A 55860-nucleotide genomic window follows, 5' to 3' on the forward strand; every position below is an offset into this window, starting at 1 on the left:
CCGCGGGCAGGACGAACGGCAGGCGGGGCACGGGCACCGGGCGCGGTGCCGGCCAAGAGGCCGGCGAGAAGGCCGACAGGACGGCCGACGGGACGGCCGACGAGGGGAACGGGGACGTGCCGGACGGCACGCGGAGGTCCGCCGGCAAGGGCGGGGGCGGCAAGGGGGACGCCGGATGAACGGGCGCGGCAGACGGGTACGGCACGGGGGCCCGCGCGGGATCGACGCGGCCGGCCTGGACGTGTGCCGGACGGAGACAGGCCGCACGGACACGGGCCGCACGGACACGGGCCGGACGGACACGGGCCGCACGGCCGCCGACCGCACGGTTGTGCGACCGGTGGCAGGAGGCCGTGCGGGGGCGGCCCCGGAGCAGGCCGGTCCGGTGAGGGCGGGCCGGCCGAAGCCGGGCCGCGTCAGGGGACTGCTCGCCGTCATGGCGCTCGGTGTCCTGGTCACGGGCTGCGGCATCCGGGCCACCGAGGTGCCGACCGACTTCGGTCCCGCACCCTCCCGGGTGCGCTGCTCGCTGACCGAGCCGGAGGTGACGGCCCGGGACGGCGCGGGCCTCCCGGTACGGCTGTTCCTGCTGTGCGGCTCGTCCCTGGCGGCCGTCGACCGGACGGTACGGGTCCCCGACGGCGCGGCGGACGACGGCCGGCGCGCGCTGGTGGCCCAGGGCGTGCTGGACGCGCTCGCCGCCCCGCCCACGGCCGCGGAGAAGCGCGCCGGGTACAGCACCCACGTCCCGGCGCGGACCACGGTGAGCGGGCCGCGTCCCGGTGACCCGGAGGACACCCTGCGGCTGAGCACCCCGCCCGGGGACCTCACGTCTTTCGCCCTCGCGCAGATCGTGTGCACCTTCTCCGACGCGGCCACGGCGGAGGGCGACGGCTCGGTGGTGCTCGGCGGCCCCGGCGACGAACGCCCGCGCCGCTACGCCTGCACCGAGGAGGTCCGGGCCCGCCCGGGGAGCAACGAACCGCCGTCGGCGGAGGCCGCCGGGGACCGCTGACGGCGACGGCTCCGGCACGTCCGGACGGACGGGACGGACAGCCGGGGGCGGACGATTCCGGGCGGGCCCCGGAGGCGGACGGTTACGGGACGGACAACCGGGGCCAGACGGACCTGGGGGCGGATGGCGCTGGGGCGGACCGCCCAAGGCCCGGCCCCTCCGTGGGTGGCCCGGCTCGTCAACGGGCCTCCTGGCGCCTCGGCCGACGGCGCGGACCCGCCTCGCCGACGCGACTCCGCGAGCCGTCTCCCCCGACCGCCGGTCGGCGGCTCCGCCCCCGTCGAACGGCCCCGTCCCGCGATCGGCGGGCGGAAGCGGCGGTGCCCCCGTCGGCCGACGGGGGCGGGCGGGTGTGGCGCACGCCTCAGTCGGGTAACGGACCACTCCACGGAACCGACGGCCCCAGGGGTCGCGTCTAGGGGTTCGTGCAGCGTCAAGGCTCCATCGGCGGCACCGCCGCGACCCGCGTCCGTGTGACGGGAGGACTCCTCCTGGCCACGTATCTGGCGTTCGTCGCCTGGTACACGCTGCGCCCGCTCGACGTGCCCTGGGTCATGCCGGCCAACCTGCGCCCGCTCGACGGACTGCGGGCCGACTTCGCCGTGGGCTGGACCGAGGGGGCCCGCCGGGTCGCCGAGGGGCTGGCGCTGCTCGCGCCTCTGGGGGTGCTGCTGCCCATGGCCGGAGGCCGGCTGGGGGTGTCCCCGCTCGGCTCGCTGGTGCGCACCATGGCCGCGACGGCCCTGCTGTCGCTGGGCATCGAGATGCTGCAGACGGCGGTGCCCGGGCAGGTCGTGGACGTCGACTCGCTGCTGCTCAACACGGCGGGCGCGGCCCTCGCGCACGTCCTGGTGGTGCCCGCCGGGCGGTCCTGGCTGCGCCGCCGGACCGGTCACCGTGCCGTCCCGCTGCCGCTCCAGGAGCCGGCTCAGGGTCGGACCCCGACGATTCCCAGGGTCGGGATCGCCCCGTGGAGCGACGCTTTGCCCCCTTCGTCTCCGTAGCGTGGACGGTACGGAGGCACCCGGACGGGAGCCTCGGACCGCTCACGAAGGAGCCACGATGTCCCGCCTCGCCCGACCCACCCACGGCCGCATGCTCGGCGGAGTGTGCGCCGCGCTGGCCCGGCGCTTCGGCACCTCGACGACCACGATGCGAGTGATCTTCCTCGTCTCCTGCCTGCTGCCGGGCCCGCAGTTCCTGCTGTACATCGCGCTGTGGATCCTGCTGCCGTCGGAGGACAGGCAACGGGCCGCCTGGTGACGCGGGCGGGCGCCGGGCGCGGACGGCCCCGTGGGGGACGATCCACCCCGGCACCGCTCCCGCCCGAAGCACCCGAAGTGCATGGTGACCCAAAGTGCACGGTGCACCCGAAGTGCACGGTGTACCCGAGGCACACAGAGCTGCCCGAAGCACCCGAGGTGCAGCCAGTACGCCGCGGGGTGCCGGACACGCCGCGTCCGGACAGGCACGTCCGAGCAGCACCCCCGGACACGCACCCCCGGACACGCCGACGGGGCGCCCCGCACACCGGGGCGCCCCGTCGGCGCGGTTCCGCCTGGGTGGGTCAGCCGAGCGGGAGGCCGTTGACGGGGAGGCCCTGGAGGGGCAGGCCCTGGAGCGGCAGGCCGCCGAGCAGGCCGGCCACGGGCTGGGTGGGGCCCTCGGAGAGGAGTTGCTGGGCGACCGGCTGGGCCGCCGTCATGCCCGTGCCCGCCACGTGCTGACCCGTCTCCAGGGCGCGCTCGGCGCCGGGCAGCACGCCGGAGAGGTTCTCCGCCGGGAGCGCCTGGGTGACGGTGTCCAGCGCCGAACCGGCGTCGGGGAGCGCCGGGGCCGCGTTGGCGGCGCCCGCACCGGCGGCGGCGAAGGCGGCACCGAGGGCGGCGACGCCGAGGGTCTTGGCAGCAGACTGCTTCATGAAGATGTGTCCTCGAATGCGATACGGGGATGTGAGCGGTGCTGTGACCGTAAACACGCCGTACCGCCCACCGCAAACATCGAAATGCGGACGGATGGTGAACACCGTCCACATTTCCCGTGTGCGCATACCGTGGAGGTCAGCCCTTTTCGTCGGCAGAACCGCTGGTGGAGGCGGTCTGCCGGAACAGCCATTCGGATTTCAGCTCGGCATATCCGGGCTTGATCACGTCATTGATCATGGCCAGCCTTTCATCGAAAGGAATGAAAGCTGATTTCATCGCATTGACGGAGAACCACTGGAGGTCGTCGAGCGTGTAACCGAACGCCTCGACAAGGTGCTCGAATTCCCGGCTCATACTCGTGTCCGACATGAGACGGTTGTCCGTGTTGACCGTCGCGCGGAAATGCAGGCTCCGCAGCAGTCCGATGGGATGCTCAGCGTAGGAGTCCGCCGCCCCGGTCTGGAGGTTCGAACTGGGGCACAGTTCGAGCGGGATCCGCTTGTCGCGGACGTAGGAGGCGAGCCGGCCGAGTTCCACCGTGCCGTCCTCGCGGACCTGGATGTCGTCGATGATGCGCACGCCGTGACCGAGCCGGTCGGCGCCGCACCACTGGAGGGCCTGCCAGATGGACGGCAGCCCGAACGCCTCGCCGGCGTGGATCGTGAAGTGGTTGTTCTCCCGCTTCAGGTACTCGAAGGCGTCCAGGTGCCGGGTGGGCGGGTACCCGGCCTCGGCGCCCGCGATGTCGAAGCCGACGACACCCCGGTCGCGGTAGCGGTTGGCGAGTTCGGCGATCTCCAGGGCCCGGGCGGCGTGCCGCATGGCGGTCAGCAGGGCGCCGACCCGGATGCGGCGGCCGCTCTCGCGCGCCCGCCGCTCACCCTCCCTGAAGCCCTCGTCGACCGCCTCGACGACCTCCTCCAGGGTCAGCCCGCCCTCCAGGTGCTGCTCCGGGGCGTACCGGACCTCGGCGTAGACCACCCCGTCCTCGGCGAGGTCCTCGGCGCACTCGGCGGCGACGCGGACCAGCGCCTCGCGGGTCTGCATGACGCCGACGGTGTGCGAGAACGTCTCCAGGTAGCGCTCCAGGGAACCGGAGTCGGCCGCCTCCCGGAACCACAGGCCGAGCTTGCCGGGGTCGGTCTCCGGCAGCCGGTCGTAGCCGTTCTCCCGGGCCAGGTCGACGACGGTGCCGGGACGCAGCCCGCCGTCCAGGTGGTCGTGCAGCAGAACCTTGGGCGCCCGGCGGATCTGATCCGCCGTCGGCGTGTTCGCGATGCTCTGGCTGGTCATCTCGGCACTGTAACCCCTACGCGCGTAGATCACCGGTGTACGAATCCGTCGATACGTAACGGTGACCGCACGGGCGGGGCGGGTTCGGCCCGAGTTCTGAGAACGTTCTGTCATGGCACAGCAAGCGACGCCGGTGCGCACGGCCCGGCTGGGCAAGGCCCTCGGTCCCGAACCGACGGCGGTGAGCGGTGTGGTGCTCCTGCTGCCGACCGGTGACGAGGTCTCCACCCGCAGGCCGTCCCCGATGCTGGCGGCCGCCTCCGTCCGCTCCCTGGGGCGCCGGCTCGGCCGCACGGGCCGCACCGACGGCCTCGTCGTCCACGTCGTGCACTACCGCTACCGGGGCTGGAACGGCGGCCGGGCCCATCTCGCCGAGGACGCGTCCTGGGCCGCCGACGAGGCCGTACGGCGCTACGGGGACGTCCCCGTGTGCCTCACCGGACTCGGGATGGGCGGCCGGGCCGCGCTGCGCGCCGGCGGGCACGACGCCGTCAACTCCGTCGTCGCACTGGCCCCTTGGCTGCCCCCGGAGGGCGGCGCGGAGGCACCCGAACCGGTGAAGCAGCTCGCGGGCCGGCGCGTGCTCATCGTGCACGGCACTCACGACGCGCGGACCGACCCGGAGCTGTCCTTCCGGCTGGCCGCGCGGGCGAAGAAGGCCAACCGGGACGTGTGCCGGTTCGAAGTGCACGCCGACGGCCACGGGTTGAGCCAGTACCGGGACGAAGTGCTCGCCCTCGCGGAGAACTTCGTGGGCGGCGTGCTGTTCGGGCGTCCCTTCTCCCGTCCGGTCCAGGACGCCCTCGCGGCGCCGCCGCCGCTGGGCCTGCGCATGCCCCTGGCCGCCGGGTTCGGCACGTCCCTGCGCCGCTGAGGCATCGCCCGGCCTCCCGCCCCGGTCCCGGCGCCCTCAGTGCGGCAGCAGCGCGCCCCGGCGGGAGAGCAGGAACTTCTTGAAGGCCGCGACCGGAGGCGTGTCCGGGCGGCCCGCCAGCCACGCCACGCCGATTTCACGGGCCGCCCTCGGGGACGTGACGGTCAGTTCCACCACCCCCGGGCGGGGCACCGCCGGCGGGGGCAGCAGCGCCACGCCGAGGCCGGCCGCCACCAGGCCGCGCAGCGTCTCCGCCTCCTCGCCCTCGAACGCCACCCGGGGCCGGAACCCGGCCCGGCCGCACAGGTCGTCGGTGATGCGGCGCAGGCCGTAGCCGGGCTCCAGGGTCACGAAGGTCTCGTCGGCGGCCTCCGCGAGCCGGATGCGGCGGCGGCCGGCCAGCCGGTGGTCGGCGGGCACGACCAGCCGCAGCTTCTGCTCGTCCAGGCGGCGGGCGACGAGGTCGGGGGCGTCCGGCACGGGGGAGGTCAGGCACAGGTCGAGGTCGCCCGCGCGCAGCCGTTCGAGCATGGCCTCGCCGTAGTTCTGGACGAGCGCGAAGCGGATGCGCGGGTGGTCGGCGCGGAAGTCGTGCAGCAGGCCGGGCACGGTCTCCGCGCCCATGGTGTGCAGGAAGCCGAAGGCGACCTTGCCGGTGGCCGGATCGGCGTCGGCACGGACCTCCTCCGCCGCCCGTCCCACCTCGGCGAGGGCCCGTTCGACGGAGGCGAGGAACGTACGGCCGGCCGGGGTGAGGGAGAGGGTGCGGCCGTGGCGCGCGAACAGGTCGACGCCGAGGTCCTGTTCGAGCCGCGCCATGGCCCGGGACAGGGTGGACTGCGGCACCTGCATCTCCTGCGCGGCCCGCGTGACGTGCTCGGTCCGGGCCACGCCCGCGAAGTACGCGAGGCGGGGAGCGAGCGACATCACCATGTCTTCTGTGTCACCGGACTGTGACAGGCGACCCTCTGACCTCTGCTGATGCACCATGGGAACGATTATGGCGATTCCATGCATTGGACGGATCAGCGGGGGCCTCCGTACGTTCGAGGCATGTCTCCCGCCAGTACCGGGGCGTCCACCCTGGTGGACGCCGGTCCGAACGTTCCCTCCTCCCCGCCTCCCGCCGAGTCCCGGATGTCCCCGGGCGGCCCCGGCTACCGCCGGATGAGCCTCGCCCTCTTCCTCGCGGGAGTGGCCACCTTCGCGCTGCTGTACTCGACGCAGGCCCTGCTGCCGCTGCTCTCCGGCGACCTCGGGGTGAGCGCGGGCGACGCGAGCTGGACGGTGGCGGCGGCGACCGGCGGGCTGGCGCTGTTCGTCCTGCCGATGAGCGCCCTCTCCGAGCGCTACGGCCGGCGGACGGTCATGACGGCGTCCCTGGCCGTGGCGGTCACCCTCGGCGTGCTGGTCCCGTTCGCGCCCTCCCTCGGTGTCCTGGTGGCGCTGCGGGCGCTCCAGGGGGCCGCGCTGGCCGGCCTGCCCGCCTCCGCGACCGCGTACCTCGCGGAGGAGGTCACCCCCCGGGCCCTGGTCACCGCGATCGGGCTGTTCGTCGCGGGCAACAGCGTCGGCGGCATGAGCGGCCGGGTCCTCACCGGCTGGGTGGCGCAGGAGTGGGGCTGGCGGGTCGCCGTCGCCGTCGTCGGGGTGCTCGCGGTGGGCTGCGCGGTGGCCTTCCGGCTGCTGCTGCCCGCGCCACGGCACTTCCGTCCCGGCTCCCTGCGCCCCGGCGTGCTGGTGCGCACGGTCCGCGGCCACCTCGCGAACCCGCTGCTGCGGCGGCTGTACGCGATCGGCGCCCTGTTCATGACGGTGTTCGGCGGTGTCTACACCGTGATCGGCTACCGCCTCACCGAGGCACCGTTCTCCCTCCCGCAGGGCATCGTCGGCTCGATCTTCCTGGTCTACCTGGTCGGCACGGTGTCGGCGTCGGCGGCGGGCCGCCTGGTGAGCCGGCTCGGCCGCCGGGGCGCCCTGTACGCCGGTGGCGCGACGACCGCGGCGGGACTGCTGCTGTCCCTGGCGGACTCGCTGGCCCTGGTCCTGCTCGGCCTGGTGCTGATCACCGCGGGCTTCTTCGCCGGGCACGCGGTGGCGTCCTCCGCGGTCGGCAGGACCGCGACCCGCGGCCGGGCCCAGGCGTCGGCGCTCTACCAGTCCGCCTACTACGTCGGCTCCAGCGTCGGCAGCACGGTGGGGGCGCTGGCCTTCCACGGCACCGGCTGGGCGGGGACGGTGGGCGTCGGACTCGTCGCGGTGGCCGGCGTCGGGGCGATCACCCTGCTCGGCACGCGCGCGGCCCGGGTGGAGCGCCGGGTGGCCGCGGCGGCCTGACCGGGCGCCGGCCGCTCCCGGTCTCCTCCCCCACCCCCTCGTCCTCCTCCGTCCCGATCCCGCCGCCCGCTCGGCGCGATCCCGCTCCGACCTGCGTGTTCCCCCGCTCGCCGGGCCGTTGTCAGTGGGCTGCGGTAGCTTCCGAAGTGCTGGATGCGACGACGCACCACGGACAGGCCACAGGGGCGGGTGGACGATGACGAACGGCACGGCGACGACGGCGGACCTGGACGCCAGGCTGGAGGCCCACCGGGTCGAACTGACCGGGTACTGCTACCGGATGCTCGGCTCGTCCTTCGAGGCGGAGGACGCCGTGCAGGACACGATGGTCCGGGCCTGGCGCAGCTTCGACAGGTTCGAGGGGCGTTCCAGCCTGCGCTCCTGGCTGTACCGCATCGCGACCAACGTCTGCCTGGACATGCTCACGGCGGGCAACAAGCGGGCCCGCCCGATGGACCTCAGCGAGTCGACGCCGCTCGCGCAGGCCGCCCTGTCACCGCGACCGGACCACACCTGGCTGGAGCCGGTCCCCGACGCCCGGGTACTGCCCACCGTCCAGGACCCGGCGGAGGCGGCCGTCGCCAAGGAGTCGGTGCGGCTGGCCTTCATGGCCGCGCTCCAGCAACTGCCGCCGAAGCAGCGCGCGGTGCTGATCCTGCGGGAGGTGCTGGCATGGCGGGCGAGCGAGGTCGCCGAGCTGCTGGACACCTCCGTCGCCTCGGTGAACAGCGCGCTGCAGCGGGCCCGCGCGACGCTCGCCGAGCGGCGGCAGCCGGGGGAGGACGCGGCCGTCTCCGACCCCCTGGACGAGGAGCAGCAGAAGCTCCTGGACCGGTACATGGCCGCGTTCGAGGGGTACGACATGACGGCCCTGACCGCGCTGCTGCACGAGGACGCCATCATGACGATGCCGCCGTTCGACCTGTGGCTGACCGGAGCGGACGACATCACCGGCTTCATGACCACGATGGGCGCCGCCTGCGCCCACTCCCGCCTGCTTCCGGTCCAGGTCAACGGCCTGCCCGGGTTCGCGCAGTACAAGCCCGACCCGGAGTCCGGCGGTCACACGCCCTGGGCGGTGCAGGCCCTGGAGATCTCAGACGGGCGGATCACCGGATTCCACTGCTTCCTCGACACCCAGCGGTTCTTCCCGCTGTTCGGGCTGCCCCTCCACCTCGAAGGAGAGACCGACCAGGTCGAGCAGCACGCATAGCGCGGGATCGGGGTCGCGCAACCGGATCCGCCCGCCGGTCCTGCGGGCGAGCAGTTGCAGACGCGCGAGCAGGTTCACCGCCGCGAGACCGGGCGGCCCCAGCCCGGCCACGTCGCACACGACCACCCGGCAGCCGCCCCCTCCGCCGTCCAGCAGCGCCCGCAGCACGTCGCAGGGCTCCCGCACCCCGTCCCGGGTGACGGGGCCCCGCAGCACGAGTACGGGCGGTGTCATGGCATCCACGACCGGTAGACCCGGCGGGCGGGCGGAACTCATCGCCCCCGGGCGCGGGTCCGGCGCGGGCCCGTCCCCGAGGAAGGCGGCGGAGGCCGCGCGGGGGGCGCGGGCCGCGGCAGCGCGCCACGAGGATCACATTGACCCCGGCACGCCCGCCCCCGGAGGGTTGGCTGTATGTGCCACAGACCCCCTCCGCCCGTCGCGCCCGGTGCCGTGCTCCACCGTCAGGGGCCGCCGTGCAGGGGGTGCTGAGCGGCTTCGCGGTGATCGCCGTCGTCATCGGCGCCGGCTACCTCATCGGCCGCCGGGGCCACCTCGGACCGCACGGCAGCGAGGTGCTGACCCGGCTCGCCTTCCGGGTGGCGTCCCCCGCGCTGCTGTTCACGATCCTCGCCGGCGCCGACCTGTCGGTGGTCTTCTCCAGCCGACTGCTGGTCACGGCGCTGAGCGCGGTCGGCGTGGCCGGTGTCTTCGTGGCCGTGGGGGTGGCCCGCCGCTGGGGCGTGGCCCGCACCACCATCGGCGCCCTGTGCTCCGGTTACGTCAACGCGGGCAACCTCGGCATCCCCATCGCCGTGTACGTCCTCGGCGACGCCTCGCTGGTGGCGCCGGTCCTGCTGTTCCAGCTCGTCGGCGTCACCCCCGTCGCGCTGACCGTCCTCGACCTGGCCACCGCCGACGGCACCCGCCAGTCCCTGGCACGGCGGCTGCTGACCCCGCTGCGCAATCCGATCGCGGTGGGCTCACTGGCGGGCGTGGCGGTGTCGGCGGGCGGGCTGGAGATCCCCGGCCCGGTGATGGACCCCCTCACCCTCATCGGCAACATGGCCGTCCCGGCGGTCCTCCTCGCCTTCGGCATCTCCCTGCGCGGCAGCACCCTGCCCCTGCGCAACGGCGAGCGCGGCGCGGTACTGCTCGCCGTCGCCCTGAAGTCCTTCGTCCAGCCCGCGGTCGCCTGGGCCCTCGCGGCGGGCGTCTTCGGCCTCCGCGGCGCCCTCCTCCTCGACGTGGTCGTCACCTCCGCCCTCCCCGCCGCCCAGAACCTCTTCACCTACGCCACCAGCTACCGCGCCGGCGAGACCCTGGCCCGGGAGGCCATCCTGGTGTCGACGATCCTGTCGGTCCCGGTGCTGGTGATCGTGGCGGCGGTGCTGGGGTGAGCCCGGTCGGCACAAGGGCACCTCGCCCGCGCCCTCAGGGGGCCGGGAACTCCGCGGTGTCGCGGCTCAGCGGGGCCGGAGTGCGGGCGGCAGCGGGGCGCCGTGCACGATGTGCAGGCGGGAGACCGCCCGGGTCAGCGCCACGTAGAGGCGGTTCATGCCGCGGGCATCGGCCCCCACGACGGCCGACGGCTCGACCAGCACCACGTGGTCGTACTCCAGCCCCTTGACGGTCGAGGCCGGGACCACGGTGAGCCGCGTTCCCCCGCTGTCCGGCGCGGACACGGCGAATCCGGCCGCCGCGAGGGCCCGGTGGAGGGCGGGGGTCGTGGCGTCGTCGGCGATCACGCCGACGGATCCGTCGTGCTCCAGCGCGGTGCTCACCGCCGCGACGGTGGCGGCGACCGGGTCGGCGGACGCCTCGATCCTCACGTCCCCGTCACGGCGCAGGGAACGGACGGGCGGAAGCTCCCTGTTCAGCTGGGGCAGGAGGCGGTTGGCGAGTTCGGCCACGGCAGCCGGGACACGGAAGCCGGTGGTGAGCGGGGTGACGACGGCATCCGGTTTCCCCAGGTGGGCGAGGAACCGGGGCCAGTCGTGCGCGGCCCACGGGGTGGTGCCCTGGGCCAGGTCCCCGAGAACGGTGACGGAGCCGAAGGACGACCGGCGGGCCACGGCACGGCACTGCATGGGCGACAGGTCCTGTGCCTCGTCGACCACGATGTGCGCGTAGCCGGCGGGGCGTTCGATCAGGCCGGCGAGTTCGTCGAGGAGGACGAGGTCCGCCGCCGACCAGCGGGCCGACCCGGCCGAGCGCGGCGGCTTCCTCCAGGTGAGCACCTCCTGCTCGTCCGGCGTCAGGATTCCCTCGGCAGCGGCGGCCAGCACGCCGGGCCGGCCGAACAGGCCGGTCAGGACCTCTTCCGGCCTGACAGCGGGCCAGACGGCGTCCAGCAGGGTGGTGACCGGCCGGGCCCGGGCCACCCGGGCGACCCAGGTCCGGGAGCGTGGACCGCCACGGCGCTCGGCCTGGTGCCGGACGGCCCGGACGAGCCGGTCGCGGACCCGCTCCCGGCCCACCGCGTACAGGGGCTCCTCGGCGTGCACGTCACGGACGGTCCTCTCCAGTTCGTCGGCCGGTACCCGCCAGCGGTAGGAGCCGTCCGGCAGGACCAGCGGCTGGGCCGCTCCGGCGTTCACCCGCGCGTAGAGGGCACGGCGCAGGACCCGCGCCATGCGGGGGTCGTGCTTGAGGAGCGCTGCGGCGTCGCTGTCGCGTGCCGTGACCGGGTGGCGGGCGATCTCCTCCTCGAGGGTGGACTGCCGGACGCCGGTCTCGCCGAGTGCGGGCAGCACGGCGGAGATGTAGGAGAGGAAGGCCCGGTTGGGCCCGAGGACCAGCATGCCCCGGCGCTGGATGCGCTCCGGGTGGGTGTACAGGAGGTAGGCGGCCCGGTGCAGTCCGACCGCGGTCTTGCCGGTGCCCGGAGCCCCCTGGACACACAGGGAGGTGGAGAGGGCCGCCCGCACCAGGTCGTCCTGGTCCGGCTGGATGGTCGCGGCGATGTCCCGCATGGGGCCGACGCGCGGGCGCTCGATCTCACCGGCGACGATGTCGCTCCTGGTCTCCTCGCCCTCGGCGAGGTGCTCGTCCTCCAGCCCGGTCAGGTCCTTCGCGTCGCCGCGGCTCCCGGGCGACCAGCCGAAGCGACGCCGGACGGCGACACCGCGGGGGTCGCGGGCGCCGGCCTGGTAGAAGGCGCGCGCGACCGGGGCACGCCAGTCCACCACCAGGGGCGGTGCGGACGGATCGTGCGCCACCCGGAGCCGCCCGATGTGGTACGTCTGCCCGGCGTGGTCCCCGGCCGCCCCCGCGTCCTCGGTGAAGTCCAGCCGACCGAAGAACAGCGGTCCCTCGGGAAGATCGCGGAGTTCCTTCGCCCGGCTGCGCAGCCGGTGACCGAGCACTTCGGCGTCGGCACCGGACGCCGAGGTGTCCTCGCCGGTCACGACGTAGCGCTGCGCGCCCTCGGACATGGCCTCCAGGGCGGTTCGGCAGGTGTCGTGGTAGGCGCGTTCCCGGGCCAGGGCGTCGTCGAGGACGGAGTCGGAGCGTGTCATACTCCGAGAGTAATGTAACCGAGTCACATTTTTTACTCAGTTACATGATGGGGGCGGGCCAGGTGCGGCAGACCCGCTTCGAGCTGGGCGTGCGCGAGCTCGGCCACCGCCACGGCCTCGGGGTACAGCGCGTCCGCGTCACGCCCCGCGGTGACGCCCCGCCAGTTCTCCTGCGCGAGGACGCGCCGGACGGCGACGATCTGACCGGCGGCGAGACGCGCCCGGACGCCACCCCCGTACTCCCCGTCCAGGACCTCGGCGAGGGCCGCCTCGTCCCGCTCGACGTGGGTGTGCAGGCGGGCCACCAGGGACGGCGTCCCGTACAGGAGCCGGTGGAAGGCGAGGACGTCCGGATCGTCGTTCAGGCCGGTGACCGGGTCACGCCGGTCGAGCCCGTCCAGGAAGTGGCGCCGCAGGGCCTCCAGCGGAGACTGCCCGGCCGGGCGCCCGGCGACCACCCGGCCGGCCTCCCCCACGTGGTCGGCCAGGCGGTGCAGGACGAGATCCTCCTTGGCCGGGAAGTACCGGAAGAGCGTCGGCTTGGAGACGTCGACCGCGGCCGCGACATCGGCGACGGTCACCTGCTCGTACCCGCGTTCCAGGAAGAGTCCGATGGCCGTGTCCGACAGCCGACAGTACATCTGCCGTTTCTTGCGCTCGCGCAGCCCGCCCTCGTCGCCCATGCCACGCAGCCTACGCAGCGTCCGTCGGCACTCCGCCCCGCCTCCCGGCCCGCGTCACGGCCCCGTGCCGCCCGCGCCCTCAGGGGGCCGGGAACTCCGCGGTGTCGATCACGAGGTCGAAGGGGGCGGGGAGCTTCAGCGGCTCACCGAACTTTGCCGTGAGCAGGGGCCGGTAGACGTCGCCCTCGGGGTCGCCGTAGAGGGTCGCGGCCGGTCCCTCGGGGGCCCAGCGGTCGACCAGGAGGAACAGCGGGATGCCGGCGGCGGCGTAGGCGGCGGGCTTGCTGACGCGGTCGTGGCGGGCGTTGGACTTGGAGGTGACCTCGACGACCAGTTCCGCCAGAGCGGCGGGGATATGAGTGTCCGACTCCGTGTGCTCACGCCGCGGAGCCACCACGAGGTCCGGAATCAGCATGCCGAGCCGGGACGGCACGGCGATGGCCAGCGTCTGAAAGATCCCCATGTCTTCGGAGATCACGGAATAGAGGCGACGCTGAATACTCTCCGCGATGAGATTGTGGCGGAAAGCGGGAGCAGGTGACACGGTGACGATCCCCTCGATGATCTCCACCCTGCTGCCCTCGGGCCATTCCGTCTCCTCCCAGAACCGGACGAGGTCGTCCCAGCTCTGTTCGGGGTCCTGGCTCACGGTGAGTGCGCTCATGGCGGTCTCCTTCGGTGCGTCACCGAGTACAGCATGCCGAAACGGGACCGGTGGGGTCCACCGGTCCCGTTCACCCGATCGGGGAAAGCGCAGGTCAGGCGATACGTTCCAGCACCACGGGGGTGGGCGTGAAGCCGGTGCCGGGGGCGGCGATGTCGTAGGAACCGTCGAGGGCCGTGAGGGCGTAGTCGAAGCGGTCCGGGGTGTCGGTGTGGAGGGTGAGGAGGGGCTGGCCCTCGGTCACCTCGTCGCCGGGGCGGGCATGGAGCTCGACGCCGGCGCCGGCCTGCACCGGGTCCTCCTTGCGGGCGCGGCCCGCGCCGAGGCGCCAGGCGGCGACGCCGATATCGTAGGCGTCGAGGCGGGTCAGGACGCCGGAGGAGGGTGCCTTGACGACGTGCTGCTCGCGGGCGACGGGGAGGTCGGCGTCCGGGTCGCCGCCCTGGGCGGCGATCATGCGGCGCCAGACGTCCATCGCGGAGCCGTCGGCCAGGGCCTTCGCCGGGTCGGCGTCCTTGAGGCCCGCCGCGTCGAGCATCTCGCGGGCCAGGGCGAGGGTCAGCTCGACGACGTCGGCGGGGCCGCCGCCGGCGAGGACCTCGACCGACTCGCGGACCTCCAGGGCGTTGCCGGCGGTCAGGCCGAGGGGGGTGGACATGTCGGTGAGGAGGGCGACCGTCCTCACCCCGGAGTCGGTGCCGAGGCCGACCATGGTGCGGGCGAGTTCGCGGGCGTCGTCGAGGGTCTTCATGAAGGCGCCGGTGCCGACCTTCACGTCCAGGACCAGGGAGCCGGTGCCCTCGGCGATCTTCTTGGACATGATGGAGGAGGCGATCAGCGGGATGGCCTCGACGGTGCCGGTGACGTCGCGGAGCGCGTAGAGCTTCTTGTCGGCGGGGGCGAGGCCGTCGCCGGCCGCGCAGATGACGGCGCCGGTGGTGTCCAGGACGTCCAGCATCTCCTCGTTGGAGAGCAGGGCGCGCCAGCCGGGGATGGACTCCAGCTTGTCGAGGGTGCCGCCGGTGTGGCCGAGGCCGCGGCCGGAGAGCTGGGGGACGGCCGCGCCGCAGGCGGCGACGAGGGGGGCCAGCGGGAGGGTGATCTTGTCGCCGACGCCGCCGGTGGAGTGCTTGTCGGCGGTGGGGCGGGACAGCGAGGAGAAGTCCATGCGCTCGCCGGAGGCGATCATCGCCGCCGTCCAGCGGGAGATCTCGCGCCGGTTCATGCCGTTGAGGAGGATCGCCATGGCGAGCGCCGACATCTGCTCGTCGGCCACCTCCCCGCGGGTGTAGGCGTCGATGACCCAGTCGATCTGCTCGTCGGTGAGTTCGGCGCGGTCCCGCTTGGTGCGGATGACGGAGATGGCGTCCATGGCCATGCTGGCGTTCCTTCCGGGGTGCGAAGGGTGCGGCCCCCTCGGGCGACGGTACCGGCCGTCGCTCTCGGGGGCCGCTGGGCGTTACTTGGTGAGGTGCTGCGGGCCGAAGGGCTGGGGCAGCATCTCCGACAGCGGCCGGATGCCCGCCGGGGTCTCCAGCAGCAGGTCCGGGCCGCCGAACTCGTACAGCAGCTGCCGGCAGCGGCCGCACGGGACGAGGATCTCGCCCCGGCCGTCCACGCAGGTGAAGTGCGTGAGCCGGCCGCCTCCGGTGCGTTGCAGCTCGGAGACCAGCCCGCACTCGGCGCACAGGCCGAGTCCGTAGCTGGCGTTCTCCACGTTGCAGCCGGAGACGGTGCGCCCGTCGTCGACGAGGGCGGCGACGCCGACCGGGTAGCCCGAGTAGGGCACGTAGGCGTGGGTCATCGCCTCGCGGGCGAGGGACCGCAGCGCCTCCCAGTCGGCGTCCGCCGGGGCCGGGGTCACTTGCCCTGTCCCTTCCGGTACGGCATGCCGTTCGCCCTGGGCATCCGCAGCCGTTGCGCGGACAGGGCGAGGACGACCAGGGTGATGACGTACGGCGTGGCCGCGACGACCTGGTTGGGGACCTCGTTGGTGCCGGCGTACCAGGCGTAGACGAGGGCGCCGATGACCAGGGTGATCGCCGCGTGGACGTACTTCTTGCGGATCGCCAGCCAGATCGCGCCGATGACCAGCAGCAGGGCGCCGAGCAGCAGCAGGGCGTGCACGTTGGCGGAGCCGCCGCGCAGGTTGAGGCTGTCGGTGTAGCCGAAGAGGCCGGCGCCGATGGCGAGGCCGCCCGGCATCCAGTTGCCGAAGATCATCGCGGCGAGGCCGATGTAGCCGCGTCCGCTGGTCTGGCCCTCCAGGTAGAAGGGGTTGGCGACGATGGACAGGAAGACACCGCCGAGGCCGGCCAGGGCTCCGGAGATGATCACGGCCAGGTACTTGTACTTGTAGACGTTGACGCCGAGGGACTCGGCCGCGATCGGGTTCTCACCGCAGGAGCGCAGGCGCAGGCCGAACGGGGTGCGCCACAGGATGTACCAGGTGGCCGGGACGAGCGCGACGGCGATCAGGGTCAGCCAGGACACGTTGGTGACCAGGCCGCCCAGCAGTCCCGCGATGTCCGAGACGAAGAACCAGCCCTTGTCGTTGAGGTCCCGCAGGGCGTCGGAGAGCCCTGGCACCGTGAAGCTGCCGAGCGACTCGACGGCCGGGGACTGCTTGGCGGAGCCGCCCTGGTGGCCCTCGAAGGCCAGCGGGGCGAGGTAGCGGGTGGCGCCGAGGGCGAGGATGTTGATCGCCACACCGGAGACGATGTGGTTGACGTTGAAGGTGACGGTGACGAGGGCGTGCAGCAGGCCGCCGAGCGCGCCGCCGATGAGGCCGACGAGGACGCCGGTCCACGGGCCCCACTGGAACCCGGCCCAGGCACCGAACCAGGTGCCGAGGATCATCATGCCTTCGAGGCCGATGTTGACGACGCCCGCGCGTTCCGCCCACAGACCGCCGAGGCCGGCGAGGCCGATCGGGACGGCGAGCTGGAGGGCGGTGGACATCTGGCTGACGTTGGTGATGCCGTTGGCGCCGGTGATCAGGCGGACGATCGAGGTCAGCGCCAGGGCTCCGGCGATGACCAGGAGCAGCACCGGCAGCGACATGCGGCGGCCGGTCGGCGCCGTGGGCTGCAGCGAGGGCTGGTTGACGTCGGTCGCTGTGGTCGGAGCAGTCATCGGCCGGCCACCTCCTTCGTGTTGTTGTCGGCGCCCAGGACGTGGCCCGCGGCGAGCTCCGCGCCGACCCGGCGCTGCTGGCGGCGCAGGCCCCACTCGCGGACGGCCTCGTAGGAGACGACGACCGAGAGGACGATCAGGCCCTGCATGATGACCGCGATCTCCTTGTCGTAGCCGTGGAAGTCCAGCTCGGGGGACGCCTTGTCGAGCCAGGCCCACAGCACGGCGGCGAAGGCGATGCCGACCGGGCTGTTGCGGCCGAGCAGGGCGATGCCGATGCCGAGGAAGCCGATGCCGGTGGGGAAGTTGAGGCTGTAGGTGTGGGTGTCGCCGAGCAGGATCGGCAGGCCGGCGAGTCCGGCGATGGCGCCGGAGAGCAGCATGGCGGTGAGGACCATGCGCTTGGGGCTGACCCCGCTGGCCGCGGCGGCGGACTCGGAGGCGCCGGAGGCGCGCAGGTCGAAGCCGAACCGGGTGCGGTTGAGGACCACCCAGTAGCCGATGCCGAGGATCACGGCGAGGAGGACCAGGCCGTAGATCTCGCCCGCGTCGCCCATGTCGATGCCGGGAACCCAGCCGGACTCGGCCATCTCGCCGGTGGTGTTGTTGTTGCCGACCTTGACGCCGAAGACGCTGGGCAGCCACAGGTAGCCGATGACCGCGGTGGCGATGGCGTTGAGCATGATCGTCGCGACGACCTCGCTGACGCCGCGGGTGACCTTCAGGACGCCGGCGATGCCGGACCAGAAGGCGCCGGTGCACACGGCGGTCAGCAGCAGCAGCGGGATCTGCACGACGGCCGGCAGGTCGGCGTGGGCGCCGACGATGGCGGCCATCATGGCGGCGAGCTGGTACTGGCCGTCGACGCCGATGTTGAACAGGTTCATCCGGAAGCCGATGGCCACCGCCAGGGCGGCGATGTAGTACATCGACGCCTGGTTGATGATCAGGACCTGGATGTCCGAGTACGTCGCCTGCTGGAACATCAGGGCGAACGGCTCGGTGGGGTTCTTGCCGGAGGCGAGCAGCACGATCGCGCTCAGCACGAAGGCCACGGCCAGCGCGATGACCGGTCCGGCCACCGCGAGGAGTACGCGCTCCTTGTCGAACTTCTTCATCAGCGGGCCTCGTCTTCCGGAGACTCGGGGGCGTCGGCCGAGGTCTCGGGGGTCTCTTCGTGTTCGAGGTGGCCGGTGGCGGCACCGGTCATGGCGGTGCCGAGTTCCTCCGGGGTGACGGTCGCGGGGTCGGCGTCCGCGACCAGCTTGCCGTCGTAGATCACCCGCAGCGTGTCGGACAGGCCGATCAGCTCGTCGAGGTCGGCCGAGATCAGCAGGACGGCCAGTCCCTCCCGGCGGGCCTCGCGGATGTGGTCCCAGATGGCGGCCTGCGCGCCGACGTCCACACCGCGGGTGGGGTGGGCGGCGATCAGGAAGCGCGGCTTGTGGCTCATCTCGCGGCCGACGATCAGCTTCTGCTGGTTGCCGCCGGACAGGGAGGCCGCGGTGACGTCGATGCCCGGGGTGCGGACGTCGTACGTCGTGACGATGCGGCGGGTGTCCTCCTGCGCGGCCTTGGGGTCCAGCCAGATGCCCTTGGCGTTGGGCTTCTCGGTGACGTGGCCGAGGATGCGGTTCTCCCAGAGGGGCGCCTCCAGGAGCAGGCCGTGGCGGTGGCGGTCCTCGGGGATGTAGCCGATGCCCTCCTCGCGCCGCTTCCGGGTGCTCCAGGCGGTGATCTCCTCGTCGGCGAGCCGGATGACGCCGGAGTCGGCGGCCCGCAGGCCGATCAGCGCGTCGACGAGTTCGGTCTGGCCGTTGCCCTCCACGCCGGCGATGCCCAGGATCTCGCCCTCGTGGATGGTGAAGGTGATGTCGTCGAGCAGGGCCTTGCCGCCCGGGGCGGCCAGCCGGAGCTTGTCGACGGTGATGACGGGACGGTCGGTGACCGTCGACTCGCCCTTCTCCGGGCTGGGCAGCTCGCTGCCGACCATCATCTCCGCGAGCTGCTTGGAGGTGGTCTCGGCGGGCACCGCGGTGCCGACAGTGGTGCCGCGGCGGATGACGGTGATCTCGTCGGCGACGGAGAGGACCTCGCCCAGCTTGTGGGAGATGAAGATGACGGACAGGCCCTCGGACTTCAGCTCGCGGAGGTTGTCGAAGAGGGCGTCCACCTCCTGCGGGACCAGGACGGCGGTGGGCTCGTCGAGGATCAGGGTGGTCGCGCCGCGGTAGAGGACCTTGAGGATCTCCACGCGCTGGCGGGCGGCGACGCCGAGTTCCTCGACCAGGACGTCGGGGCGCACGTCCAGGCCGTAGCGCTCGGAGAGATCCTTGATCTTGCGGCGGGCCCGGGCGCCGATGCCGTACAGCTTCTCGCTGCCGAGCACGACGTTCTCGAGGACGGTGAGGTTGTCGGCGAGCATGAAGTGCTGGTGCACCATGCCGATGCCGCGCGCGATGGCGTCGGCGGGTGAGCCGAAGGTGACCTGCTCGCCGTCGACGGCGATGGTGCCCTCGTCCGGCTTCTGCATGCCGTAGAGGATCTTCATCAGGGTCGACTTGCCGGCGCCGTTCTCGCCCACCAGGGCATGGACGGTGCCCTTGCGGACAGTCAGGTGGATGTCGTGGTTGGCCACGACGCCGGGGAAACGCTTGGTGATCCCGGCGAGCTCGACGGCGGTCTGACCGTTGACCGCCGCTCCGGCCGGAGGGCTGCTGGACGCTTTGATGGCGCACTCTCCTGGGGACGGGGGCCGTCTACGCGCGTAGCGCCCCTACGGCATACAAAGGGGTGGCGCACCGAACCCACGGGGTGCGGAGAGCCTGGCTCCCCGCACCCCGTGGCGCGGACGCAACCCCGGAGTCACACGCTGCTCAGGGTCGTTCGGAGGGGGTGTCAGCTGGACTTGACCTTGATCTCGCCGCTGATGATCTTCTCCTTGGCCTTCTCGATGGCTGCCTGGAGCTCGGCGTCGTCCGCGAACTTCGGGTTGGAGTTCGACAGGCTCACCTCACCCGACTTCAGATCGCCCTTGACGATACCGGTCGCGGGCTTGCCGTCCTCGACCGACTGCGCCAGGTTGTACACCGCCTTGGCGACGTCCTTCATCGCCGAGGTGAGGATCGAGTCCTTGTACTTGGCGAGGGCTTCCTGCTTGTACTGGTCGGAGTCGACACCGATCGCCCACACCTTGTTGGCGGCGGCGGCCTCGATGACGCCCTGACCGGACAGACCGGCCGCCGCGTAGACGACGTCGGCCTTCTTCTCGATCTGGCCCTCGGCGGCGCTCTTGCCCTTGTCGGGGCTGGAGAAGCCGCCCTCCTCCGCGGTCTGGGTCAGGAACTGCGAGATGACCTTGACCTTGGGGTCGGTGTCCTTGACGCCCTGCTCGAAGCCCGCGCGGAACTTGTGGATGAGCGGGATGTCCACGCCGCCGATGAAGCCGACGACGTCCGTCTCGGTGGTCTCCGCGGCGGCGACGCCGGCCAGGTAGGACGCCTCCTCCTCGGAGAAGACCAGGTCGGCGACGTTGTCGGCCTCGACGGTGGCGTCGTCGACGATGCCGAAGGTGGTGTCCGGGAACTTCTCCGCGGCGCCCTTGACGGCGGAGGCGTACGCGTAGCCCACGCCGATGACGGGGTCGTAGCCCTGCTTGGCCAGGGAGACCAGGCGCTGCTCCTTGTCCGCGTCCGTCTCGCCGTCGGTGGGCTCGACGTCGGCGGTCTTGTAGCCGAACTCGTCCTTGGCCTTCTTCAGGCCCGCGTAGGCGGCGTCGTTGAAGGACTGGTCGCCACGACCGCCGACGTCGTACGCGATGGCCAGGCCCTTGTCCTCCTTCGACCCGGAGGAGTCCGAGGAGGAGGACGTCGAGGTGCCGCCGCAGGCGGAGAGGGCGAGGGCCAGGGAGGCGGTCGCTGCGCCTGCGACCGTGATCCGGGAAATCCGGCGCATGATGTGGTGCTCCTGTCGTACAAAGCGCCGGACGGTATCAGCAACGGCGCTGGCTTCGCCGCAGATTAACGCGCGTAGACCTGCCTGAAAACCCCTTCTGTCCACCTTGTTATGCGCCCGTGGCCAAGCAGCCGTGCGCGCTGGTCACGGCGTTGCCGACTGCGAAGAGGAGGTGGCCCTGGGTGATGTGAGGGCGGCCACTGCGGACACGTGGCAGCGGGCGGGGCATGTGTGCGGCGCGGACAGGGGAAGGGGTGGGGGCACGTGGGCGGCCCACATGCGGGAGCGGGCGGGGGACTCTGTGCCGCCCCCACGGGAGCAGGCGGCGGAACGTCTGCCGCGCCCACGCGGGAGCGGGCCGGGCACGTGTGCCGCCCGGACAGAGGGAGCGGGGGGCGGAACATGTACCGCCCACACGCGGGAGCGGGCGGGGCACCTGTGCCGCCGGACATGCGAGCGGGCGGGGGCACGTGTGCCGCCCGCCCGCTCCCACGGATCGGATCCGGTCGCCGCCGGTCCGGCGGCGGGGTGCCTCCCGGACACCCCGCGCACGGCCGGCGCCGGCCGCTACTCCGTCTTGACGGTGATCGTCCCGTCGACGATGCCCTCCTTGGCCTTGGCCACGGCATCGGTCAGGCCCGGGACCTCGGCCATCTTCGGGTTGCTGTCGGACAGGCCGACCCCGTCCACCTTGAGGTCGAAGACCTGGGTGCCGGTCAGCGGCTTGTCCTCCTCCACGGACTTGGCCAGCGCGTAGACCGCGCCGCCGACGTCCTTCAGGGCGGAGGTGAGGATGTAGTCCTTGTAGGACGCCAGAGCCTCCTGCTTGTACTGGTCGGAGTCGACGCCGATCGCCCAGACCTTCGCCTTGGCGGCGGCCTCGATCACGCCCTGACCGGACAGGCCGGCGGCCTGGTAGATGACGTCGGCCTTCTTCTCGATCTGCCCCTCGGCGGCGGCCTTGCCCTTGTCGGGGCTGGAGAAGCCGCCCTCCTCGGCCGTCTGCGTCAGGTACTGGGCGATCACGCGGACCTTGGGGTCGGTGGCCTTGACGCCCTGCTGGAAGCCGGCCTCGAACTTGTGGATCAGGGGGATGTCCACACCGCCCACGAAGCCGACGACATCGGTCTTGGTGGCCTTGGCCGCGGCGACACCGGCGAGGTAGGACGCCTGCTCCTCGGCGAAGACCAGGGAGGCCACGTTGTCGCCCTCGACCACGGAGTCGACGATGCCGAAGGTGGTCTTCGGGTACTTCGCGGCGACCGCCTCCATCGCCGGACCGTAGGCGAACCCGACGCCGATGACGGGGTTGTAGCCCTGCTTGGCCAGCGAGGACAGGCGCTGCTCCTTGTCCGCGTCCGTCTCGCCCTCGGTGGGCTCGACGTCGGCGGTCTTGTAACCGAACTCCTTCTGGGCCTTCACCAGACCCGCGTAGGCGGCGTCGTTGAAGGACTGGTCGCCCTTGCCGCCGATGTCGTAGGCGATGGCGAGACCGAGGTCCTCCTTGGTGCTGCCGCCGCTGTCGCCGTTGTCACTGCTGGTGCCGCCGCAGGCCGTGGCGGCGAGTGCGAGCGACGCGACCCCCACCGCGACGCGAGTCAGTTTCGATGTCCGACGCATCTGAAGTTCCCCATTCTCCAAAGCCCCGCAGCGGGTGCTCGGTTCGGCGCACATTAACGCGCGTAGACACTCCTGGGAACGGGATTCGACGGCGCCGTTATCCATTCGTGCCGCTGGCCGGTTGCGCCCTGGTGGGCCGGAGGGACCGCCGGGGCGGAAGGGGGCGGAACCGGTCAGGCGCGCATGCCTGACGGCACGGCACCACGCTGCCCCTCCCCCGCCCCGGCCGCAACCGGAACGGGCGGACGGGGGACGGGTGGGGCCTGTGAGGTTGACGGGGCCGGATGGGTCCGTGGGGCCGGAGCGGGGCGGAGGGTCCAGAAGGGGCCACGTGCGGTGGCGCCGAGGTCCGGGCCGGGGCACCGTGTCCGCCCGCGCCGGGGAACGGGTCCGGTGCCGGGACCGGTTCCCCGGTGCCGACGGGGACCGGGCCCCGTACGGCGGGACCGAACTGGCCTGTGCCCTCCCGTCGTTGCGGCCGGCGCGGTGGGCGCCAGGTGGCCGGCGACCACGGTGCGGTGGGTGATGCGGTGGCCGTGGGCGGTGCCTGCCGGGGTGCCGGCAGTGGCTGCGGTGGTGCGGTGGGTGTCCAGCGGGGCGTGAGGGACGCTCCTGGGGCGTGAGTGACACTCAGAAAGCTTCCCCGGGTGATCGCGTGCCTTCACGTCCGCACCCGGCACCGCGCCGGTGCGCGGACGTCCCGGGCATCGGGCCACGGGTGCGGTTCGAGGCCCTTCCAGGCCCTCCCCGCGCTCGTTCCCGCCGCGCACTTGATCTGGAGCGCGCTCCAGATCCCAGGATGAGGCGCATGGACATCGACACCACCGGCACCACTCCCACGGCCGCGCCCCGGATCGTTCTCGGGACGATGGACTTCGGCACCCGCGTCGCACAGGACGACGCCTTCGCGATCCTCGACGCCTTCGTCGACGGGGGCGGCGTCTGGCTCGACACCGCGAACTGCTACTCCTTCTGGGTCGATCCGAGGGGCGTCGGCGGTGCCAGTGAGCGGGTCATCGGCGCGTGGCTCCGGTCCCGTCCCGGCGCGCGGGACGCGGTGCGGATCGCGACGAAGGTCCGGCAGAACCCGCTCGTTCCGCACGACTGGCCCCGGAGCGCCGAAGGGCTGTCGGCCCCCGCCGTGCGCAAGGGGGTCGAGGGGAGCCTGGAGCGTCTCGGGGTCGACCACGTCGATCTCCTCTGGGCACACGCCGAGGACCGTTCGGTGCCCTTGGAGGAGACCGTCGGCGCCTTCGGCGAGCTGGTCACCGAAGGGACGGCTCTGCGCGTCGGGGCGGCGAACCATCCGGCCTGGCGCGTGTCGCGCGCCCGGTCACTCGCCCGGGAGCACGGCGTGGAGCCGTGGACGGCCCTGCAGTTGCGCCACTCCCTCGTCCAGCCGCGCCCGCTCACCGCGCTCCCGGAGAGCGGCCACCGCCTGCTCACCGACGAGGACCTGGACCTCGCACGGTCGGAAGGACTCACCGTGTGGTCGTACAGCTCGCTGATGTGGGGTTCCTACGTGCGCGCGGACAAGCCGCTCCCCCACGCCTATGATCACCCCGGTACCACCCGGGTGCTCGCGGTCCTGGACGACGTGGCCGGCGACCTCGGCGCCACCCGGAACCAGGTCGTCCTCGCCTGGCTGACGCGGCTGGGCATCGACCCCATCGTCGGCGTGAGCCGGGTGGAGCAGGTCGAGGAGGTGCTCGCCGCGCACCGGGTGCGGCTGGGCGACGAGCACTTGGCGCGCTTCGCCGAAGCCCGGTGACGACGGTCGGACAAGGAGTCCCGTGACCACCAGCCTCACCCCCGCGGCAGCGGCCGACCGCACCGGTGTCTCCCTCGACACACTGCGCTACTACGAGCGCGAGGGACTGATCGGGCCGATCCGGCGCTCCCCGGGCGGGCGCCGGGAGTACACCGAGGACGACATCTTCTGGATCGGCCTGGTCACCTGCCTGCGGGACGCCGGGCTCGGCATCGCGGACCTGCGGGCGTTCGTCGCCATCCTGCGCACCGAGCACTCGGCGCGGGACCGGGTGGCCTTCCTCCGCGCGCACCGTACCGCCCTGGAGCAGCGGGTGGCGGCACTGCGCCGGGCCCTGGAGGTGCTCGACGACAAGATCGCCTACTACAGCTGAGGGGCGGGGCCCCCGGGTGGCGGAGCCGGGCGGGGAACCCGGCTCCACCCCGAGGGGGCCGGGGGTCGGGGCCGGAAGGCGGAGCCCCCGCCGGGCGAGCACGTGTCCGGGCGGGGCCCCGACCCCGGGCCCTTCCTAGCGGAGCGTGTCCAGCAGGGCGGCGGCGGTGAAGAGTTCCACGCCCACGGTGATGGCGTGCTCGTCGACGTCGAAGTCGCCCTGGTGCAGGTCGCGCACCGTGCGCTCGCCCGGGGTGCGCACGCCGAGGCGGGCCATCGCGCCGGGGACGTGCTGCAGGTACCAGGAGAAGTCCTCGCCGCCCAGGCTCTGTTCGGTGCCCTCGACGGACTCCGGTCCGCGCCGCGCGATCATGGCGTCACGCAGCAGTTCGGTGACCCCGGCCTCGTTGACGACCGGGGGCACGCCGCGCACGTAGGAGATCTCCGACTTGGCCCGGTGCAGGTTGGCGACCTCGTCGATGGCGGCGACCACGATGTCGGCGGCCTGCCGCCAGGTCTCCAGGTCCAGGCAGCGCACGGTGCCGGACAGCTCGGCGTGCTGCGGGATCACGTTGGGCGCGTGGCCGGACTCGACGCGGCCCCAGGTGACGGCGAGACCGCTGCGGGAGTCGACGCGCCGGCCGACCAGGGCGGGCACGTCGGTGACGACCCGCGCGGCGGCGGTGACCAGGTCGGTGGTCAGGTGCGGGCGGGCGGTGTGGCCGCCGGGGCCGTCGAGGGAGATCTCCAGCCGGTCGCACGCCGAGGTGATCGGCCCCTGGCGCAGGCCGATCCGGCCCGCGTCGACACGCGGGTCGCAGTGCACGGCGATGATCCGGCCGACGCCCTCGAGCGCGCCGTCCGCGATGACGTCGGAGGCACCGCCCGGCAGCACCTCCTCGGCGGGCTGGAAGATCAGCCGCACCGGGCGGGCCAGCAGCCCCTGCCGGTGCAGGTCGGCCAGGATCAGGCCGGCGCCCAGCACCACGGTGGTGTGCACGTCGTGGCCGCAGGCGTGCGCGCGGTCGGGCACGGTGGAGCGGTACGGGCAGTCGGCCTTCATGTCGGGGATGGGCAGGCCGTCGATGTCGGCCCGCATGGCGAGCACCGCCCGGTCCGAGCCGGGGATCTCGCCCACTCCGACGTCACAGATCAGCCCGGTCCCGCCGGAGAGCACCCGCGGCCGGAGACCGGCGCGCTCGAGCCGCTCCTTGATCGCCGCGGTGGTGCGGAACTCCTGGTGGCCGAGTTCCGGGTGCCGGTGCAGGTCGCGGCGGAACAGTACGAGCTCGGCGCGGAGCTCCTCGGACAGCGCGCCGGGAAGCACCGCTCCGCCGGCGAGTTCGATCTCGGACTCCAGTGACATCAGTGGCTTCACCCTTTGAAGAGTAGGGCGCCCGTGACCTCGACCGGTGCTCGATCAAGAAAAATCAGTCCGTTAGGGGAAGAAAAACCGGCCGCCCTACGCATGGCTGTGCGTGTGGCTGGGTAAACTTGCCGCTCTTTGACGGGGGTCCGGGCCCTCCGTACCCGTCGGGACGTGACGTCCATCACGGTCCCGGCCGCCGTCGGAGAGTGACAGGCCACCCCTCCACCTTCCCACGGATACCACGCATCGCCGTGTCCACGCCGGTCCGCCCGTCCGGAGGCCCACGGCCGTCGCGGCGGTGGGCGCCCGGCGGCCGGGGCCCGTCGCCGCCTGCCGTCCTCAGACCGCCGGCGCCGGCGGCGCGGGCGGCCCCATGGGGGTCGCCGGGGGCGCGGTCCAGGGCCGCGCGGGCACCGCGGGAGTCGCAGGCACCCCAGGAGGGGAGGGCGGCGCCGGTTCGGCGGGCGGTGCTGGCGCCCCCGGCACCGTGGGCGTCGCCGGCGTCCCGGGAAGGGAGGGCGTCCCCGGGGCGGCGGGCGTCGCCGGCAGGCGGTGGGCGCCGTGGGCGGTGCGGGTGACGCCGGACAGGAAGCCCCGGGCCCGCGGGGAGGCGCCGTCGGTGAGCCAGGCGGGGTCGATGTCGCAGACCGCGACCCGGACGTCCGTGCCCGCCAGGGCCAGCGGAAGGGTGTGCACCACGGTGGACGGGAAGCTGAGCACGGTGCGGGCGACCGGCCCGCGGCGGGCGACCAGTTCGAGGGGCAGCTCGGGACGCACGACCTCCAGCCCCGTCTCCACGGCCAGCCGGTGGAGCTTGTCCGTGCCCTCCCGGCGGTGGGCGAAGTAGCGGGTCGCGCCGTGGGCGCGGGCGAGGTCCCCGACGGCCGCCAGGTAGGCGTCCCGGTCCACCACCCCGGTCTCCACCAGCGAGGTGCCCACCAGGTCGGCGCCCCCGGTGACGCGGGGCGGGCCGAAGCGCTCCCTGGTCCAGGCGAAGGTGTGCGGGAGGACGGTGACGCCGGGCGGGATGGCGTCGACCGGCATGGAGGAGAACACCTCGACGGTGCGTCCGCCGCCCGGGGTGAGGCGACGGCGGGCCGCGCCGGACACCGGGGCGAGCAGCAGGTCCCGGGGCCCCGGCCGGCCGCCCTTGCGGTGCCAGCGGACCAGGCGCTCGCCCCGGGCCAGCTGGCCGACGAACTCCATGGTCGCGGTGCCGTCGTCGACGACGACCAGGGAGGGGGCCCGGGTGAGGGTCAGCAGCAGCTGGACGTAGCGGGAGAAGGGGTCGCCGAGGACGACCCGGTCGGCATGGCGCAGGGCGGCCCTGAGGCCCCCGACGGTGCGCAGCGGGGCGCCCGGTCCGCCGCGGGCCTCCTCCCAGCGGACCTGGTGGCCCTCCTCGCGGGCCAGTGCGCCCATGCGGCGCAGCTGGCCGCGGGTCATCGGGTCGACGGGGGACAGCACCACCAGGGTGAGCCCGGCGCCGGGAGCGTGGGCGTGCGCCCACTCCAGCACGTTCAGCAGCTGTACCGGGCTCTCCACGAAGGCGAGCGTGCGGGGGCCGGTGCTCCCGGCGCGGGGGCTCATCGGGGGGTCACGCCGTCCGGGTCTCAGACCGTCAGCGGCTCGCCCGCCGCCGCGGCGATCTCGGCGTCGGCGACCACTCCGGGCACGCGGCGCAGCTTCTTCATCGGGCCCAGCTCGGAGTCGTAGACCTTCTTCACGCCGTCGCCGAGGGACGCCTCGATGGTGCGGATGTCGCGGACCAGGCGGCTCAGGCCCTGCGGCTCGACGGACGCGGCCTGGTCGGAGCCCCACATGGCGCGGTCGAGGGTAATGTGGCGCTCGACGAAGGCGGCGCCGAGGGCGACGGCGGCGAGGGTGGTCTGCAGGCCGGTCTCGTGCCCGGAGTAGCCGATGGGGACGTTCGGGTACTCCTGCTGCAGGGTGTTGATCACCCGCAGGTTGAGCTCCTCGGCCTTCGCCGGGTAGGTGGACGTGGCGTGGCAGAGCAGGATGTTCTCGGAGCCCAGCACCTCGACCGCGTGACGGATCTGCTTGGGGGTGGACATGCCGGTGGACAGGATGATCGTGCGGCCGGTGGCGCGCAGTTCCCGCAGCAGTTCGTCGTCGGTGAGGGAGGCGGAGGCCACCTTGTGGGCGGGGACGTCGAACTTCTCCAGGAAGGCGACGGCCTCGGTGTCCCACGGGGAGGCGAACCAGTCGATGCCCTTCTTCCGGCAGTAGGCGTCGATCTGGCGGTACTCGTCCTCGCCGAACTCCACGCGGTGGCGGTAGTCGATGTAGGTCATCCGGCCCCAGGGGGTGTCGCGCTCGATGTCCCACTGGTCGCGCGGGGTGCAGATCTCCGGGGTGCGCTTCTGGAACTTGACGGCGTCGCAGCCTGCTTCGGCGGCGGCGTCGATCAGCTTGAAGGCGTTCTCGATGTCGCCGTTGTGGTTGATGCCGATCTCGCCGGTGACGTAGACGGGGCGGCCGGGGCCGGCCTCGCGCGGACCGAGGGTGCGGATGCGGGAGTGGGTGCTCATGACCGGGGGTTTCCTTACCTGGGGAGGGAATCGAGGGAGGGGCCGAGGATCCAGCCGGCGATCTCCCGGATCGCGCCGTCGCCGCCCCGGAGGGTGGTGACGGCGCGGGCGGCGCCGCGGACGGCGTCGTGGGCGTTCGCGACCGCCACGGGCCAGCCGACGAGGGCCAGGCACGGGAGGTCGTTGACGTCGTTGCCGACGTAGAGCACGCGCTCGGGCGCGATGCCCTGTTCGTCGCACCACTGCTTGAGTGCGAGGTCCTTGCGGTCGACGCCGTGCAGCACGGGGACGCGCAGCTTGCGTGCGCGGGCGGCGACGACCGGGTTCTGCTCGGTGGACAGGACGAGCAGCCTCAGGCCGGCGCGGCGCAGGGCCGCGATGCCGAGGCCGTCGCCGCGGTGCACGGCGACGAGTTCCCGTCCGTCGGAGTCGATCAGCACCCGGTCGTCGGTCTGGGTGCCGTCGAAGTCGAGGACGACCGCGTCGAGGTCGGCGGCCGTCGGCAGGGCGCCGGGCTCGCCGGCGTCGAGGAGCGGCGCGAGGGCGCGGGCCCGGGCGAGGTCGTGCGGGTCGTCGATCTCCAGGACCCGGGCCGGGTCGGTGCGCACGGGTTCGGTGCGGCCGAAGAAGCGGTGCCGGTGGGTGCGGAAGCCGGCCGCGTCCATGGCGTAGGCGGCGCCGGTCTCCAGCAGGTCCTGCGGGCGGTCCTGGCGGCGGGGGCGGACGGCCTTGTCGTGGTTGACGCCGTGTCCGCCGCCGGCCGTCCCGGCACCGGTGGCCGCGCCCCGCGCGTCCTGGCCGTCCGCGCGGTCGCCGCCGCTCGCGTCGGCCGCGCCGTCCCGCCAGAGGAAGCCGTGGAAGGGGGCGACGGTGACGGCCGTGTCGGCGCGGCCGGCCGCGACCGCGGCGGTCACCGCGTCGACGTCGCCGGAGGTGAGGAACGGGCTGGTGCACTGCACCAGCAGGACCACGTCGACCGGGCCGCCGTGCGCGTCCTCGTGGGCGTCCAGGGCGTGCAGGACGGCCGCCTCGGAGGTGGCGGTGTCGCCGGACAGGGCGGCGGGCCGCAGGACGACCTCCGCGCCGGCCCGCCGGGCGACGTCGGCGATGACCGGGTCGTCGGTGGAGACGACGACGTCCGTGACGTGCCGGGCGGCCCGGCAGGCGCGCACCGCGCGCGCCACCAGGGGGACGCCGCCGACGGGGGCGAGGTTCTTCGCGGGCACTCCCTTGGAGCCGCCGCGTGCGGGGATCACGGCGAGCACCCGGCGCGCCGTGGGCGGAGAGGACATGGGATCAGCTCCTGGAGCCGGGATCGGGGTGGCGGGCGGCGGGGTCACAGCTCCCCCATGCGGCGGATGGCGGGGGCCACCCGCTGCACGCCGTGCCGGTAGGCGCCGCGGGCGGCCCGGCGCACGATCTGCCGGACCGGGCCCGGGGCCCGGTCGGTCGCGGGGGCGCCGGGCAGCGGGGTGCCGTCGGGGGCGAGGTGGTGGCGGGCGAGGACGCCGGGCAGGTAGCCGGGCGCGGTGGCGGCCGTGTAGTAGGGGGCCAGCGGCGGGAGTCCGCCGGGACGGTCGAGCAGGGCGCTGATGCGGGCGCGGGCGGCGTCGAAGGCGTGCTCGTACGCCCCGGCCCCGGCGGCCGTGCCCCCGGGAGCCACGCCCTGTCCCGCCACCCACCGGGGGTCGGGTTCCGGGCGGTGGCCGGCGTCGAGCCGGTCCCAGGAGGTGAGGCAGCCGGAGCCGACGAAGTGGTGGTTGCCGAGCGCCTCGCGGACGCCCAGGTCGGTGAGGACGGCGGTGGGGATGCGGCGGTGCAGGGACTCCAGGGCGGCCGTGGAGCTGACCGTGACGAGCAGGTCGGCGCTGTCCAGCACCTCCCCCATGTGGCCGTGGACGAGGCGGAGGTTGGCGGGGAGGTCGAGGCCGCGGGCCAGCTTCTGGTAGGGCACCTCCTCCAGGTGCGTGGTGTGCTCCCCGGGCTTGGAGCGCAGCTTGAGCAGCACCTGCCGCTCAGGGTGGCGGCGGGCGTGCCGCACCAGCCGGTCCAGCAGGTACGCGCGTTCGCGGCGGCTCTCCGGCACGGAGGGCTGGGCGGCGAACACCACCGTGTACGGGTCGCGCGGGCCGGTGTACGGCTCGCCGCCCAGGAAGGGCAGCGCCACCTCGGTCACCGCGGACGCGTCGGCGCCCACCCCCTCGTACACGGCGCGGAAACGCTCCGCGTCCCGGCGGGAGTTGGCGAGGACCAGATCGGCCCCGTGCCGCAGCAGCAGGCCGTCGGCCAGCTTCTCGTAGACGATCCCGACGTAGCCGGTGACCACCACGGGCCGGTCCGGGCGGTCCTGCCAGACCCGGCCGAGTCCGTGCAGCATCGCCTGCACTCCCCCGCCGACGAGGGCGAGGACCACCACGTCGCAGGGCTCCTCGTCCATGGCGCGCAGGAACTCGGCGGCGGTGACCTCGCTCAGGCCGTCCGCCGGGACACCGACCTCGGTGAGCTGGCGGGCGGTGGGGGTCGCACGGCCGCGCAGGAGGTATCCGTCCAGGCGGATCTCCGTGTCCCCGGGGGCGAGGCGGCGCGCGGTGAGGGCGCCCCATTTCCACCGGGTGTCGGAATCCGCGAGAACGGCCACTCGCAGGGAATTCGTCGCACTTGCTGGCACGCCGAAGACGCTAGGAAGCAATTCCGAGGAACGGCCCAACCGGAATCCAACAAACGGTGAACAGCCGCCCCCCGAAAGGCGAATCGGCCCGCCGGAACCGCGGAATTCCGCCCACGTCACGGCTTCGCCATATGCCGTTCACCGGAAGGAAAGAATCAGGTCAGAACGAATGCCGGGCCGTCCTCTAGCGTCGCCGACGTGCTCAAGCTCTCCGTCATCGTGCCGTTCTACAACGTGCGGCCCCATGTGCCCGATGCCCTGCGAAGTCTGCGTGCCAACGCGCGCGACGGCTTCGAATTCATTCTCGTCGACGACTGTTCGACCGACGGGACCGCGGAACTCCTCGCCGCCGCGGAACGCGACCTGCCGGGAGCCGTGCTGGTCCGGCACGAGCACAACGGCGGACTGGCGACGGCCCGCAACACGGGCATCGACCGGGCCCGCGGGCAGTACCTGACCTTCCTGGACGGCGACGACTGGCTCGCCCCCGGCCACTACGCCCGGCTGGTCGCCGTGATCGAGGAGCTGGGCTGCGACTTCGTGCGCACCGACCACGTGCAGTGCACGGCCCGGGCCCGCACCGTGCACCGCGTCCCGCACGGCCGTCGCAACGTGCCCCTGCGCCCCCGGGACGCGATCCTGCCCGCCCACCGGTCGACGTCCGTGGACTACGCCTACGCGTGGGCGGGCATCTACCACCGCCGGCTGGTGGAACGCGGGCTGCTGCACTTCACCGACGGGCTGCGCACGGCGGAGGACCGGCCGTGGATATGGCGGCTGCACCGGGAGGCGGACTCCTTCGCGGTGACCGGCCTGCTCGGGGTCTTCTACCGGCGCGGGCTGTCCTCGTCGCTCACGCAGATCGGCGACGACCGGCAGCTGGACTTCATCCGCGCGTTCGACCAGGTGGTCGAGGAGACCGCCCGGGACCCGGAGGCGGCGGCCCTGCTGCCGAAGGCGGTGCGCACCTACTGCGCCATCATCGCCCACCACCTGGGCAACCTGGACCGGTTCGAACCGCCGGTCGCCCGGCGGCTGAGGACGATGAGCGCCGCCGCGCTGCACCGCCTGCCGCAGGACGTGCTCGACGGGGCGCTCGACGCGATGGACGCCGGGCGCGCCACCCGGCTGCGCCGGCTGCGCCGCCGTCCGGTGTCCGCCGTGGAGGGTGCCGCGTGACCACCCGCCTCTTCCTGGCGTCCACCCTGTACGGCGCCGCCACGCTCGCCGCGGCCCTCGACGCGGGCTGCTTCGGCCCGGCCGACCGGCGGATCCTGCTGGTGTCCAACAACGCGGCGACGCCCGAGACGACCCCGTCCGTCGACGAGATGCCCGGCTTCGCGCCGCTGCGGTCGCGCTTCGACGACGTGGTGTCGTGGAACGCCACCGTCTTCCCCTTCCACCCCGGCGCCTGGTCCCCGCGCCCGGACGACGAGCCCCTGTGGGAGCGGCACCTCCGGCTGGCCTGGGGCATCGGCGACGACGACCTGGCGCTGACCGTGGAGTCCCTCCAGGTCGACCCGGCGCTCGGGCTGGCCCGGGTCTTCACCGACGCCCCGCTCACCGTCTACGCGGACGGCCTGATGAGCTACGGGCCCACCCGCAACAAGCTGGACCCGCTGGTCGGCACCCGGGTCGAACGGCTGCTCCACCTCGACCTGGTGCCGGGCCTGCGCCCGCTGCTGCTCACCGAGTTCGACGTGCCGGCGGAGGTGGTGCCGACGGCGGCGTTCACCGAGGTCCTGGCCGAACTCGCCGAGGCGGCCGAGGCGGCCGACGCGGCGGGAGCCCCCGTCCCGGCCGAACTCCCCACCGCGGCCGACCCGACGCCGCAGACGGCGCAGGCGGCACAGGCGGCACAGGCGGGGCACACGGCGCCCGCGATGCCCGCCTCCCCCGCCTCCCCCGGCGCGGCGGCCCCCGCCGGACCCGCGCTGCTGCTCGGCCAGTACCTGTCCGCGCTGGGCATCCTCACCGCCGAGGAGGAGGAGCACCTGCACGTGCGGATGCTCCGGGGCGCGGCCGGACTCGGCCACACCCGCGCCGTGTTCAAGCCCCACCCCACGGCCCCCGCCCGCTTCACCCGCACCCTGGAGGAGGAGGCCGAACGGCTCGGTGTCCGGCTCACGGTGGTGGACACCCCGGTGCTCGCCGAGGTGCTGTACCAGCGGCTGCGCCCCGCGCTGGTGGTGGGCTGCTTCTCCACCGCGCTGCTCACCGCGTCCGCGTTCTACGGCCTGCCCGTCGCCCGGGTCGGCACGGACACCCTGCTGGAGCGGCTGCGCCCGTACGAGAACAGCAACCGCGTCCCGGTGACCGTCGTGGACGCCCTGCTGCCCGCGCCGGACGACGTCGCGGCGGTGGCCGCGGGGCGCGGCGCCCTGGACACCGACGCGCTGGCGGACCTGGTCCGCGCCGTCGGGTTCGCCATGCAGCCGCGGCTGCTGCCGGACCTGCGGGCGGAGACCGAGCGGTACCTGGCCACCCGGCTCGACGCGCGGACCCGGCGGTACTTCACCCGGAAGCGGCTGACGGCCCTGGGCCTGCCCGGCGGCGTGCCGGCCCGGCTGGCGTTCCTGCCGCGCAACGCCACCGTGCGGCGGGCCGCGCGGACGGCCCGCCGCCTGCGACGGGCGGTGGCGCGCGGCTGAGCGTGCCCCGCCTCCTCCTCCCCTGCGACCCGTGAGGCATCCATGACCCGACTCGGCCGGCTGTATCCGCTGCTGGAGGACGTCCGTCTGCCCGACGGCCTCCCCTACTCCCAGGTGAGCGCCTGGGAACTGCGTTTCCTGTACCTGCTGGGCCGTCACCACCTCACGGGCGAGGACCGGCTGGTCGAGCTGGGCTCCGGCGGGGGCGGCTCCACCTACGCCCTGGCGCTCGGGCTGCGCGACAGCCCGGTGTTCGACGAGCGCACGGGACGGCTGCACGCCTACGACTTCTTCCGGGTCGGCCGGGGCACCTTCGCCACGGAGAAGTTCTTCGACTCGGGGGAGAAGCCCGCCGACGACGACTCCTTCCTCGCGGACTTCCGCGGGCGGCTGGAGCCGTTCCTGCCGTTCCTGGAGATCCACGCCGGGGACCTGTGGCGGACCTCCGACCCGGACGACACCAGCCCGGTGGAGTTCCTGCACGTCGACATCGCCAAGACGCCGCGGGTCTTCCGGTGCGTGGCCGAGCGGTTCCTGACCCGGCTGCGGCCCGGATCGGTCGTGCTGCACCAGGACTTCGCCGGCCCCCGGCTGCCGTGGCTGCACCACAGCACCGGCGCGCTGCTGCCGTACATCGAGCTGTCGGGGCCGCCGATCCGCTCGACGCTCGCCTTCGAGGTGGTGCGGCCGGTCCCCGGGCACGTCATGAGGGCGATCGCCGAGGACGCGTACACGGTCGACGAGAAGCTGGAGCTGATCTCGGCCGTGCAGGAGCGCGTGGACCGGGACCACACCGGCGGCATCCCGTTCCGGCCCGTCCTGGAACTGGCCAAGGCCTACGTCGCGCACTACGCCGGCGAGCACCGGCGGGCCTGGTCGCTGGCGAAGCCGCTGCTCGGCGACGACTACCTCGCCCGGACCCGCGCCGACCACTTCGCGCAGCTGCGCAGGGCCCACGAGGAGGCACGGCCGTCCCACGGCGGGGCGCCGCTGCGGCGGCTGGTCCGCCGGGCGCTGGGCCGCTGACCCGGCACGGGCACGAAGCCCGGCACGCGTGCGCCCCCGCGGACCGGCGGTCCGCGGGGGCGCACGGCGTCGAGCGCCGTCCACGGCTGCTCGTGGCGGCGCCCGGCGCTCAGGAGCCGAGCAGGGCCCCGAGCTCGGCCGCGTTCTCCTCGGTCACCTTCCACAGCTCCCGCTGGCGTGCGTGCACGTCGGCCACGGTCGCCGCGTGGTCGTCCAGGACGGCGAGGGCGCGTTCGGTGAGCACGGCGCCCAGGTTCCGGTCGTGCACGGAGACGCCCCACTCGGGACGCTCGATGTCGGCGAGGAAGTACGCCATCTTCGGGTGCGAGATCAGGCTGACGATCGGCGTGCCCACCCCGAACGGGATCATCCCGGCGTGCCCCCGCATGCCGATGACCAGCCGGGTGCGGGCGTACAGGTCCCGGATGGCGTCGTTGCCGAAGTCGTACATCGGGATCACCGGCAGCGAGATGCCGTGCTCGCGCCGCAGGTCGAAGGCGATCCGCTCGTCGTCCAGCGAGTGAGCCGCGCAGCGGACCTCGGTGTGGGCGCCGATGTTCCGGACCGCCTCGGCGATCTGGGCGAGGAAGTGGCCGTAGTCGTGCCCGAAGCGCAGGCCCGCCCGGTCGTAGGCGGCGTTCAGCAGCACCGTGTCCTCGCGTTCGGCGGGGTCGCTCCAGCCGGGCACCAGCATGCGGCTGACGGTGGTGGGGCAGGGCTGGAAGCGGACCCGGTCGTGCAGGCGGACCGGGAGCAGGGCGCGGACCTTGTCGATGGAGCCGTGGTTGCGCAGCCCGAAGAAGGCGGACTTCTCCACCAGCAGCCGCAGGCTCTCGCGGAACCGTCCGGCGCGGTAGGACTGCCCGTCGAAGGCGTTGAAGCCGACCGCGTAGACCATGACCGGTACGTCGAGGGCGCGCAGGTGCTCGTCGGGGACGTTCCACTGCCAGGCGCTGTTGCCGTTGGGCATGGTGTCCGGGATGAACAGGCCACCGCCCCCGATGACCAGGCCCCGCCGGGCGTTGACCCGCTCCACGGCCCCGCGGTCGAAGAGGCGGTGGGCGTGGACGGAGTGCCAGCGGCGGGAGCCGGTGTCCGGGCCGAAGGCCAGGCGCACGCTCTCCGGCAGCAGCTTGTCGCCGGCGTTGCCCTGCCGGTCCATGTAGAAGGCGACGTGGGCCAGTTGGTCCTCGGGGCTGCCCTCCTCCGGCGGGGGCACGGCGGCGGCGCGCTCCGCCCACAGCCGGCTGGGCCGGTGGGTGGGGTCGACGGACAGGCCGGCGGTGGCGTGGCGCAGGGCGGTGGCGTCGTCGCCGTGCACCCAGGCGATCTGGGCGAGCCGGGCGGGCGCGGTGGCGGCCCGGTTGGGCGCGGCGGTGGCCAGCCGCAGCCGGGCCCGGGCCTCCTCGTACCGGGAGACGCTCATCAGCGCGTGCCCGAGCACCTCGTGCGGCCAGGCCGCGGCCGGCGGGATGCGCACCCGGCTCAGGATGTCGACGGCGTCCTGGTAGTCGCCGGCCGCGATGTGGGCGGCGGCGACCCGGCGGGCGGTCTCGACGTCCCCGGTGCGGGCCACGTGCGGGGTGCCGTAGTGCACGAGCAGGTCGTGGTGGAGGGCGCCGGGCAGGGCCAGGAAGGCGGCGTGGAAGTCCGCGTCCGTCAGGTCGTAGGCGTGCCAGCGCTCCTCCGCCGTGGCGTACCCGGCCTCGCCGCCCTGCCAGGGCTTGTGGCGGCCGGTGAAGTGCAGGACGGCGGTGTCCTCGGGCACCGGGAGGTCGCCGGACAGCCGCCGCTTGACGAAGTTGTAGCGGGCGTCGAGGCGCACGAAGTCGCCGTCGAGGACGGCGTTGAGGATGCCCTGGTCGTGCTTGTCGAGTTCGTAGTCGCCGCCGCGTCCGGTCGCGTCGAGCCGGTCGCAGAACGCGTCGGTGAGGTACTCGCGCTGGATGACGAGGAGGCCGGAGTTCAGCTTGTGCCGGCCGTGGAAGAACTGCGGGACGGCGGCCAGGCCCTCGCGCAGCCGCAGCAGCTCACCGAGGTCGCCGAGGACGACCATGTCGGTGTCGAGCGTGACGATCGTGTCGTAGTCCCGGATCCGGAACACGTCGAGGATGAAGTACGCCTTGCGGACGAGGTAGTTGTCCTGGTCGCCCTTGCGGTAGGTGTCGTAGCGGGCGGCGTCGACGCGGCGCAGCACGATCCGCGGGTGCAGGGCGCGGATCCGGGCGACGGAGCCGGGCCGCAGGCCGTCGTGGAGGACGACGAAGTCCTCGCACACCTCCGGGTTGGACAGCGCGAGGCTGCGCAGCAGGGTGAGGAAGCCGGGCAGGTAGTTCTCGTCGACGTAGGCGGCGAAGGCGATGCGGCGCCTGCCGGTGAGCCGGCTGTCGGTGAGCCGGCTGTCGGCGGCCGGGGCGCCGGCGGGCACGGGGGCGGGAGCGGGGGCGGTGGTGGTCATCGCAGGCTGATCCTCAGGTCGGTCACGTGCCGGGCCCGGCGCATGACCCAGTCCCTCTCGCCGGTGTACTCGTGCACGGAGGTGATCGGCAGGCGCATGGCCTCGGGCACCCGGTAGGCGCCGCTCTCGTAGAAGTCGAAGCCGATCAGGTCGAGGACGGGGCTGACGTCCAGGAAGTCCAGCAGGAACAGCATGTTGAAGCCGGTGGTCGGGATGCCCGGCCACTCCTCGGCGGAGAGCCGGCCGATGTTCCGCACGGGCCAGCGCAGCGACTCGTCGCCGAGGAAGGTCTGGGCGCCGGGCACCAGGCGGTTGCGCAACGAGTACTTCCAGTCGCCGGAGACGCCCCCGAACACCAGCCGGGTCGTGACCTGCCGGTCCCAGTTGAAGCCGTGCTTGTGGATGGTGGCGTGGAGGTCGGTGCGGCGGCCGGTGTGCGCGGGCTCGACGCGGTAGGAGTTGAAGCGCACCACCAGGTCGTAGGCGTCGATCTCGGCGCCCATCCCGCTGGTGGCCACGCGGCCGGAGTTGGCGACCAGGCAGACCGACTTGCCGGCGATCAGGTTGCGGAACTCGCCGAGGCTCAGCCACCGCGCCCCGCCGATCGTGGGGTCGGCGACGGGGCCGCGCATGCGGTGGCGCCGCTGCTCGGCCCAGAGCGCCGTCACCTCGCCCAGGGCGGCCGGACCGCCCTCGTGCGCGATCCGCAGATCCAGGTACTGGTCGAGCAGTTCCTGCCGGTCGCGCACCGGCGCCCCCTCGGCGGCCAGCGCGAGGAGCGCCCCCACCAGGCGCGGCTCCGCCTCGGCCCAGTCACCAGCGTCGTGCGCGGCCAGTCCCTCGGCGAGGACGTCGGTGGCCGGCCCGCCGGCGAACTCCCCGGCGCGGGGGCAGTCCCGCCGCAGCAGGGCGAGCAGCTCCGCCTCCCGTTCGGCCGCGTCGCGCAGGCCGGCGACCTTCGCGCGGACGCCGAAGCCGTCGTCCTCGGTGAGCTCCAGGTAGCGCTCGTAGGCCGCCACCGCCTCGGTCTCCTCGCCGAGGGCCTCCAGCAGCCGGGCGCGCAGCCGCCACCCGGCCCGGGAGTTGCGGCGGTGCTCCAGCACGGTGTCGCTGATGACGAGGGCGAGGTCCAACTCGTCGTCGTAACCGCACTCCAGGGCCTTGTTCGCGACGGCCAGCAGCGCGTCGAGCAGGTCGCCGTCCAGCGGGGACGACGGGGCCGCGGCACCCTTCACCGCCCGCTTGAGCCGGGCGGCGGCACCGGCCGGGGCGGGCGCCGGGGCCGCCGTGGCCCGGGTGGCGTTCAGGACGAGCAGCCGGCGGAGCTGCTCGGCGAGGTCGACGCGGCGCCGGTCGACGCTGCCGACGAGCTTGGTGCTGTGCACCGCGCAGGCCCGCAGACAGTCGTCCACCTCCCCTCCGCGTGCGCGTGCGGGTCGTGTCGGGACCGTCGTCATGCCACTCCTACCGAACCGGGACGTGCCGACCGCACGGCGGCCGGGCGAGTGCCCGTCCGGCCACCGTGCGGTGCGGTGTCCGGCGACGGTAGGAAGCCAGAACGACGCCGAGGTGAACGGGCCGCCACCGGGCGGGGAAGGTTTGCTCCGGGCCGGCTGACCGGGCGTACCCGGCGCGGTGTCAGGCGCTCGCGGGCGAGCAGGCTGTCAGGCGCTCACCGGCAAGAGGAGAGTCACGCGCTCGTCGGCGGGAGGAGTGTCACGCGCTCGCCAGCGACAGCTTCGCCGCGAACCCGAGGAACAGCGCGCCCGCCGCCGAGGTCGCCCCGGCCGACAGGGCCCGGCGGCGGCGGAAGGCGGCGGCGAGCCGGGTCCCGCCGAAGATCAGCGCGCTGAGGTAGAGGCCGCTGGCCAGTTGGAGGCAGCCGCCGAGGATGAGGAAGGACAGCGCGGGATAGGCGTACGAGGGGTCGACGAACTGCACGAAGAAGGCGACGACGAACAGGATCGCCTTCGGGTTGAACAGGCTGATCACCAGGGCCTGCCGGAAGGGACGCTCCCCGGGGGCGGCGCCGTGGTCCGCCGCCCCGCCCGCGTCCCGGTCGCCGCGGGTGCGCCACATGGCCCACGCCGCGCGGAGCATGCCGACGGCGAGCCAGGTCAGGTACCCGGCGCCCAGGAACTTCACGATCCCGAACAGGAACGCGTTGGTCTGGAGCAGCGAGGCGGCACCGGCGGCCGCCAGGGTCATCAGGACCGCGTCCCCGCACCAGACGCCGGCGGCGGCCGTGTACCCGGTGCGGACCCCGCGCCGGGCGGCCACGGAGAGGACGTAGAGCGAGTTGGGCCCGGGGAGCAGCACGATGAGGACGAGGCCCGCCAGGTAGGTGGGCAGATCGATGACGCCGAACATGCGGGGAGTTTCGCACGAGGGTGGGACATGTCGCACCGGTGTTCCGCACGTCGGAACACCGCCGCCGGGCGGGTGGGCCGGGGCGTCCCCGCCGGGCCGGCGGGGACGGTCGCGATCGTGGCTGCGGTCGCGGTGGCGACCGTGGTCAGCGTCGCGGTCGCCGTCGTCACCGCCGTCGCCGTCGCCGTCGCCGTCAGAACGCGTCGCTCGGCACGTACGTCCCCCACACGTCCCGCAGGGCGTTGCACACCTCGCCCACGGTGGCGCGGGCGCGCAGGGCGTCCTTCATCGGGTACAGGACGTTGTCCTCGCCCTCGGCGGCCTTCTTCAGGGCCGTCAGGGCGGCGTCGACGGCGGCCTGGTCGCGCTCGGCGCGCAGGGCGGCGAGGCGCTCGGCCTGCTGTGCCTCGATGGCGGGGTCGACGCGCAGGGGCTCGTACGGCTCCTCCTCGTCGAGCTGGTAACGGTTGACGCCGACCACGACCCGCTCGCCGGAGTCGGTCTCCTGGGCGATGCGGTAGGCGGAGCGCTCGATCTCGCCCTTCTGGAAGCCGTGCTCGATGGCGTTGACCGCGCCCCCGAGGTCCTCGACCTTCTGCATCAGCTCGACGGCGGCGGCCTCCACGTCGTCGGTCATCTTCTCGATGACGTACGAGCCCGCGAACGGGTCGACGGTGGCCGTCACGTCGGTCTCGTAGGCGAGGACCTGCTGGGTGCGCAGGGCGAGGCGGGCGCTCTTGTCCGTCGGCAGGGCGATGGCCTCGTCGAAGGAGTTGGTGTGCAGCGACTGGGTGCCGCCGAGGACGGCGGCCAGGCCCTGGACGGCGACGCGGACCAGGTTCACCTCGGGCTGCTGCGCGGTCAGCTGCACGCCGGCGGTCTGCGTGTGGAAGCGCAGCATCAGCGACTTGGGGTTCTTCGCGCCGAACTCCTCCTTCATCACCCGGGCCCAGATCCGGCGGGCCGCGCGGAACTTGGCGACCTCCTCCAGGATCGTGGTGCGGGCGACGAAGAAGAACGACAGGCGCGGGGCGAAGTCGTCGACGTCCATCCCGGCCGCCACGGCGGTGCGCACGTACTCGATGCCGTCGGCCAGGGTGAAGGCGATCTCCTGCGCCGGGGAGGCACCCGCCTCGGCCATGTGGTAGCCGGAGATCGAGATGGTGTTCCACTTCGGGATCTCGGCCCTGCAGTACTTGAAGATGTCGGCGATCAGGCGGAGGGAGGGCTTGGGCGGGAAGATGTACGTGCCCCGCGCGATGTACTCCTTCAGCACGTCGTTCTGGATCGTGCCGGTGAGCTTGTCGGCGCTCACGCCCTGCTCCTCGGCGACCAGTTGGTAGAGGAGCAGCAGGAGGGCGGCCGGGGCGTTGATCGTCATCGACGTGGAGACCTTGTCCAGCGGGATCCCGCCGAACAGGACGCGCATGTCGTCGATCGAGTCGATGGCGACGCCGACCTTGCCGACCTCGCCGGAGGCGATCGGGGCGTCGGAGTCGTGCCCCATCTGGGTGGGCAGGTCGAAGGCCACGGACAGGCCCATGGTGCCGTTGGCGATCAGCTGCTTGTAGCGGGCGTTGGACTCGGTCGCCGTGCCGAAACCGGCGTACTGGCGCATCGTCCAGGGGCGGCCGGTGTACATCGTCGGGTACACGCCCCGGGTGAAGGGGTACGCGCCCGGCTCACCGAGCTGCTCGGCCGGGTCCCAGCCCTCCAGGACCTCGGGCCCGTAGACCGGCTCGATGGGCAGTCCGGACTCCGACTCGCGTGCCATGGTGTGTCTGCCTCCCGCTGAGCAGTACCGCTCGGCCTGCCCGCCCGTTCTCGTCCGTCGCTCCGCCCGCCCCGGTGGGATCCGAGCCTCTGACGGACTGTAGCGGGGGGTGTGCGGCCCGGTGGAGTGCCGCACCCTGGGACCTTCCTCACAGGGCGGGTGGGACCTCACTCACAGGCCGGGCGACGCGCCCCCGGGACCACGACGGGCGTTGCTCACCTCCAGGATGCCCCCGGAGTTCGAGCGGGGTCACCTCCGGGGAGGATCCGGGGTACCGGCCGGGCGCGGCCGGTGGGACGAGGGGGCCTCGGGTGGGGGTGCGGATGCGCGTGCGGGTGCGGGTGTGGGTGCAGGCGTGGGTGCGGAGGACGGGCGGGGCGGGGCCGGGGTCCGGCGGGACGGTGGGCTCGGCGGCCGGGCGGCGGGGCGTCGCCGTGGTCGTGGCGCTGGCCGGGCTGACCGGGGCCGTCGCGGGCTGCACGGTGCAGCCCGCCGACGGGACCGGCACGAGTGGCCCGCGGGTGCGGGTCGAGCTGCCCGACGGCACGCCCTCCGCGGCCCGCCCGCCGGGCGACGGGGACGGCGACGGGAAGGGCGGCGCGTCCCCCGGGGGTCCGGGCGACGACGGCGGCCGGGGGTCGGGTGAGCGGGGCGGCTCCGCGTCCGCGCGGGTGCTGTGGTCGCGCGGCGACACGGGCCGGGACGTGCGGGAACTCCAGGCCCGGTTGCGCCAGGTCGCCTGGCTGTTCGACGGGCCGACGGGCACCTACGACGCCCCCACCGAGGAGGCGGTACGCGGCTTCCAGGGCAAGCGGGGGCTCCCCCGGACCGGGCGGACCGACACGGTGACCTGGCAGCGGCTGCGGGGGATGACGCGTGAGCCGGGCCGCTGGGACCTCTACCAGATGGGCGGCCAGCCCGCCGACGCGCCGGACGCGCGCTGCCGGACCGGCCGGGTGCTGTGCATCAGCAAGGAGAGCCGCACCCTGCGCTGGATGGTCGACGGCCGCACCCTGACGACCCTGCCGGTCCGTTTCGGCGCCCAGTACACACCGACCCGTGAGGGGGTCTTCTCCGTCTACTGGAAGTCGCGCGACCACTGGTCCACGCTCTACGACTCGCCGATGCCCTACGCGATGTTCTTCAGCGGCGGCCAGGCCGTGCACTTCTCCGCCGACTTCGCCGCCCGGGGCTACGCGGGCGCCTCGCACGGCTGCGTGAACGTACGGGACGAGGCGGCCATCGCCCGGATCTACGCACAGGTCCGCACCGGCGACAAGGTCGTCGTCCACTGGTGAGGGTCACCCGGGCGCCGGAGGCGGCGAGGAGGGGCCGACAGGGCGAGGGGATATGAGGCGCGGGCGGGACCGGGGGAACGTGTCCCGCCCGCGCCGAGGTGCACGAGCCGCGGGTACGGGGGGAACCCCGGCTCCGTGCGACGGCCGATGACCAGTCGGCTCACTCATTACTGCGTCACGGCGCCCGAAAGTGTCACACCCCTGCGCCCGTGACCGCGCTCGGGCGACAAAACAGCAGGTCAGCGGCTTACAGCGGCGAGGGCGACCGTGACGGAGGCGGGGCCGGCCGCGGGGGCGGCGGCCAGGGAACCGCGGGCGTGGTGCCGGTCGGAGCGGCCCGGACGGCCGTCGCCGCCCTCGGCGTCACCCCTGCCGTTGCCGTCGCCCTCGGCGTCACCCCTGCCGTTCCCGCCGCCCGTGCCCCGGTCGCCGCTGCCCTTGCCGTTCTTCCCGCCGGTGCCCCGGTCGGGGCCGTCGTCGTGCCGGTCGTCGCCGTGCGACGAGCCGTCCCGGCCGCCCCCCTTGCGCGCGGCCCCGGCGTCCGCGGCGGCGAGGACGCCCTTGCAGTACGCGCGCACCCGGGAGGAACCGCCGGCCAGGGAGTCCAGGCGGCGCCGGTGGGGGGTCTCGACGTCCTTGCCGTCGCGCAGGGCGCGGCAGGAGGCGACGACGTGCTTCCAGCCGGACGCGTGGCCGCCGCCGGGCCGGACGGCGTCCGGGCCGGGCGTCCCCGGGCGGCCGGCGGCCGTGTCCTCCTCGCCCTGCGCCCGGGCGCCGTCGGACGCGGTCCCGGCGCCCCGCGCGCGCTCCGGGGCGCCGTCGGCGGCACCGCCGGGCGCGGCCGGGTCTCCCGCGTCGCCGCCGGACGGCCGAGGACTGACCAGCGGCCGGCCGGGCGGCGGGACGCTCGCGCTGACGGAGGCGCCGGGGTCGCTCGCCGGGCCGCCGGAGTGCCCGGTCTGTGCGCCGGTCCCGGCCAGGTAGGCGGCGCCCCCGACCATGCCCGCGGTGAGCGCGGCGGCCAGTCCGAAGCGCAGGTACCGGGTCCGGCGCGGTCCGCGTGCGGTTCCGGAAGGGTGCGGGTCCGGGCCGGCGAGGCGGACCAGTCCGCCGTCGGCGACCGCCGTCGGGTCCGGCTCCCCGTCCCGCGCACCGGTGGCCGTCCGCTCCCCGCGCTCGGCGCGGGCGGCGCGGAAGGCGGCCAACGCGGCTGCCTCACCGGGCAGTTCACGGCCGGGCGGAGGAGGTGGGGCGGCGAGCGCGCCGAGGGCGCCGGCGAGCCGTTCCGCCTGATCGCGGGCTGCGGGATCGGCCACCGCGGAGGGCTCTCCGCTCAGCAGACGCTCCGCCGTCTCACGGTCCAGCCACCCGTTCTGCTCATCGGCCATCACATGTCCTTCTGCGTCCGCGCGCGCGGATGCGTCACAGTCGCGGACGTCACCGCACGCCGGCGAGGTTCTCGCTGCGGCGGGAGGGCGTCGAGCACCCCGGCGGATTCCGGATGGCCCTCCGGATCGTCACCGAGCATCTCGGCCAGCCGTTTCAGGCCACGGTGTGCCGCCGTGCGCACCGCGCCCGGCCTCTTGCCCAGGGTCTCGGCGGCGCTCTTGGCGTCCAGGCCCACCACCACCCGCAGCACGACGGCCTCGGCCTGGTCCTGCGGCAGCCGCGCGATGAGGGACAGGGTGCCGTCGGTGGCCAGCGCCTCGATCGCCTCGCCGGCGGTGTCGGACTCGGCGGGCCTGCCGGTCAGTTCCGTCTCGTCGCCGCCGATCGCCGGGCGGCGCCCGCGCATGCGGATGTGGTCCAGCGCGCGGTTGCGGGCTATCCGGGCGGCCCAGCCGCGGAACCGGTCCGCGTCACCGCTGAACCGCTCCAGGTCACGGGCGATCTGCAGCCACGCCTCGGACGCCACGTCCTCGGCGTCGGAGTCGCCGACGAGTGTCCGTATGTAGCCCAGCAGACGCGGGTGCACGGCCCGGTAGACGGTCCGGAACCCGGTCTCGTCCCCGTCCTGTGCCGCACGCACCGCGGCCGTCAGCTCCGCGTCGTCCCCCAGCACCGCGCGCGCCCTTCTGCGCCTGATCCGGTCCCGCCTGCGCGGACCGGGTTGCTCGCCCTCGTGGTTGCCCCATTGTTCCTTGCGGTCTCCGGCCGTGGATCGGTCGTGGTCGTGCGACCGCTCACGGCCTGGCGCGATGGGAACGTTACGGCCTGAAACCGCGCCCCGTCCATGTTCGTGCAAGATGCAACTAACCCGTGACACAGAAGGTGTGACAGAAAACGCATCCGCAGCGCTGTAGGAGGTACGGGCCGCCGCGCGGCCCGTACCGCGCGACGGCCGGGGCCTCTCCTGTGGGGGGTGGCGGCCCCGGCCGTCCTGCCACCCGCCCGACCGGACCGGGCGCAGCCCCACGACACAGCCGGATTCCCTTGCGTGCGGTGATGCCCGTGGTCAGTCGACCGCTGCGGCCCCTTCTCCCGCCCGTGCCGCCATGGCCGTGCCGAAGCGGTGCGCGGCCGGCGCGAACAGCGCCCCGCCGAGAACGAACCAGGGGTTCCACAGCACGAGCGTCCAGAACTCCTGCGCGGCACCGACCGCGCCGACGGCAGACGCCCCGGCCAGGAGCAGCATCTCGACGAGCAGCCCTCTGACCAGCAGGAGCCCGCCGATCCCGACGCCGAGCCACCGCAGCGCACGCCACCGGAGCCCGTGCACTCCACGCCGGCTCAGACCGAGCGCCACCGCCGCACCGGCCAGGCACAGCAGGCCGACGCCCCACAGACCACCGGCCACGAACCAGGCCGGCCGCTCGGAGGCAAGACGCTCCCCCGCGGACACCTCCAGCCCGGCCTCACCGCCGAGGGCCCAGAAGAAGTGCAGGCCCGCGAACACTGTCGCCCAGGCCGCGGCGAGATACGCCCACCAGCGGGACACACCGGTCCGCAACTCGAACCCCCCGTTCGCCGTCGCATCGCAGCACCCTGCGACACCCGCGATCCTTCACCGGCGCCAGCGGCCGGCACAAGCGGCTCAGCGAGCCCCACCCGCGACAAGATCGGCGCAACTCACCGAGCGGAGACGCGAGTCGCGCGTCCCCTCACCTTGCAGACATGTGCCTGGAACCGGTTCAGGGCGAGGAGGAGGGCACCCCGGCAGGGGGAACGTGCTCCGGGCCACGGTCGGCGGTCGCCGGCGCCGCCCCGATGCCCGCCCAGGCGATGCCGCCCAGGGCGAGGCCGGCGACCAGGACGGAGAGGGTGGCCCTGAGCGCCGGTCCGCCGGTGGTGCGGGCCTCGCGGGGGCGCCAGTCGTCCCGGCGGCGGGTGCGGGCGCGGTGGCCTCCGGCGTCCCGGGCGGTCCGGAAGGCGGCCACGGCACGCTGTTCGGCTCCGGTGTCCGCCCCGTCACCGGTCAGTGCCGCCGCGAGCAGCGCCTCGACGCCCGCCGGTACCGGCCGGGACCCGGCGGCGACGGGCGCGTCGGAGTGGGGTGCGTCCGGTTGCGGCGGCGCGCCCGCGGGACGCACCCGCCGACGGCCGGACAGCCCGCCGTCGCCCTGCCGTTCACCCATGTCCGTTCCCGTCCCTCCTCGTGCCGCCCGGCCCGCGGACCGGGCGGCTCCCGGCCGTCGTTCATGTCGACTCCCCCAGCGTCCGGGGCCCCTCATCCGTCACACCCTCGGCGCCCACCTGTTCGGCCAGGCGTTTCAACCCCCGGTACGCGGCCGTCCGCACCGCACCGGGCCGCTTGCCCAGCACGCGCGCGGCGGCGGGCCCGTCGAGGCCGACGACCACGCGCAGCAGCACGGCCTCCGCCTGGTCCCGGGGCAGCCCCCCGACCAGGGCCAGCGCCTGCTCGGTGGAGAGGGCCTCCATGGCCTGGTCGTAGGTGCTCTGCGGGCCGGGAAGGTCGAGGACGTCCTGCTCCAGCGCCGACGGGCGGGGCCGCACGCGTTGCCGGCGCAGGTGGTCCAGCGCCCGGTGCCGGGCGATGGTCGCCGTCCAGCCGCGGAAGCCCGCCCCGTCCCCCTGGAACCGGCCCAGGTCGCGGGCTATCTCCAGCCAGGCGTCCGAGGTGACGTCCTCGGCGTCGTCCCCGACCAGTCCGCGGACGTAGCCGAGCAGTCCGGGCTGCACGAGCCGGTAGGCCACGGCGAAGGCGGCCTCGTCCCCCTCCTGGGCCCGCGCGACCGCCGCCCCCAGCTCCCCGTCGTACGCCTGCACGGGGCGGGATTCCCCTCCGTGGCCCAAGAACCGTCCTTGTCCGTCCGAGTCGTCCGTACCGCGTGCACAGCGCCACCTCGGGCGCCGCACGTGCCCGGGCACGCCCTCACGGTGCTCAGCGTCGGTCGTCGCGAAAGTGTCACAGCTCGTGACGGGCCGACGGCGGCCTCACGGCCCGGCTGCCGGACCGGTCACCCACGGCGGTGGACCAGCCGGAGGCGGGCGGGTGCCCGGCCGGTGGACGAGCCCGTGACGGACGGCCGGACGGCCGCAGGCAGCAGGCAGCAGGCAGACGGTGTCAGTGACCCCCGACGACGTCACACCCCCTCCCCCACCCCACGGTCGACCCCCGCCCGCTCCCTCCACCGCACGGGTCGAGAGCCACGGCACACGCGCCCGCCGCACCCGCGGACCACCACCCCACAGCACCCCCATCAGGGGGGCGGGGAACCGCGCACGCCCCCAGCGCACCCGCAGACGACAGCCCACCCCTCAGCAAGGGGCGCGGGGAACTGCGCGAACACCCCCACCCACCCGCAGACGACACCCCACAGCACCCCCATCAGGGGCGCGAGGAACCGCGCACACCCCCCAGCGCACCCGCACGGCCCCCGCCCAGCCGGCCGCAGGCCCCCTCAGCCGTCGCGTCGGCTCCGCCGCGACACCGCGGCGCGCAGCACCCGGCGGCCCTCCGTGGAGATCTCCAGCGCGCGTCGCAGTCCCGCCGCCCCGTGGGCCTCCAGGACCTCCAGGACGGCGATCTGCCGCCGCAGTTCCGCCGCGAGCAGGGGCGACAGCCCGTCCGTGTGCCCCTGCCGGGACGCCTCGACCGGGTCGGCGGCGCCGGCCGGGGCCGCGCCGTCCAGCAGCCGGTGGATGCGCAGCGCGGCGACGGAGCAGCCGTCGGCCCACTCCCGCAGGGCCCCGCCGTCCCGTCGGAGCGGCGCGGCGGTGAGCATGCCCTGGGCCAGGCGCACCGCCTCGTCCCCGTCGCCGAGGCCGGCCAGCTTGCCGCGCACCCGGTCGAGGTGTTCGGCCCAGTCCTCCTGCGCGGCGCCCTCGGCCAGGCACCCCCACAGGGGCCGCAGCGCCTCGTCGTCGCCGCCCAGGAGCGGCACGCACCGATCCAAACAAGCCACCCCGCTCGCGGCCGTGCCGCGCTCGTCGGCCCGCGCGATCAGTTCCACCAGGCTCATCCACGCCTCCTCAGCGGGTACACCACGGACCCCGTACGAGGCCCTCACGGACCTCGTCCTTCACGGAGCCCGCACTTCCCCTTACTGCGTGCGACGGCCCGGGAGTGTCACGCAGGCACCACCCCGAGCCGGTCCAGTAAACGGAAGAAGAGGTTTTCGGCCACGTCGTCGGGTTCGACGGAGAGCACGTCCAGCAGGGCGTCGGGGGAGGCCGTGCACCCGGCCTCGGCGGCCCAGGCGAGGGCCCGTTCGGCGGCGTCGCGCGGTTCGAGGAAGTAGTCCTCCACGGTCAGCCCGTCGGGGTCGCCGCCCTCGGCGGCGTTCCCGCCGCCCAGGTGGCCGGCCATCGCGGCGCGCCCCAGGCAGGCCGTCCACGCCCCGTGCTGCGGGGAGGCCGCCTCCACGACCACGCAGTCGCTGTCCATGACGTACCCGAAGAGGGCGGGCGCGCCGGTCTCCCGGGCGAGGTCGTTCATGCTGCCGATGTCGCCCGCGGCGCCCGGGTACTCCCACACCTGCCAGCCGCCCGGCGCGGAGGTGCGCAGGGTCAGGCCCTGGGCGGCGCCGGCCAGCGCGTCGAGTGCGGCGAGCGGCCGCTCCCCGCGGCCCACGACGAAATAGCCCCAATAGCCCATGTGCCGCTGTTCCCCCCGGTGTCGTGGTTCGGCTCGTCAGAACACCACCACAGTCGTACGGGGGTTCGCAGGCGTATGCGGCAATCCGTCCCGGCCGGATCAGTCCAGCTCGTCGGCGAGCGCGCGGAACTGCGCCCAGGTCAGGGACGGTTCGCCCGGGTTCCACAGCTTCTGCACCAGGGCCCGCAGCGGCATCCGGATGCCCGCGGCGACCTGGTCCTGGGTCTGCGAGCGGGGCAGGTCGCCCCAGATGGCGAGGGATCCGCCGGGGATCTGTTCGTCGTACTCGGCGGGGACGGCGGTGGTGCCGCGCAGCACGCGCGGGGTCCACTGCTCGTAGATCCGCTCGCCGGTCGGGTAGACGAAGGTCAGCGGCTCGCCGAGCACGTAGTAGAGGAACTCGTCGTTGTAGTTGAGGACCGTGCGGCCCTCGCGCAGGTACTCCAGCGGCTGCCGGGCGCCGATCTCCTTGCCCGTCCAGTAGGCGACCTGGATGTCCTTGTCGGCGCTCACCGAACCGCCGCGGAAGAAGCCGTCGTTCCAGGCGCGCGGGACGCGGTCGTGGGCGCGGACGGTCGCGGCGCGGTCGTTGAGCCAGCCGGTGGTGAGGTCCTCGACGGTGGCGCCGGGGCCGTAGCGCTCGCGGGCCGCGGCGGCCAGGCCCGGGAACGACGCCTCGGGGTCGGACACCACCAGCGCCTGGTACTCGTCGCCGCCGAGGTGCCACTGGTCGCCGGGGAAGAGGTCCGCGTACTCGTCGAGCAGGTCGTCGACGATGTCGGCGGCCTTCTTCTTGGAGATGTCGATCGCGCCCCGCACGGCGGCGCCGTTGACGTTGCGCAGCTGGAGGTCGGGGTGGGCGGCGATGACGGCGCCGAGGTGTCCGGGCGAGTCGATCTCCGGGACGACGGTGATGTGCCGGCTCGCCGCGAGGTCGACGATCCGCTCGACCTGCGCCTTGGTCAGGTGCTCGCGGGAGACGACCTCCGGGTGGGAGTCGGACGCGATGCGGAAGCCCTGGTCGTCGGAGAAGTGCAGGCCGATCTCGTTGAACTTCAGGTCGCCGAGCTCGCGGATCCGGTCCTCGATCCAGTCGGCGGTGTAGTGCTTGCGCGCGATGTCCAGCATCATCCCGCGCCGCTCCTTGGCGGGCTCGTCCCGCACGACCCCCTCGGGCGCGCTGCCCGCGCCGCGTATCTCCTGCTTGAGGGTGCGGGTGCCGTAGAAGACGCCCGCCTCGGCGGGGGCGCTGACCGTGACCCGGCCGCCCCGCACGGTCAGGGTGTAGGACTCCGGGTTCGCGCCCTGGTCCCGGTTGAGCCGCAGGCGCAGGTCGCCGGCCTTCTCGTCGTCCTGCTCGCCCGCGTAGGAGAGCCCCAGCTCGCCGGCGATGAGCCGGCCCTCGTCGGCCAGCGCGGGATCGTCCACCACGACGCGGTGGCCGCGCGCGGGGCGCCAGCCGGGGCCGCGTTCGGCGGTGTGCTCGCGGACGGCGGGGATGGTGCGCGGCGCCTTCGACAGGGGGTAGCTGCGGGTGGGGCTCGGTTCCGACGAGGTGGCGCCGGGGGACGTCCCGGCGGGGTTCTCGCCGGTCGCGGAGGCCGATCCGGCCGGGGCGCCGTCGTCGGAGGTCGCCCAGAGCCCGATGCCCACGCCGGACGCCGCCACCAGCGCGCCCGCGGCGACCGCCGCCACCAGGACCGGCCGGCGCCTCACCCCTTCGGTGCTGGTCCGCCGCCGATGCCGCCTGTGCCTGTGCTGACTCACCCTGCCAACCTACGGCCCATCCGGGTGAAGGGCGTCGTCGAGCCGTTCCCAAACCGCCCCGTCCGAGTGAATTTCGAAAATCGATCGGACACCCGGTGGGCTCAGTCGATACCGTGAGGGCACGACTCTCACAGCTTCCCCCATCACCCCACACGCGACGCCCACGAGGACCCACGCTGCCCGCGCACCGTCTCCCAGAGTTCCCCGGGCGGGTCGCCCTTCCCGGACAGTCCCGCGGCACGCCCGTCACCCCCTCCGCCCTGGAGCACTTCAACACCGCGCCCGCCGCGGAGGCCGAGCACGCCCTGCTGGCCTGCCTGCACAGCCGCCGCTGGGCCGTGCGCGTCGCCGGCCACCGCCCGTACCCCGATCTGCCGTCGCTGCTGGCGGCGTGCGACGAGGCGGCGTACGACCTCACCCCGCCGGAACTGGCCGCGGCGCTGGCCGCCGAGACGCTGCCGCCGCTGCCCGAGGGCGCCTACTCCGCCGCCCACACGGCCCTCGACGCGGCGCACGCGGCCTACGAGGCGAAGTTCGGCCACGCGTTCGTGATCTGCCTCGACGGGGTGGCGCCGGCGGAGGGCCTGGACCGGGTCCTGGAGCACATCCGGTCACGATTGGCGAACGATCCCGAGGAGGAGCGGGTGGTCGCGGCCGAGGAACTGCGCCGCCTCGCCGCGGAACGGCTGACCACGTTCCTCACCGGCGCCGCGGGCCCCGCGCCCGGCCGCGGCTCCCCCCGCCCGGCGGGTCACGCCACGTAACCGGACAACAGCCGCGGAAGGCGTGTCTCTAGCCCGTAAGCGTGCCGATTCGATCACACAGCCACACCCCGAGGACGACGTGCGCCGCGGCATGGCTACGATGCTGGGGGCCGGTGGACCGTACCCGGCCGGGCCCGACCGACAAGGAAAGCCGGCGCGGCCCCGAACCCCGCTCCCGGAGGAAATTTCCGTGCCGGCTGGAACGCTGTACCGCGGCCGGGAAGGAATGTGGTCCTGGGTGGCTCACCGAGTCACCGGCGTCCTCATTTTCTTCTTCCTGTTCGTTCACGTGCTGGACACCGCCCTCGTGCGCGTGTCCCCGGAGGCCTACGACACCGTCGTGGCCACGTACAAGACGCCGATCGTCGCGCTGCTGGAATACGGCCTCGTCGCCGCCATCCTGTTCCACGCGCTCAACGGCCTGCGTGTCATCGCCGTCGACTTCTGGATCCAGGGCGCCCGGTACCAGAAGCAGATGCTCTGGACCGTTGTCGCCGTGTGGGTCGTGCTGATGCTCGGGGCGATCTACCCCGTCCTCGGCCACGCCGCTCGTGAACTGTTCGGGAGCTGACGCGCATGTCCACCACTGAAACCTCCGCCTCGGGCACCGGCCCCGTCGAGGGCGCGTCCCTCTACTCCGTCGACAACCCGGCACCGGTCATCGAGCCGCCGCGCAAGCGGACGAAGAAGACCCCGAAGACCACCCGGGGCAACTTCGAGCTGGCCGCCTGGCTGTTCATGCGCCTGTCCGGCGTCGTCCTGGTCGTCCTGGTCATCGGCCACCTGCTGATCCAGCTGGTGCTGGACGGCGGCGTGTCCAAGATCGGCTTCGCCTTCGTGGCGGGCCGCTGGGCCTCGCCGTTCTGGCAGGTCTGGGACCTGCTGATGCTGTGGCTGGCGATGCTGCACGGCGCCAACGGCCTGCGCACGGTCATCAACGACTACGCCGAGCGGCCGAACACCCGCCTGTGGCTCAAGGGCCTGCTCTACACCGCCACGGTGTTCACCATCCTGCTGGGCACGCTGGTGATCTTCACCTTCGACCCGAACATCCGCTAGGCACGGGGCTGCGAGAATCATGAAGATCCACAAGTACGACACCGTCATCGTCGGCGCCGGTGGCGCCGGTATGCGGGCCGCCATCGAGGCGACCAAGCGCAGCCGCACGGCCGTCCTGACGAAGCTCTACCCGACCCGCTCCCACACGGGCGCCGCGCAGGGCGGCATGGCCGCCGCGCTGGCCAACGTGGAGGAGGACAACTGGGAGTGGCACACCTTCGACACGGTCAAGGGCGGTGACTACCTGGTCGACCAGGACGCCGCCGAGATCCTGGCGAAGGAGGCCATCGACTCGGTCCTCGACCTGGAGAAGATGGGCCTGCCGTTCAACCGGACCCCGGACGGCACCATCGACCAGCGCCGCTTCGGCGGTCACTCCCGCAACCACGGCGAGGCCCCGGTCCGCCGCTCCTGCTACGCGGCCGACCGCACCGGCCACATGATCCTTCAGACGCTGTACCAGAACTGCGTGAAGGAGGGCGTGGAGTTCTACAACGAGTTCTACGTCCTGGACCAGCTGATCACCGAGGTCGACGGCGTCAAGAAGTCGGCCGGCGTGGTGGCGTACGAGCTGGCCACCGGTGAGATCCACATCTTCCGGGCCAAGTCCGTCATCTACGCCTCCGGCGGCAACGGCAAGTTCTTCAAGGTGACGTCCAACGCGCACACCCTCACCGGCGACGGCCAGGCGGCCGTGTTCCGGCGCGGACTGCCGCTGGAGGACATGGAGTTCTTCCAGTTCCACCCGACCGGCATCTGGCGCATGGGCATCCTGCTGACGGAGGGCGCCCGCGGCGAGGGCGGCATCCTGCGCAACAAGGACGGCGAGCGCTTCATGGAGAAGTACGCGCCGGTCATGAAGGACCTCGCCTCCCGCGACGTCGTCTCCCGCTCCATCTACACGGAGATCCGCGAGGGCCGCGGCTGCGGTCCCGAGGGCGACCACGTCTACCTCGACCTGACCCACCTGCCGCCGGAGCAGCTGGACGCCAAGCTGCCCGACATCACCGAGTTCGCGCGGACCTACCTGGGCATCGAGCCGTACACCGACCCGATCCCGATCCAGCCGACCGCGCACTACGCCATGGGCGGCATCCCCACCAACGTCCGCGGCGAGGTGCTGGCCGACAACACCACGGTCGTCCCGGGCCTGTACGCGGCCGGCGAGGTCGCCTGCGTGTCGGTGCACGGCGCCAACCGCCTGGGCACCAACTCGCTGCTGGACATCAACGTGTTCGGCAAGCGGGCGGGCATCGCGGCGGCGGAGTACGCGCAGGACGCCGACTTCGTGGAGATGCCGGAGAACCCCGAGGCGTTCGTCGTCGGGCAGATCGAGCGGCTGCGGTCCTCCACCGGCTCCGAGCGGGTGGCCGAGCTGCGCCGCGAGCTGCAGGAGACCATGGACGCCAACGTCATGGTGTTCCGCACCGAGCAGACGATCAAGACGGCGGTCGAGAAGATCGCCGAACTGCGCGAGCGCTACAAGAACGTCGCCGTCCAGGACAAGGGCAAGCGGTTCAACACCGACCTGCTGGAGGCCGTCGAGCTGGGCAACCTGCTCGACCTCGCCGAGGTCATGGCCGTCTCGGCGCTGGCCCGCAAGGAGTCCCGCGGCGGTCACTACCGCGAGGACTTCCCGGACCGCGACGACGTCAACTTCATGCGTCACACGATGGCCTACCGCGAGGTCGGCGCCGACGGCACCGAGACCGTCCGTCTGGACTACAAGCCGGTCGTCCAGACCCGCTACCAGCCGATGGAGCGTAAGTACTGATGGCTACCCCTGTTCTGGACAAGGCGGGCTCGGCCGGACAGCCCGAGCCGGGCTTCGCCGACTCCCCCTACATCACCGCCACCTTCCGGATCCGCCGGTTCAACCCGGAGGTCTCGGCGGAGGCGACCTGGGAAGACTTCCAGATCGAGATCGACCCCAAGGAGCGCGTCCTGGACGCGCTGCACAAGATCAAGTGGGACCTGGACGGCACGCTGACGTTCCGGCGTTCCTGCGCCCACGGCATCTGCGGCTCCGACGCCATGCGGATCAACGGCAAGAACCGCCTGGCCTGCAAGACGCTGATCAAGGACATCAACCCGGAGAAGCCGATCACGGTCGAGGCCATCAAGGGCCTGACGGTCCTCAAGGACCTGATCGTGGACATGGAGCCGTTCTTCCAGGCGTACCGGGACGTGATGCCCTTCCTGATCACGAAGGACACCAACGAGCCGACGCGCGAGCGGCTGCAGTCCGCCGAGGACCGCGAGCGCTTCGACGACACGACCAAGTGCATCCTGTGCGCCGCGTGCACCACCTCGTGCCCGGTGTTCTGGAACGACGGGCAGTACTTCGGCCCGGCGGCCATCGTCAACGCGCACCGGTTCATCTTCGACTCGCGTGACGAGGCCGGTGAGCAGCGTCTGGAGATCCTCAACGACCGGGACGGCGTGTGGCGTTGCCGCACCACGTTCAACTGCACGGACGCCTGCCCGCGCGGCATCGAGGTCACCAAGGCGATCGCCGAGGTGAAGCGGGCGCTGATCACGCGCCGCTACTGAGCACCACGCGCTCCAGGTACGGCGAAGGGCCCCGATCCCGGGATCGGGGCCCTTCGCCGTGTTCACGGGTCCGGCCACCGGGCGGCCGGGACGGGGTCAGCCGCGCAGCGGGCGGCCTTCCTTGTCGGTGCGGTCGTTGCTGACCAGGAACATGATGCCGTCGATCAGCGCCCAGATGCCGAGGCCACCGCAGGTGAGCAGCTGGGCGACGCCGACACCGACGGAGCCGACGTAGAAACGGCCGATGCCCAGGGTGCCCAGGAAGAGCTGGAGGATACCGGCGACGATCTTCGACTTGTCCGAGTAGGGACGGCCCTGGGGGTCGAGGCCGTACGGCGCCTGGGGGTTCGGGGGGACGGTCATGATGTGGTGCTCCTGGAAAAAGAAGGACAAACCTGGGCGGATTGCCCGGGTGGCCCAGGAGGGACCACCGGCGGACCCCTGACGGGATCCCGCGCGACGGACCACATTCGGAAACGGGCCGTCCCCCCTGCGCGACAAGGAGCGTAGAAGGAGGGTGCGGAGGTCAGGGAGGGGTTGGGAACAAACGTTCCCGTTCCGTGATCAACCCGGGACCGCCCCGACGCGTCGTCAGCGGAGGTTGCGCAGCACGGTCCATGCGACGGCCGCCGCCAGGATCAGGATCTGCGTCCGGGGCGCGATGCGCGGCGCCCAGGAGCGCCCGCGCAGCCCTTCGAGGGTCCAGCGGCCCCACAGCGCCAGCGCGAACGGCGCGGCCAGCAGCAGCGCCCGGTTGTCGAACCAGGCGGCGGCGAACTGACCGTGCATGAGGTCGTAGACCATGCGGGTGCCGCCGCAGGCCGGGCAGAGCAGTCCGGTGACGAGCCGGAAGGGACACCGGGGCAGGACGTGTCCGGGCTCGTGCGGATCGGTGAACCACAGGTAGCCCGCGCCCGCCGTGCCGGCCACCAGGACCGCCAGGGGGGCCGCGGCGGGATGCCACCGCGGACGCCCCCCACGGGGCACCGGACCGGCGGCGTCAGCCACGCAGGATCCGCCCCTGGGCGTCCGTGCGGTCGTTGCTGACCAGGTACATGATGCCGTCGATCAGGGCCCAGAAGCCCAGCCCGCCGCAGGTGAGCAGCTGGGCGACGCCGA

52 protein-coding genes and 1 pseudogene (2 of these 53 cut by a window edge) are annotated in these 55860 nt (G+C 73.5%); 19 read left to right on the plus strand and 34 right to left on the minus strand.

The window, feature by feature from the left end; all coding sequences use genetic code 11:
* The 4 genes from AC02VZ_RS17385 to AC02VZ_RS17400 form a co-directional block, all read left to right on the plus strand.
* A protein-coding gene (locus tag AC02VZ_RS17385; RefSeq protein WP_476475803.1) for an ATP-binding protein crosses the window boundary here: on the plus strand, positions 1 to 179 show its 3' portion. Its footprint begins 1591 nt before the window's first position; only the last 179 of its 1770 coding nucleotides appear in the window; its start codon lies beyond the left edge, outside the window; it ends in the stop codon at positions 177 to 179.
* A 257-nt stretch (positions 180 to 436) separates the two neighbouring features.
* The gene (locus tag AC02VZ_RS17390; RefSeq protein WP_432056934.1) at positions 437 to 1015 is read left to right on the plus strand and encodes a hypothetical protein; all 579 of its coding nucleotides are present in this window, start codon (positions 437 to 439) and stop codon (positions 1013 to 1015) included.
* Between the two features lie 425 nt (positions 1016 to 1440).
* The gene (locus AC02VZ_RS17395) at positions 1441 to 2019 is read left to right on the plus strand and encodes a VanZ family protein (protein ID WP_432056935.1); all 579 of its coding nucleotides are present in this window, start codon (positions 1441 to 1443) and stop codon (positions 2017 to 2019) included.
* A 58-nt stretch (positions 2020 to 2077) separates the two neighbouring features.
* A complete protein-coding gene (locus AC02VZ_RS17400) occupies positions 2078 to 2278 on the plus strand; it encodes a PspC domain-containing protein (RefSeq protein WP_432056936.1) in 201 nt (66 codons plus the stop codon).
* Between the two features lie 304 nt (positions 2279 to 2582).
* Here AC02VZ_RS17400 and AC02VZ_RS17405 read toward each other — a convergent pair whose 3' ends face one another.
* Together AC02VZ_RS17405 and AC02VZ_RS17410 are read right to left on the minus strand one after the other, a co-directional pair.
* Positions 2583 to 2936: an ATP-binding protein gene (locus AC02VZ_RS17405; protein WP_476475804.1), complete on the minus strand. Its 354-nt coding sequence runs from the start codon at positions 2934 to 2936 to the stop codon at positions 2583 to 2585.
* A gap of 139 nt (positions 2937 to 3075) precedes the next feature.
* Entirely contained in the window at positions 3076 to 4233 is a 1158-nt protein-coding gene (locus AC02VZ_RS17410; RefSeq protein ID WP_476475805.1) for an adenosine deaminase, read from the minus strand.
* A gap of 112 nt (positions 4234 to 4345) precedes the next feature.
* Between AC02VZ_RS17410 and AC02VZ_RS17415 the strand changes: the two genes are divergently transcribed.
* Positions 4346 to 5107, plus strand: coding sequence for an alpha/beta hydrolase (locus AC02VZ_RS17415; RefSeq protein ID WP_476475806.1), 762 nt, complete (start codon positions 4346 to 4348; stop codon positions 5105 to 5107).
* 36 nt (positions 5108 to 5143) lie between these two features.
* Here AC02VZ_RS17415 and AC02VZ_RS17420 read toward each other — a convergent pair whose 3' ends face one another.
* Positions 5144 to 6097, minus strand: a complete 954-nt coding sequence (locus tag AC02VZ_RS17420) for a LysR family transcriptional regulator (RefSeq protein ID WP_432056940.1) — start codon at positions 6095 to 6097, stop codon at positions 5144 to 5146.
* Between the two features lie 63 nt (positions 6098 to 6160).
* Between AC02VZ_RS17420 and AC02VZ_RS17425 the strand changes: the two genes are divergently transcribed.
* Both AC02VZ_RS17425 and AC02VZ_RS17430 read left to right on the plus strand, forming a co-directional pair.
* Positions 6161 to 7444: an MFS transporter gene (locus AC02VZ_RS17425; protein ID WP_476475807.1), complete on the plus strand. Its 1284-nt coding sequence runs from the start codon at positions 6161 to 6163 to the stop codon at positions 7442 to 7444.
* Positions 7445 to 7640: 196 nt separating this feature from the next.
* Positions 7641 to 8657 carry a sigma-70 family RNA polymerase sigma factor gene (locus tag AC02VZ_RS17430; protein WP_432056942.1) on the plus strand — a complete coding sequence of 339 codons (1017 nt, stop codon included), beginning with the start codon at positions 7641 to 7643 and terminating at the stop codon, positions 8655 to 8657.
* On the opposite strand, the gene AC02VZ_RS17435 is transcribed toward AC02VZ_RS17430, so the two are convergent.
* Positions 8541 to 8933, minus strand: coding sequence for an STAS domain-containing protein (locus AC02VZ_RS17435; protein ID WP_432056943.1), 393 nt, complete (start codon positions 8931 to 8933; stop codon positions 8541 to 8543). The genes AC02VZ_RS17430 and AC02VZ_RS17435 overlap by 117 nt on opposite strands.
* 197 nt (positions 8934 to 9130) lie before the next feature.
* Here AC02VZ_RS17435 and AC02VZ_RS17440 point away from each other — a divergent pair, with 197 nt between their 5' ends.
* Complete coding sequence (locus tag AC02VZ_RS17440; RefSeq protein ID WP_476475808.1) at positions 9131 to 10054, plus strand: AEC family transporter; 924 nt, start codon at positions 9131 to 9133, stop codon at positions 10052 to 10054.
* 66 nt (positions 10055 to 10120) lie between these two features.
* On the opposite strand, the gene AC02VZ_RS17445 is transcribed toward AC02VZ_RS17440, so the two are convergent.
* The 10 genes from AC02VZ_RS17445 to AC02VZ_RS17490 all read right to left on the minus strand — a co-directional run bounded on the left by AC02VZ_RS17445 (position 10121) and on the right by AC02VZ_RS17490 (position 22231).
* Positions 10121 to 12175 carry a HelD family protein gene (locus AC02VZ_RS17445; protein WP_476475809.1) on the minus strand — a complete coding sequence of 685 codons (2055 nt, stop codon included), beginning with the start codon at positions 12173 to 12175 and terminating at the stop codon, positions 10121 to 10123.
* Between the two features lie 32 nt (positions 12176 to 12207).
* Positions 12208 to 12858, minus strand: coding sequence for a TetR/AcrR family transcriptional regulator (locus AC02VZ_RS17450; RefSeq protein ID WP_476475810.1), 651 nt, complete (start codon positions 12856 to 12858; stop codon positions 12208 to 12210).
* 79 nt (positions 12859 to 12937) lie between these two features.
* On the minus strand, positions 12938 to 13522 hold the full coding sequence (locus AC02VZ_RS17455; RefSeq protein ID WP_432056947.1) for a Uma2 family endonuclease: 585 nt from the start codon (positions 13520 to 13522) through the stop codon (positions 12938 to 12940).
* 94 nt (positions 13523 to 13616) lie between these two features.
* Positions 13617 to 14894 carry a thymidine phosphorylase gene (locus AC02VZ_RS17460; protein ID WP_432056963.1) on the minus strand — a complete coding sequence of 426 codons (1278 nt, stop codon included), beginning with the start codon at positions 14892 to 14894 and terminating at the stop codon, positions 13617 to 13619.
* Positions 14895 to 14981: 87 nt separating this feature from the next.
* Positions 14982 to 15386, minus strand: a complete 405-nt coding sequence (locus AC02VZ_RS17465; RefSeq protein WP_432056948.1) for a cytidine deaminase — start codon at positions 15384 to 15386, stop codon at positions 14982 to 14984.
* The gene (locus tag AC02VZ_RS17470) at positions 15383 to 16657 is read right to left on the minus strand and encodes an ABC transporter permease (protein WP_432056949.1); all 1275 of its coding nucleotides are present in this window, start codon (positions 16655 to 16657) and stop codon (positions 15383 to 15385) included. Before AC02VZ_RS17470 ends, AC02VZ_RS17465 begins: the two co-directional genes overlap by 4 nt.
* Complete coding sequence (locus AC02VZ_RS17475; protein ID WP_432056950.1) at positions 16654 to 17775, minus strand: ABC transporter permease; 1122 nt, start codon at positions 17773 to 17775, stop codon at positions 16654 to 16656. Before AC02VZ_RS17475 ends, AC02VZ_RS17470 begins: the two co-directional genes overlap by 4 nt.
* A complete protein-coding gene (locus tag AC02VZ_RS17480; RefSeq protein ID WP_432056964.1) occupies positions 17775 to 19388 on the minus strand; it encodes an ABC transporter ATP-binding protein in 1614 nt (537 codons plus the stop codon). The genes AC02VZ_RS17475 and AC02VZ_RS17480 overlap by 1 nt, the downstream gene beginning before the upstream one ends.
* A gap of 167 nt (positions 19389 to 19555) precedes the next feature.
* Positions 19556 to 20611, minus strand: a complete 1056-nt coding sequence (locus AC02VZ_RS17485; RefSeq protein ID WP_432056951.1) for a BMP family lipoprotein — start codon at positions 20609 to 20611, stop codon at positions 19556 to 19558.
* 567 nt (positions 20612 to 21178) lie between these two features.
* Positions 21179 to 22231, minus strand: a complete 1053-nt coding sequence (locus AC02VZ_RS17490; protein WP_432056952.1) for a BMP family lipoprotein — start codon at positions 22229 to 22231, stop codon at positions 21179 to 21181.
* A gap of 808 nt (positions 22232 to 23039) precedes the next feature.
* Here AC02VZ_RS17490 and AC02VZ_RS17495 point away from each other — a divergent pair.
* The gene (locus AC02VZ_RS17495) at positions 23040 to 24002 is read left to right on the plus strand and encodes an aldo/keto reductase (protein ID WP_432056953.1); all 963 of its coding nucleotides are present in this window, start codon (positions 23040 to 23042) and stop codon (positions 24000 to 24002) included.
* Positions 24003 to 24024: 22 nt separating this feature from the next.
* On the plus strand, positions 24025 to 24375 hold the full coding sequence (locus AC02VZ_RS17500; RefSeq protein ID WP_432056954.1) for a MerR family transcriptional regulator: 351 nt from the start codon (positions 24025 to 24027) through the stop codon (positions 24373 to 24375).
* 135 nt (positions 24376 to 24510) lie between these two features.
* Here AC02VZ_RS17500 and AC02VZ_RS17505 read toward each other — a convergent pair whose 3' ends face one another.
* From AC02VZ_RS17505 to AC02VZ_RS17525, 5 genes and pseudogenes are all read right to left on the minus strand, one after another.
* Positions 24511 to 25740 (minus strand): amidohydrolase, encoded by a 1230-nt coding sequence (locus AC02VZ_RS17505; protein ID WP_476475824.1) that lies wholly within the window; start codon positions 25738 to 25740, stop codon positions 24511 to 24513.
* Positions 25741 to 26271: 531 nt separating this feature from the next.
* Positions 26272 to 27333: pseudogene (locus AC02VZ_RS17510) on the minus strand (hypothetical protein); the annotation flags it as partial.
* Between the two features lie 23 nt (positions 27334 to 27356).
* A complete protein-coding gene (locus AC02VZ_RS17515) occupies positions 27357 to 28295 on the minus strand; it encodes an N-acetylneuraminate synthase family protein (protein WP_432056955.1) in 939 nt (312 codons plus the stop codon).
* A gap of 14 nt (positions 28296 to 28309) precedes the next feature.
* Positions 28310 to 29587: a cytidylyltransferase domain-containing protein gene (locus AC02VZ_RS17520; RefSeq protein WP_476475811.1), complete on the minus strand. Its 1278-nt coding sequence runs from the start codon at positions 29585 to 29587 to the stop codon at positions 28310 to 28312.
* Positions 29588 to 29631: 44 nt separating this feature from the next.
* Entirely contained in the window at positions 29632 to 30963 is a 1332-nt protein-coding gene (locus AC02VZ_RS17525) for a DUF6716 putative glycosyltransferase (RefSeq protein WP_476475812.1), read from the minus strand.
* A 198-nt stretch (positions 30964 to 31161) separates the two neighbouring features.
* Between AC02VZ_RS17525 and AC02VZ_RS17530 the strand changes: the two genes are divergently transcribed.
* From AC02VZ_RS17530 to AC02VZ_RS17540, 3 genes are read left to right on the plus strand one after another with little or no spacing between them, the layout of a single operon-like run.
* The gene (locus AC02VZ_RS17530; RefSeq protein ID WP_476475813.1) at positions 31162 to 32142 is read left to right on the plus strand and encodes a glycosyltransferase family 2 protein; all 981 of its coding nucleotides are present in this window, start codon (positions 31162 to 31164) and stop codon (positions 32140 to 32142) included.
* Complete coding sequence (locus tag AC02VZ_RS17535; protein WP_432056959.1) at positions 32139 to 33614, plus strand: polysialyltransferase family glycosyltransferase; 1476 nt, start codon at positions 32139 to 32141, stop codon at positions 33612 to 33614. Before AC02VZ_RS17530 ends, AC02VZ_RS17535 begins: the two co-directional genes overlap by 4 nt.
* A gap of 42 nt (positions 33615 to 33656) precedes the next feature.
* A complete protein-coding gene (locus tag AC02VZ_RS17540) occupies positions 33657 to 34640 on the plus strand; it encodes a hypothetical protein (RefSeq protein WP_432056960.1) in 984 nt (327 codons plus the stop codon).
* Between the two features lie 109 nt (positions 34641 to 34749).
* On the opposite strand, the gene AC02VZ_RS17545 is transcribed toward AC02VZ_RS17540, so the two are convergent.
* The 4 genes from AC02VZ_RS17545 to AC02VZ_RS17560 form a co-directional block, all read right to left on the minus strand.
* Complete coding sequence (locus AC02VZ_RS17545) at positions 34750 to 37098, minus strand: glycosyltransferase (protein WP_476475814.1); 2349 nt, start codon at positions 37096 to 37098, stop codon at positions 34750 to 34752.
* Positions 37095 to 38510 carry a glycosyltransferase family 29 protein gene (locus AC02VZ_RS17550; protein WP_432058721.1) on the minus strand — a complete coding sequence of 472 codons (1416 nt, stop codon included), beginning with the start codon at positions 38508 to 38510 and terminating at the stop codon, positions 37095 to 37097. The genes AC02VZ_RS17545 and AC02VZ_RS17550 overlap by 4 nt, the downstream gene beginning before the upstream one ends.
* A 304-nt stretch (positions 38511 to 38814) precedes the next feature.
* On the minus strand, positions 38815 to 39468 hold the full coding sequence (gene leuE, locus AC02VZ_RS17555) for a leucine efflux protein LeuE (RefSeq protein ID WP_432058720.1): 654 nt from the start codon (positions 39466 to 39468) through the stop codon (positions 38815 to 38817).
* 193 nt (positions 39469 to 39661) lie between these two features.
* A complete protein-coding gene (locus AC02VZ_RS17560; RefSeq protein WP_432058719.1) occupies positions 39662 to 41242 on the minus strand; it encodes an acyl-CoA mutase large subunit family protein in 1581 nt (526 codons plus the stop codon).
* A 482-nt stretch (positions 41243 to 41724) separates the two neighbouring features.
* On the opposite strand from AC02VZ_RS17560, the gene AC02VZ_RS17565 reads away from it, so the two are divergent.
* Positions 41725 to 42540 carry a L,D-transpeptidase family protein gene (locus AC02VZ_RS17565; protein ID WP_432058724.1) on the plus strand — a complete coding sequence of 272 codons (816 nt, stop codon included), beginning with the start codon at positions 41725 to 41727 and terminating at the stop codon, positions 42538 to 42540.
* 239 nt (positions 42541 to 42779) lie between these two features.
* On the opposite strand, the gene AC02VZ_RS17570 is transcribed toward AC02VZ_RS17565, so the two are convergent.
* The 8 genes from AC02VZ_RS17570 to AC02VZ_RS17605 form a co-directional block, all read right to left on the minus strand.
* Positions 42780 to 43928, minus strand: a complete 1149-nt coding sequence (locus AC02VZ_RS17570) for a hypothetical protein (protein ID WP_476475815.1) — start codon at positions 43926 to 43928, stop codon at positions 42780 to 42782.
* Entirely contained in the window at positions 43928 to 44602 is a 675-nt protein-coding gene (locus tag AC02VZ_RS17575; protein WP_476475816.1) for an RNA polymerase sigma factor, read from the minus strand. Before AC02VZ_RS17575 ends, AC02VZ_RS17570 begins: the two co-directional genes overlap by 1 nt.
* 393 nt (positions 44603 to 44995) lie before the next feature.
* On the minus strand, positions 44996 to 45478 hold the full coding sequence (locus tag AC02VZ_RS17580) for a DUF3995 domain-containing protein (protein WP_476475817.1): 483 nt from the start codon (positions 45476 to 45478) through the stop codon (positions 44996 to 44998).
* Between the two features lie 193 nt (positions 45479 to 45671).
* Entirely contained in the window at positions 45672 to 46115 is a 444-nt protein-coding gene (locus tag AC02VZ_RS17585; protein ID WP_432058715.1) for a hypothetical protein, read from the minus strand.
* A 61-nt stretch (positions 46116 to 46176) separates the two neighbouring features.
* On the minus strand, positions 46177 to 46794 hold the full coding sequence (locus AC02VZ_RS17590; RefSeq protein WP_432058714.1) for an RNA polymerase sigma factor: 618 nt from the start codon (positions 46792 to 46794) through the stop codon (positions 46177 to 46179).
* Between the two features lie 608 nt (positions 46795 to 47402).
* Positions 47403 to 47963 carry a hypothetical protein gene (locus tag AC02VZ_RS17595; RefSeq protein WP_432058713.1) on the minus strand — a complete coding sequence of 187 codons (561 nt, stop codon included), beginning with the start codon at positions 47961 to 47963 and terminating at the stop codon, positions 47403 to 47405.
* 107 nt (positions 47964 to 48070) lie between these two features.
* Positions 48071 to 48598 (minus strand): hypothetical protein, encoded by a 528-nt coding sequence (locus AC02VZ_RS17600; protein ID WP_432058712.1) that lies wholly within the window; start codon positions 48596 to 48598, stop codon positions 48071 to 48073.
* Between the two features lie 99 nt (positions 48599 to 48697).
* Positions 48698 to 50314 (minus strand): beta-N-acetylhexosaminidase, encoded by a 1617-nt coding sequence (locus AC02VZ_RS17605; RefSeq protein WP_476475818.1) that lies wholly within the window; start codon positions 50312 to 50314, stop codon positions 48698 to 48700.
* Between the two features lie 164 nt (positions 50315 to 50478).
* Between AC02VZ_RS17605 and AC02VZ_RS17610 the strand changes: the two genes are divergently transcribed.
* The 5 genes from AC02VZ_RS17610 (at position 50479) to AC02VZ_RS17630 (ending at position 54741) form a co-directional block, all read left to right on the plus strand.
* On the plus strand, positions 50479 to 51129 hold the full coding sequence (locus tag AC02VZ_RS17610) for a 2-oxo-4-hydroxy-4-carboxy-5-ureidoimidazoline decarboxylase (protein WP_476475819.1): 651 nt from the start codon (positions 50479 to 50481) through the stop codon (positions 51127 to 51129).
* 190 nt (positions 51130 to 51319) lie between these two features.
* A complete protein-coding gene (sdhC, locus tag AC02VZ_RS17615; protein WP_109377789.1) occupies positions 51320 to 51700 on the plus strand; it encodes a succinate dehydrogenase, cytochrome b556 subunit in 381 nt (126 codons plus the stop codon).
* Positions 51701 to 51705: 5 nt separating this feature from the next.
* Positions 51706 to 52188, plus strand: a complete 483-nt coding sequence (locus AC02VZ_RS17620) for a succinate dehydrogenase hydrophobic membrane anchor subunit (RefSeq protein WP_362090837.1) — start codon at positions 51706 to 51708, stop codon at positions 52186 to 52188.
* Positions 52189 to 52207: 19 nt separating this feature from the next.
* Positions 52208 to 53962 carry a succinate dehydrogenase flavoprotein subunit gene (sdhA, locus tag AC02VZ_RS17625; RefSeq protein WP_432058710.1) on the plus strand — a complete coding sequence of 585 codons (1755 nt, stop codon included), beginning with the start codon at positions 52208 to 52210 and terminating at the stop codon, positions 53960 to 53962.
* Positions 53962 to 54741 carry a succinate dehydrogenase iron-sulfur subunit gene (locus tag AC02VZ_RS17630; RefSeq protein ID WP_192229849.1) on the plus strand — a complete coding sequence of 260 codons (780 nt, stop codon included), beginning with the start codon at positions 53962 to 53964 and terminating at the stop codon, positions 54739 to 54741. The genes sdhA and AC02VZ_RS17630 overlap by 1 nt, the downstream gene beginning before the upstream one ends.
* 96 nt (positions 54742 to 54837) lie before the next feature.
* On the opposite strand, the gene AC02VZ_RS17635 is transcribed toward AC02VZ_RS17630, so the two are convergent.
* The 3 genes from AC02VZ_RS17635 to AC02VZ_RS17645 all read right to left on the minus strand — a co-directional run.
* Positions 54838 to 55104, minus strand: coding sequence for a TM2 domain-containing protein (locus tag AC02VZ_RS17635; protein WP_403637880.1), 267 nt, complete (start codon positions 55102 to 55104; stop codon positions 54838 to 54840).
* A gap of 228 nt (positions 55105 to 55332) precedes the next feature.
* Entirely contained in the window at positions 55333 to 55749 is a 417-nt protein-coding gene (locus AC02VZ_RS17640) for a DUF2752 domain-containing protein (RefSeq protein ID WP_432057651.1), read from the minus strand.
* Positions 55742 to 55860, minus strand: the end of a protein-coding gene (locus AC02VZ_RS17645) for a TM2 domain-containing protein (protein WP_432057652.1). Its footprint extends 307 nt past the window's final position; only the last 119 of its 426 coding nucleotides appear in the window; its start codon lies beyond the right edge, outside the window; the stop codon is at positions 55742 to 55744. The genes AC02VZ_RS17640 and AC02VZ_RS17645 overlap by 8 nt, the downstream gene beginning before the upstream one ends.

It is taken from the genome of Streptomyces sp. 3-6 (genome assembly GCF_056323165.1).

What these genes read in the sequence shown, in the direction of transcription:
- AC02VZ_RS17515 (WP_432056955.1), bottom strand. Translation starts at nt 28,295, where the DNA reads ATGAGCACCCACTCCCGCATCCGCACCCTCGGTCCGCGCGAGGCCGGC.
- AC02VZ_RS17635 (WP_403637880.1), bottom strand. Translation starts at nt 55,104, where the DNA reads ATGACCGTCCCCCCGAACCCCCAGGCGCCGTACGGCCTCGACCCCCAG.
- AC02VZ_RS17495 (WP_432056953.1), top strand. Translation starts at nt 23,040, where the DNA reads ATGGACATCGACACCACCGGCACCACTCCCACGGCCGCGCCCCGGATC.
- AC02VZ_RS17400 (WP_432056936.1), top strand. Translation starts at nt 2,078, where the DNA reads ATGTCCCGCCTCGCCCGACCCACCCACGGCCGCATGCTCGGCGGAGTG.
- AC02VZ_RS17475 (WP_432056950.1), bottom strand. Translation starts at nt 17,775, where the DNA reads ATGAAGAAGTTCGACAAGGAGCGCGTACTCCTCGCGGTGGCCGGACCG.
- AC02VZ_RS17415 (WP_476475806.1), top strand. Translation starts at nt 4,346, where the DNA reads ATGGCACAGCAAGCGACGCCGGTGCGCACGGCCCGGCTGGGCAAGGCC.
- AC02VZ_RS17420 (WP_432056940.1), bottom strand. Translation starts at nt 6,097, where the DNA reads ATGGTGCATCAGCAGAGGTCAGAGGGTCGCCTGTCACAGTCCGGTGAC.
- AC02VZ_RS17425 (WP_476475807.1), top strand. Translation starts at nt 6,161, where the DNA reads ATGTCTCCCGCCAGTACCGGGGCGTCCACCCTGGTGGACGCCGGTCCG.
- AC02VZ_RS17585 (WP_432058715.1), bottom strand. Translation starts at nt 46,115, where the DNA reads ATGGGTGAACGGCAGGGCGACGGCGGGCTGTCCGGCCGTCGGCGGGTG.
- AC02VZ_RS17595 (WP_432058713.1), bottom strand. Translation starts at nt 47,963, where the DNA reads ATGAGCCTGGTGGAACTGATCGCGCGGGCCGACGAGCGCGGCACGGCC.
- AC02VZ_RS17620 (WP_362090837.1), top strand. Translation starts at nt 51,706, where the DNA reads ATGTCCACCACTGAAACCTCCGCCTCGGGCACCGGCCCCGTCGAGGGC.
- AC02VZ_RS17455 (WP_432056947.1), bottom strand. Translation starts at nt 13,522, where the DNA reads ATGAGCGCACTCACCGTGAGCCAGGACCCCGAACAGAGCTGGGACGAC.
- AC02VZ_RS17435 (WP_432056943.1), bottom strand. Translation starts at nt 8,933, where the DNA reads ATGAGTTCCGCCCGCCCGCCGGGTCTACCGGTCGTGGATGCCATGACA.
- AC02VZ_RS17490 (WP_432056952.1), bottom strand. Translation starts at nt 22,231, where the DNA reads ATGCGTCGGACATCGAAACTGACTCGCGTCGCGGTGGGGGTCGCGTCG.
- AC02VZ_RS17545 (WP_476475814.1), bottom strand. Translation starts at nt 37,098, where the DNA reads ATGACCACCACCGCCCCCGCTCCCGCCCCCGTGCCCGCCGGCGCCCCG.
- AC02VZ_RS17450 (WP_476475810.1), bottom strand. Translation starts at nt 12,858, where the DNA reads ATGGGCGACGAGGGCGGGCTGCGCGAGCGCAAGAAACGGCAGATGTAC.
- AC02VZ_RS17410 (WP_476475805.1), bottom strand. Translation starts at nt 4,233, where the DNA reads ATGACCAGCCAGAGCATCGCGAACACGCCGACGGCGGATCAGATCCGC.
- AC02VZ_RS17460 (WP_432056963.1), bottom strand. Translation starts at nt 14,894, where the DNA reads ATGGACGCCATCTCCGTCATCCGCACCAAGCGGGACCGCGCCGAACTC.
- AC02VZ_RS17485 (WP_432056951.1), bottom strand. Translation starts at nt 20,611, where the DNA reads ATGCGCCGGATTTCCCGGATCACGGTCGCAGGCGCAGCGACCGCCTCC.
- AC02VZ_RS17390 (WP_432056934.1), top strand. Translation starts at nt 437, where the DNA reads ATGGCGCTCGGTGTCCTGGTCACGGGCTGCGGCATCCGGGCCACCGAG.
- AC02VZ_RS17560 (WP_432058719.1), bottom strand. Translation starts at nt 41,242, where the DNA reads ATGGCACGCGAGTCGGAGTCCGGACTGCCCATCGAGCCGGTCTACGGG.
- AC02VZ_RS17630 (WP_192229849.1), top strand. Translation starts at nt 53,962, where the DNA reads ATGGCTACCCCTGTTCTGGACAAGGCGGGCTCGGCCGGACAGCCCGAG.
- AC02VZ_RS17430 (WP_432056942.1), top strand. Translation starts at nt 7,641, where the DNA reads ATGACGAACGGCACGGCGACGACGGCGGACCTGGACGCCAGGCTGGAG.
- AC02VZ_RS17570 (WP_476475815.1), bottom strand. Translation starts at nt 43,928, where the DNA reads ATGGCCGATGAGCAGAACGGGTGGCTGGACCGTGAGACGGCGGAGCGT.
- AC02VZ_RS17540 (WP_432056960.1), top strand. Translation starts at nt 33,657, where the DNA reads ATGACCCGACTCGGCCGGCTGTATCCGCTGCTGGAGGACGTCCGTCTG.
- AC02VZ_RS17600 (WP_432058712.1), bottom strand. Translation starts at nt 48,598, where the DNA reads ATGGGCTATTGGGGCTATTTCGTCGTGGGCCGCGGGGAGCGGCCGCTC.
- sdhA (WP_432058710.1), top strand. Translation starts at nt 52,208, where the DNA reads ATGAAGATCCACAAGTACGACACCGTCATCGTCGGCGCCGGTGGCGCC.
- AC02VZ_RS17505 (WP_476475824.1), bottom strand. Translation starts at nt 25,740, where the DNA reads ATGTCACTGGAGTCCGAGATCGAACTCGCCGGCGGAGCGGTGCTTCCC.
- AC02VZ_RS17405 (WP_476475804.1), bottom strand. Translation starts at nt 2,936, where the DNA reads ATGAAGCAGTCTGCTGCCAAGACCCTCGGCGTCGCCGCCCTCGGTGCC.
- leuE (WP_432058720.1), bottom strand. Translation starts at nt 39,468, where the DNA reads ATGTTCGGCGTCATCGATCTGCCCACCTACCTGGCGGGCCTCGTCCTC.
- AC02VZ_RS17470 (WP_432056949.1), bottom strand. Translation starts at nt 16,657, where the DNA reads ATGACTGCTCCGACCACAGCGACCGACGTCAACCAGCCCTCGCTGCAG.
- AC02VZ_RS17445 (WP_476475809.1), bottom strand. Translation starts at nt 12,175, where the DNA reads ATGACACGCTCCGACTCCGTCCTCGACGACGCCCTGGCCCGGGAACGC.
- AC02VZ_RS17520 (WP_476475811.1), bottom strand. Translation starts at nt 29,587, where the DNA reads ATGTCCTCTCCGCCCACGGCGCGCCGGGTGCTCGCCGTGATCCCCGCA.